Raw genomic sequence first — 57,671 nt, 5'->3', positions numbered from 1 at the left:
AGCGAATCGATTGTAACATGTCTATTATTATTTCGGAATACAGTGGAGATACCTTTACAGCTACCCTCCAGGTACAGTCGTCACGCCCTGTTTTCGGGTCGACCTACGACAGTCCGATATACAATTACAACGACAAAAACTTCAATTTTAAGTATACCGAGTTTCAACCCCTTACTTTTAATATTAATACGTTCGACTCTAATTTAATCTCTGTTTTGGCGTATCATGTCTATACTATTATCGGACTCGATGCAGCTACCTATTCACAAAACGGAGGTGCGGAGTATTTTGAAATTGCAAAGCAAATTGTAAATACTGCTGCATCCAGTGGTTTTATTGGTTGGCGTCCTACCGATGGGTGCAATCGCGTTACCGTTTTAATGATGCGGTGTTGTCTAATGTATATGCCGAATTCCATACAGTAATGTACGAATATCACCGTCTTGGGATGGATGTGATGGTTCAGAATCAACGGGACGCAAAGCTGAAATTAATAGATGCCTTGGCCAGAATGAAAAATGTAAACGACCGAAGACCTAATTCGTTTCTGGTGCGCACCTTTTTTGACGCCAAAAGTGATGAAATTCAGGCAGTTTTTAGCGGAGGACCTTCGGTTGATATCGTCACTTTAGTTGAAAATCTAAATAGAATGGCACCCACCAAACGTTCTAATTGGACCGAAATTAAGTTTTAAACAACCCTCCTTTTTCTTGCAGGAATAATAAAACTCTTCTATTTTAGAAGTTGTCAAGCTATTGTGCTTTTTCTAACTTAATTTGCGGTTGTGATTACCACACTTTCCATAAAAAACTATGCCTTAATCGATGATATCCGTGTTGATTTCAACAAGGGACTTACTATCATTACAGGGGAAACAGGAGCCGGTAAATCTATTTTATTGGGAGCCTTGGCATTGGTGTTGGGAAAGAGAGCAGATTTGAGCAGTGTAAAGAATTCTTCAAAAAAATGTATTATCGAAGCCGAATTTGCCTTGGATGGATACAATCTACAATCGGTTTTTGATGAAAACGATCTGGATTACGAGTCGCATACAATTATCCGTCGGGAAATTTTGCCCAATGGAAAATCGAGAGCCTTCGTAAATGACACGCCGGTGATGTTGCAACAGTTGCAGGCATTGGGGCCGCATTTGGTCGATATTCACAGTCAGCATGAGACCCTGACCCTTTCGTCTGAAACATTTCAGTTGGAAGTGATAGATGCGTTGGCAAATACTTCGGAAGAGCTTCAAAAGTATTCCCAGAAATTAGAGCAATACAAAGCACTTTCAGAAGAACTTTCGGCGTTAAAAAATACCCAGGAAAACGCTACGAAGGAATTAGATTACAATACCTTTTTGTACAATGAACTGAAAGAAATAGAGCTCGAAAAAATAAATCAGCAGGAGTTGGAAGAAACCTATGAAACGCTTTCCAATACCGAAGAAATTCAGGAATCTCTTTCAAAAATAGTTCAATTACTTTCCGAAGAACAAATAGGGAGTCTCACTACGCTGAAGGAAGCGCGGCCTTGGGGAAGTTGAGTTTTTCTTCGGAATTTGAATCGCTTGGAATCGCTTAAACAGTGTTGTTATAGAGTTGGAAGACATTTTGGAGACAGCCGAAGATAGTGCAGCTACCATTGAAGCCGATCCCGAAAAATTAACGCTCAATGAAAAGTTGCAAGCCCTATACAAACTGCAGCATAAACACACTGTGGGCTCGGTGGACGAACTCAAAGTCATTGAAACAGATTAGAAAACAAAAAAATTGAGATGACATTACATCTGAGGCGTATTAAAACCACGGCCGAAGCCCTTGCGGTTTGTAAGATGCGACCTCTCAACTGGGACAAGCGATACATGTAAAACGCAAGGAGGCTATTCCTGTATTAAAGGAAAAGTTGGAATCGTTTTTAAGCGAGTTGGGTCTTCCTAATGCGCGATTTAAATTTGAGCTAACATCTGCCGAAAACTTTCGAAAAAACGGAACCGATTCGTTAGAACTTTTGTTTACCGCGAACAAAGGACTGCCTTTTGGTTTATTAAAAAAAGTTGCTTCGGGAAGGGAATTAAGTCGGATAATGCTTGCCTGTTAAAGCCGTCTTGACGAAATACAAAAAAACTCCCTACTATCATCTTCGATGAAATTGACACGGGAGTTTCGGGGGAGATTGCGCACAAGATGGCAACAATTTTAAGCGGGATGAGCCAATCCATGCAATTATTCAGCATTACACATTACCGCAGATTGCGGCAAAGGGGGAACATCATATTAAGGTATATAAGGAAGACCAAGATGCGATAACGGTTACACGTTTAAAGACACTGGACGAGGAAGAGCGTATTCTGGAAATTGCGCAGATGATTGGAGGTATAAAAGTTACGGATTCGCTTTGGCACACGCCAAAGAATTATTGAATTAAATGTATCTTTGTTTTTTATCGTTTACATATATTAAACAAGAATTCAACATAGTATAGACATAAAATTGGAACAACATGGCATATAACTTACTAAAAGGGAAAAGAGGAATTATTTTTGGGGCTTTGGATGAAAATTCGATTGCCTGGAAGACCGCAGAGCGTGTTCATGAAGAGGGTGGAAGCTTTGTGTTAACCAATGCTCCAATAGCTATGCGAATGGGACAAATTAATGCCTTAGCTGAAAAAACCGGGTCACAAATAATCCCTGCGGATGCTACAAGTATGGAAGATTTGGAAAATTTAGTGGAAAAGGCCACAGAGATTTTAGGAGGAAAATTAGATTTTGTGTTGCACTCTATTGGAATGTCTGTAAACGTGCGTAAAGGAAAACTCTATACCGACCAGAATTACGACTGGACACATAAAGGATGGGATGTATCTGCAGTTTCCTTTCACAAGACCATGAGTGTCTTATACAATAAGGACGCCATGAATGAATGGGGGAGCATTGTTGCTTTAACCTATATGGCAGCACAACGTGTTTTTTCCTGACTATAATGATATGGCCGATAACAAGGCGTATTTAGAATCTATAGCGCGCAGTTTTGGGTATTTCTTTGGAAGAGACAAAAAGGTGCGTGTAAATACCATTTCACAATCACCAACACCAACTACTGCCGGGCAGGGTGTAAAAGGTTTTGATGGTTTTATAGCCTATGCCGAAAAAATGTCGCCATTAGGAAATGCAACGGCCTTGGATTGTGCAAATTATACGGTTTCATTATTTAGTGATTTAACCAAACGGGTTACGTTGCAAAATCTTTATAATGACGGCGGATTTTCCAATATGGGAGTAAGCAATGAGGTTATGAAGACGTTTATGGATGGCCAATAATAGCTAGCTGTAATTCCCTGAATGCTTTAGAAGGCGCTCGGATTAAGGTTTTTACTGTTTTTGCGGGTGAATTCCGACTTCGTCGAAAAAAAAACTGTAGCTTGTCGAAATTTGTATGAATGGTAATGTTTTTTTTCCTATTTTTAATAGAATATTAACTAATCTATTAATTATGAGAAAAATTACTTTCCTATGGTGCTTATTGATTTGTCTCACGACAACTTTAAGTGCGCAAGAATTACGTCCATCGTCCACGATGGATGATTTGTTAAAAAAGTATTCCCAAGTCGGGAATCAAACTGGAAGTATTTCCGATTTTTTTACAGCCTCTGAGCAGCAAAAGCTCAAGGAACACTTTTCAAAAAGAAAGGTTATTCCTAATAGTAGTCCGGTAATTTATGCTCCTACAGGAGGAGATTCTTTCTTAGGATCTCGAAGAACGGGCACACCAATTTTTAATTTACCAGCCGGATCGGCTACACTTGGTGACGGGCTGCAAGAAGCAGCTGCTGTTGTGATTACACATAGTGTTACGCAAACTATTAATCCGGGTGATGGAATTACTTGTAATACAGGAGGTATTGCAAATAATAATAGCTTTTTCAGAGATTTTGATCTATCGACCTTTGGAATTAGCGGAGATTTTGAAGTAACTAGTGCAGAATTTGGGATTGAAACAATTTCTTCAAATTTCCCTGTTACTGTAAATATCTATTCAATAGTTGGAGCTTGGCCAGGAGGTGCATTGACACTTGAGGGAACAACCGTTTATAATGCAGTTCCCGGTGATGCCGGTACTGTTGTTTCAGTTCCTATTAGTGCAACTATTCCTGCCGGTTTACATATGATTTACGAACTAGCAATTGTAGGTAATGGCTCTACTTCATTTTTCCTTGGATGTAATTTAGATGGACAAACAGGTCCTTCTTGGATTACGGCTCCGGATTGTGGTGCCAATACCCCAACCGATTTATTCGCTGCTTTTGGATTGAATAATTCATTTGTTATGAATATAGTAGGAGACGAAGCCGGTGGCGGCGGTGGTGGCACAGGATTGGCTTATGGAGCACTTACGTTCCCGGCCCCTGAGATGTTCATTAATTTTGATCCTACCACTCCTGATGTTTTAAACAATGTTGGTCCGGCTGGTACAGTAGGTCCAAACTTCGAAGGATCAGGTGCGATTGATCCTAATAATCCAAATACCGCTATCGTAGTAAATAATGTTGGAGGTATCTTTTCCGTAGATATTACTACCGGAGTTTATACTTCTCTTGGAAATGTTGGATTACCAGGAGGATTAAATGGTCTTGAATTCAATCCAGTTGATGGAGTGCTATATGGAGTTGATGGAACTACCTTATATACGGTAGACCCGGGCGTTCCTTCTGCTACGGCCGTAGGCCCATTAGGAAGTGCAGGACTTGCAATTGCATTGGCTATTAATGGTGCAGGAGAGGCTTATACTTACGATATTGTTGATGATAATTCATATTCAATAAACCTGGCAACAGGAGCTGCCACATTATTAGGACCTACCGGCTTTGACGGTAACTTCGGTCAAGGAATGACTTGGGACCCTAACACCGATACAATTTATCTGGCAGCATTTAATAATGGAGCATTTTTAGGAGAATGGAGATCATTTAATACAGGAACCGGTGCAACCACACTTCTAGGTGTTTTAGGAGGCACTACTCCGGGAGGAACCAATCAAGTTGCTTGGGCAAGTATTTCTGGTGCAGGTCCGGTAGCGGATAACGATGATTGTGCTAATGCTACTGAAGTTTCATGTGGTAACACCTATTTAGGTGATACTTCCGATAATACAGATCAAGGTGGATTTGATACCTCTCCCGATGAGTGGTTCGAGTTTACCGGTTCTGGTTCTTTTGAGTATGTTACCTTATCACTTTGTGATGGCGGTACCGGATTCGATTCACGATTAACTGTGTTTGATGCCTGTGGCGGAGCTCAGGTAGCTACTAACGATGATTTCTGTGGCTTACAGTCTGAATTGACATTTACCTCTAACGGTACTTCTACCTATTATATAGCTGTTGAAGGATTTGGAGGAGCAACCGGAGCCTTTAGTATGGCAGTATCGTGTGTTCCTGCACCACCACCACCATCAAACGATTTATGTGCTAATGCAATTGCCGTTAGTTGTGGTGATTTTATTTCAGGTACTACTATTGATGCGACCATCGATTCAGCTGTAGCACCATTGTGTGATACAGGAGTAACTTCTCCTGGTGTTTGGTATGTACTTACAGACAACACAGGTTTAGTAACCGATATTACCATTACAATGTGTACGGGTACAACGGACTATGATGCTAAACTATCTGTGTATACAGGAGACTGTGGTGCACCACCGTTAACTTGTGTTGTAGGAAATGATGATACTTGTGGATTACAGTCTGAAGTTTCTTTCCAAAGTGATGGAAATACGACCTTCCTTATATTAGTACATGGATTTGGTGGCGCAACCGGAAACTTTGAATTAGATATTCAGTGTACTCCAATACCACCACCGAATGATGAAATTGCTAATTCTATTGATGTTGATGAGATAGGATGTCCTTATACAGACCCAGCTGTGGCTATGCCTGCTGCTACTAGTGAAGCCGGTGGTACACCAGCTGGCTGTGATAATGCAGGTGCAAGAGGGGTATGGTATAACTTTACACCGACAACTGATGGAACTGCGTCAGCATCTATTCAGAACCAACCGACTCCTCAAGTGAATTTAATTGTAAATAACGGGCCTTTAGCAGGTTATTACGCAGCAGTCCCGGCGAGTTTTGGAGGAACATTAACAACATTCCCATTAACTCAGGATACAGCTGTGGTAATTGATGATAATTCCGGCGGAGGAACAGATGAGAATGACGCTTGTGATCCAGTTACTAATGGAGGAGCCTTAGCAGGAAAGATTGCTATTGTTCGACGAGGAAGTTGTGAATTTGGTGCTAAAGCTTTAGCAGCTGAAATGGCAGGTGCAATTGCCGTAATTGTGGTGAACAATAATCCAGATCCCCCAATTGTTATGGGAGGTGGTGCCGTTGGAGACCAAGTTACTATTCCTGCCGTAATGGTTGCTGATGTTTTTGGTGAAGCACTTATTGCTGAAGTATTAGGCGGCGGTACTGTGAATGCTACTTTGGTGATGTTGTTTCAACAATTTAGCTCTATTACATTCTATACCGCACCAGACGAAAATGCAGTTGAGACTGATCTTGTTTTGGTAGACTATTGGGATAATCAATGTGCTCCTGGAACTTCAGCTTCTATACCAACTGTAGCTGGTCAAACATATTATGTTTATGCTGTAAATCATGGAGGAATTGCGGATATTTTTATTGAATGTGATGTCCTTGACGTAGAAGATAATGTTATTGCTGGATTTAGTTTCTATCCAAACCCGGCAGATGATGTTCTTAATCTAACTGCGGTAAACATAATTGAAAGTGCAACTATATATAATATGTTAGGTCAAAAAGTAGTAGACCAAAATATAGAAGCCACCACTTCTCAGTTGAATATTTCAAATCTTGCCACCGGATCTTATGTAATGAAAGTTACAGTGAACGGCCACGTTGGAACTTACAAACTTCTGAAGAAGTAATATTTTTCAAATTGATTAAAAACCTCCCGATTTGCAAAAGCAAATCGGGAGGTTTTGTTTTTATGAAGATTGGAAAGACAGATACAATTATTATTTCTGCATGAGCCCGTTGAATAAAATATTAATGTCTATATTTATGAGATAAAACTAATTATTCAATAAATTAAATTCAAATTATGAAAAAATTTACTTTTCTATGGGGTTTATTGCTTTGCCTATCGGCAACTTTAAGTGCCCAAGATTTACGTCCATCGTCATCAACGATGGATGATTTGTTACATAGGTATTCTCAGGTTGGGAATCAAGCGGGAAGTGTCTCCGATTTTTTTACTGCCTCCGAGCAGCAATTACTTAGAAATCATCTCAACAATCGGGTTCTTCCAGTTCCCTCTCCGCAGATAGCGGCTTTGTTGGATAGATTGGATGAAGTGGGTATATCTGCGGGTATGGAAGCTGCGGGATTATTTACCGACTATGAAAGAGGCCTGTTAAACAGGTATTATGCACAGGCATATGATGCTAATAACCAACGCTCGGCTCCCGGAGATGTTTATGCGCTTAATTTAAGAGTGTCATGCGGGAATGATTTTGGTATTTTCCCATTAGCAGGGCCCTACAATATTGCGCCTATAACAACTATCACAACTTCGATATTCGCAGGTGATTTAGACGGAAGTGGGACACTTTATGCGCTCGATAACACTGCGCTTACCTTACTTACCATTGACAAAACTACCGGTGCTGAAACGACCGTTGGTCCGTTAACCAATATCGTACCAGGAGATGGAACCAGAGGTCTTGCTTGGAATGAGGCAGATGGTACTATGTATATGATGGGAGGACAAGGAGAAAATGCCAGTATATATTCAGTTAATTTGGCTACAGGAGAATTAACACTTGTTAGTACTGCAAACGTTACTGGATGGTTGCCAATTTGGCTTGCTATAGACAATAACGGTAATGCTTTTATGGCGGATATTGCGCTGGATAATTTGTATTCAGTCAATTTAGCCACCGGAGCTGCAACTCTTGTAGGTCCTTTAGGGGTTAACATCAATTTTGCACAAGATGCAGATTTTGACCCGGATACAAACACACTTTATATGGCTGCCTATTTAGGAGGTGGTGTAAATCAATTTTGTTCAGTGAACACAGCAACAGGCGCCGCCACTTCATTAGGGTCTGTAAATGCAGATTGTGCCGAAGTTGGTATTGTTGCGATAGAAGGAACCACTATAGTTCCACCTGGATCAGGCCTAGCTTATGGAGCACTTACGTTCCCGGCCCCTGAGATGTTCATTAATTTTGATCCTACCACTCCTGATGTTTTAAACAATGTTGGCCCGGCTGGTACAGTAGGTCCAAACTTCGAAGGTTCAGGTGCGATTGATCCTGCTAACCCAACAACAGCTACTGTAGTAAATAATGTTGGAGGTATCTTTTCCTTAGATATTACTACCGGAACATATACTTCTCTCGGAAATGTTGGATTGCCAGGAGGATTAAATGGTCTTGAATACAATCCAGTTGATGGAGTGCTATATGGAGTTGATGGAACTACCTTATATACGGTAGACCCATCTGTTCCTTCTGCTACGGCTGTAGGCCCATTAGGAAGTGCAGGTCTTGCAATTGCATTAGCTATTAATGGTGCAGGTGAGGCTTATACTTACGATATTGTTGATGATAATTCATATTCAATAAACCTGGCAACAGGAGCTGCTACATTATTAGGACCTACCGGCTTTGACGGTAACTTCGGTCAAGGAATGACTTGGGACCCTAATACCGATACAATTTATCTGGCAGCATTTAATAATGGAGCATTTTTAGGAGAATGGAGATCATTTAATACAGCAACCGGTGCAACCACACTTCTAGGTGTTTTAGGAGGTACTACTCCGGGAGGAACCAATCAAGTTGCTTGGGCAAGTATTCCTGGCAGTGGACCAGCAGCGGATAACGATGATTGTGCTAATGCTACTGAAGTTTCATGTGGTAACACCTATTTAGGTGATACTTCCGATAATACAGATCAAGGTGGATTTGATACCTCTCCCGATGAGTGGTTCGAGTTTACCGGTACAGGATCTTTTGAGTTTGTGACCATATCACTTTGTGATGGCGGTACCGGATTCGATTCACGATTAACTGTGTTTGATGCCTGTGGCGGAGCTCAGGTAGCTACTAACGATGATTTCTGTGGCTTACAGTCTGAATTGACATTTACCTCTAACGGTACTTCTACCTATTATATAGCTGTTGAAGGATTTGGAGGAGCAACCGGAGCCTTTAGTATGGCAGTATCGTGTGTTCCTGCACCACCACCACCATCAAACGATTTATGTGCTAATGCAATTGCCGTTAGTTGTGGTGATTTTATTTCAGGTACTACTATTGATGCGACCATCGATTCAGCTGTAGCACCATTGTGTGATACAGGAGTAACTTCTCCTGGTGTTTGGTATGTACTTACAGACAACACAGGTTTAGTAACCGATATTACCATTACAATGTGTACGGGTACAACGGACTATGATGCTAAACTATCTGTGTATACAGGAGACTGTGGTGCACCACCGTTAACTTGTGTTGTAGGAAATGATGATACTTGTGGATTACAGTCTGAAGTTTCTTTCCAAAGTGATGGAAATACGACCTTCCTTATATTAGTACATGGATTTGGTGGCGCAACCGGAAACTTTGAATTAGATATTCAGTGTACTCCAATACCACCACCGAATGATGAAATTGCTAATTCTATTGATGTTGATGAGATAGGATGTCCTTATACAGACCCAGCTGTGGCTATGCCTGCTGCTACTAGTGAAGCCGGTGGTACACCAGCTGGCTGTGATAATGCAGGTGCAAGAGGGGTATGGTATAACTTTACACCGACAACTGATGGAACTGCGTCAGCATCTATTCAGAATCAACCGACTCCTCAAGTGAATTTAATTGTAAATAACGGGCCTTTAGCAGGTTATTACGCAGCAGTCCCGGCGAGTTTTGGAGGAACATTAACAACATTCCCATTAACTCAGGATACAGCTGTGGTAATTGATGATAATTCCGGCGGAGGAACAGATGAGAATGACGCTTGTGATCCAGTTACTAACGGAGGAGCCTTAGCAGGAAAGATTGCTATTGTTCGACGAGGAAGTTGTGAATTTGGCGCTAAAGCTTTAGCAGCTGAAATGGCAGGTGCAATTGCCGTAATTGTGGTGAACAATAATCCAGATCCCCCAATTGTTATGGGAGGTGGTGCCGTTGGAGACCAGGTTACTATTCCAGCCGTAATGGTTGCTGATGTTTTTGGAGAAGCACTTATTGCTGAAGTATTAGGCGGCGGTACTGTGAATGCTACTTTGGTGATGTTATTTCAACAATTTAGCTCTATTACATTCTATACCGCACCAGACGAAAATGCAGTTGAGACTGATCTTGTTTTGGTAGACTATTGGGATAATCAATGTGCTCCTGGAACTTCAGCTTCTATACCAACTGTAGCTGGTCAAACATATTATGTTTTTGCTGTAAATCATGGAGGAATTGCGGATATTTTTATTGAATGTGATGTCCTTGACGTAGAAGATAATGTTATTGCTGGATTTAGTTTCTATCCAAACCCGGCAGATGATGTTCTTAATCTAACTGCGGTAAACATAATTGAAAGTGTGTCTATATATAATATGTTAGGTCAAAAAGTAGTAGACCAAAATATAGAAGCCACCACTTCTCAGTTGAATATTTCAAATCTTGCCACCGGATCTTATGTAATGAACGTTACAGTGAACGGCCAAGTTGGAACTTACAAACTTCTGAAGAAGTAATATTTTTCAAATTAATTTTAGAGCCATCCGTCTTAGGCGGATGGCTTTTTTTTTGAGTAACTTTGCCTGATGAATCTCCATTTTTCATTTATCATACCGGTCTATAACCGTCCCGAAGAAATAAAAGAACTTCTGGAAAGTTTTTCGCTGCTTGATTTTAAAGGGCAGTTTGAAATTGTTATAGTGGAAGATGGTTCAACAATTACTTCAGAAAAAATAGTAAACTCGTTTAAAGACTTACTCAGTATTTCATACTATACGAAAACAAATTCCGGGCCGGGTGCATCAAGAAATTTTGGAATGCAAAGAGCAAAAGGGAATTATTTTATTATACTGGATTCAGATTGTTTATTACCCTCTCATTATCTTACTACCGTTCAGAATTTTCTTTCTGAAAACTATTTTGATTGCTATGGTGGCGCCGATGCTGCTCATAACAGCTTTAGCAATCTTCAGAAGGCTATCAACTATGTAATGACCTCATTTCTTACCACAGGAGGAATACGAGGTAATAAAAATAGTATTAATAGATTCGAACCCAGAAGCTTTAATATGGGAATCTCTAAAGAGGCTTTTGTTACAACCGGAGGGTTTGCCAAAATTCATCCCGGGGAAGATCCAGACTTGTCTCAGCGAATTCTAAAAGCTGGTTTTACCGCTACTTTTTTGCCCAATGCCTATGTATATCATAAACGGCGAATCTCATGGAAAAAGTTTTATACGCAGGTGAGAAAATTTGGAATGGTACGTCCAATTCTCAATGTTTGGCACCCTAAAGCATCTAAGATTACTTTTTGGTTCCCAACGTTATTTGTAGTTTTTGTAATTGCTTCGGTTATAGTTTCCATGCTAACAAGTTGGATGATTTTGTTGCCATTGCTATGCTATTTGACCATTTTAATTACTGATGCTTCAATTAGAAACAGCAGCCTTCAAATTGGATTGCTATCAGTTATAGCACTATTTGTCCAATTTTTTGGATATGGTCTGGCATTCTTGGAATCAAGCTTTTACATTCAACTTTTAAAAAGAGATCCTGAAAAACAATTTCCCGATTTATTTTTTAAGTAATTTTGGTTGATAATTAACGCCCATGTTATTCAAGAGAAGATATAAAGCCACTAAGATTAAAACGTTTCTATTCTTCTTATTTCTTGCCATTTTATTTTGGAGTCTTTCCAAGCTTTCCAAAGAGTATACAGCAACGGTCAACGCTACCATTCTATATTCCAATGTCCCCGAAAATATGGTGTTGGATGAAAATAATCCAAAAGAAATTTCTTTTGATGTCACTGCCAACGGATTCGAATTTGTCACCTATAAATTAAGACAACCCAGTGTGAAATTGGATGTTGCTTCTCACCATACTAAAGAATCAAAATCAATTATTATTCCTAAAAGCAGTTTGATTAAAACGATTACAGTTCAGCTCCAAAAGAACATTTCTATAAAGAATATTTCCGTTGATGACTTAACCTTAAAATTAAGTGAGGTAATTTCAAAAAAGATTCCTGTAATAGCCGATACTAAAATCACCTTCAAAGAAGGGTTTAATAGTTTAGATAGTTTAAGAATACATCCCGATTCTATTGTCATCTCGGGACCGGAATCTATATTGAAAGATATTTCTTCAATAGCAACCAAGCGATTCGAAAAAGAAAAGACAGAGCAAGATATTAAGGCAAAGGTGTCGCTGCTTCTGCCTGCTAACAAAAAAATAACTATCATTCCTTCGCAAGTTGAGTTGTCTTTGAAAGTGAATGAGTTTTCTCAGATGCAAATAACAGTTCCAATGGAAGTAATCAACATACCTTCCAAAATAAGTATAAAATTAATACCGCAAGTTGTTCGTATTACGTTTATAGTTTCGGTGGAGGATTTCAATAATATCACATCTCAGGATTTTAAGATTGTATGTGATTATTCTGAAAGAAATACTGTTGAAAACTTTATGACTCCTATACTCGTTACTAAGCCGAAAAGCGTTCTGGATGTTGAATTAATTGACAAAAAAATTGATTACCTTATTTTTAAATAGATATTACTTTAAAAACATAATTTGAAAATCGTTGGTCTTACCGGAGGTATAGGAAGCGGCAAAACGACCGTTGCGAAACTATTCGCCGAACTGGGGGTGCCTATTTATATAGCCGATACTGAGGCAAAGAAGCTCACCAATACTTCCAAAACAATACGAAGAAAACTAATAGTTTTATTGGGCGATAAGGCCTATGAGAATGAGACACTTAATAGTAAATACGTAGCTGCTGCAATTTTTAATGATTCCGATCTGCTCAAAAAGGTCAATGCAATTATTCACCCAAAAGTGGCTGCACATTTTAAACGCTGGGTGTCTAAACAAACGGGTCCCTATTGTATTAAAGAAGCCGCAATTCTTTTTGAAAATGGAAGTTATAAAAAATGCGATCTAACCATACTGGTTACTGCACCTAAGGATGAAAGGATAAATAGGGTTTTGAAGAGAGGTTCAATAACAAGAGAAGAGGTTGAGGCTAGAATGGCCAATCAATGGACCGACTCAAAAAAAATAAAATTAGCAGATATTGTCATTCGAAATACGAATATGGAAGCTACGCGTGAGCAAGTGAAAACTATCCACTCTACTCTTTTAAAATAAAGCAAGTTATATCTCAAAATTCATTTTGTTAACATTTGGTTAAATGGAAAGCCGCCTAAATGTTAAAATCTTACTTTTGAGATATGAACAAAAAGCTGTTTGCATTACTCATTGCTTTAATGACACTCTCATTACTGGGTATCATCTTTGTTCAAGGATATTGGATTACAAATGCGTACCAGGCAAAAGAGGATCAATTCTCTTTTAATGTACGCCAGACCCTGCTTAGTGTCTCCGAAAAAATACAATTGCGAGAATTGGAAGATTACTATAATATCTACAGTGGCTATGTAGATAGTATCGATGTACCCGATAACGTAAATTTTAGTGAGCTTATTTACACCACTAAAAATGAAGGCAGTAACGAAACCTATATCTTTTCGGATGGGATATTGGAAGAAGATTATAAATTGTCTTCAAACTTTTTAGATACCGAAATCGACAGTATTCAGTTTAAAAAGATTACAAATAAAAAAACTACAACCAAAATAATAGCCGGACTAGACGGGAACAAGTCACTTCCCGATAGACGATTTGAATCCTTTACCCGCTTAAAAGATTATCAGTTAAAACAATTTGAAGATGCCTTCAAGAATATTTCGGCGAAAACACCCATACATAAACGTGTGAGCGGTACCGAAATTCAGGAAGAACTTACCCGCGAATTACATGAAAGAGGGGTGACTTCAAAATTTGAATATGCGATTTACAGTAACGAATTATCCACCAAAATAAAATCCAAAAATTTCGATTTAGACCCTGAGAACACTTATGAGGTTCCTTTATTTGAAAATGAAGAATTAAATACAAATTATGTATTATTTGTGAACTTCTCAGGAAAGAAAAAAGAGGTGCTTAGCTCAATTTTGGGTATGGCCATGTTGTCACTGGTCTTTACCGGAGTCATAATATTGGCATATTCCAGTGCGCTCTCCCAACTCTTCAAACAACGACAGATTTCAGAAATTAAATCGGATTTTATCAATAATATGACGCATGAGTTTAAAACACCCATAGCTACAATCAATCTGGCCTTGGATGCGTTAAAGAACCCTAAAGTAAAAGATGATAGCGAGTTTTTAAGTCGGTATTTAGGGATGATACGAGATGAAAACCGACGGATGCATGCCCAGGTGGAAAATGTATTACGTATCTCCAAACTTGAAAAAAACGAATTAGACCTGCCTAAAGAACGTTTAAAATTACATGAAATTCTGGAAACTTCTATTTCGCATGTTGCGCTTATTATTGAAGATAGAGGCGGCTATATTGAAACGCATTTTGGGGCTTTAAAGTCTTCGGTTTTGGGGAACGAGTCGCATCTAACCAATGTCATGGTTAATATTTTAGACAATGCTATTAAATATTCGGAAGACACACCAAAGATTGATATCTATACCGAAAATGTAAAAAACACCATTATCCTAAAAATAAGGGATCAAGGGATGGGTATGAGCAAAGGAGTGCAAAAAAGAATATTCGAAAAATTTTACAGAGAAGCTACCGGTGACATTCACAATGTGAAGGGTCATGGCCTGGGTCTGGCATACGTAAAACGTATTCTGGACGATCACGATGCCGAAATATATGTGGAAAGTGAAAAAGGCAAGGGGAGTACATTTATACTAAAATTACACTTAATATCTTAAATTATGGAAACAGAAAACAAAAAAATTCTTCTAGTTGAAGACGACCCAAACTTTGGTACAGTACTAAAGGATTATCTTGCCATGAACGATTATCAGGTAACCCATGCCAAAAATGGAATGGAAGGTTTTGAAAAATTCAAGAAGGATGATTACGACCTGTGTATCCTCGATGTTATGATGCCTTATAAGGACGGATTCACTCTTGCGAAAGAAATTCGCGAAAAGAATGAAGACGTGCCAATTATCTTCCTTACGGCCAAGGCTATGAAAGAAGACGTACTTAAAGGATACAAAGTAGGGGCAGACGATTATTTAAATAAACCCTTCGACAGTGAAGTGCTGTTGATGAAAATAAAAGCAATTATTCAGCGCAAAGCAACCGATTCGATTGCAGATAGCAAGCAATTTGAATTTGTGGTTGGGAATTTCCACCTAAATTCAAAATTGAGATTCCTTACCTATAAAAAGGAAAGTCCTATTAAGCTTTCTCCCAAAGAGAATGAGTTGTTGCGTTTACTTGCATTGCACAAAAACGATTTAATGCCTCGAGAGTTGGCACTTACCAAAATTTGGAGAGACGATAACTATTTTACCTCCCGAAGTATGGATGTGTACATTGCAAAATTGCGTAAATACCTAGGTAAAGATGATGGTGTTGAGATTATCAACATTCACGGTGAAGGATTCCGTTTGGTTGTAAAAGACGAGGTGGATCAATAATTTAAGAAAGTAATAAGTGTAGAAAAAGCCCTTATTTACAGGGCTTTTTTTGCTTTTATACAGGCGATGATATCTTTTATAGGGGTTTCAAAATTAAACCAGTTAATCGTGTCGTTTTTTCCAAACCAGGTGTGCTGTCTTTTTGCAAAACGACGTGTGTTCTTTTTAATTTCTTCGATGGCTTTTTCTTGGCTGAATTCACCTTCGAAAAATTGAAATAGTTCACGATACCCCACTGTTTGTAATGCATTACTCTTTTTGTTGGCCAATAGATTTTTGGCTTCCTCAATCAAGCCGGAAGCAACCATATTGTCTACACGCCTATTAATGCGGTCATAAATAATCTTTCGGTCGGCAGTTAAGCCTACATACAGCGTATCAAAATTTCGGGAAGTCTTTTTTTTCTTCAGAAAAGAGGAATACGGTTTGCCTGTGCCTCGGTATATTTCAAGAGCCCTGATTAATCTGTGAGAATTTTGAGCGTCTACTTTTTTGAAATATTCAGGATCTACCCGGGATAATTCTTGTCGAAGAAATGCTATTCCCTTTGCTGAAAACTCGCTGTTGAGCTGTGCTCGTATTTCCGAAGGTATTTCAGGAAAGCTATCCAGTCCGCTAACAACTGCATCCACATACAATCCCGAACCGCCCACTAATACTACAATTTGGTGTTTTTCGAAAAGAACGTCCAGCTTCAATAAGGCCTCTCTTTCAAAATCTCCAACGCTGTACGAATCGAATATGCTTTTATGCTGAATAAAATGATGAGGTGCCGCAGCCAACTCTTCCGAAGAAGGAACCGCAGTACCAATGGTCATTTCTTTAAAAAACTGACGGGAATCTGCCGAAATAATTTCGGTAGCAAAAGCTTTCGCAATTTCTATTGCAAGGGCAGTTTTCCCGATTCCGGTAGCGCCAACAACACAAATAAGCAATGGTTTTTCCAAATTAGTTAAAATACTTCTTCTTCCGGATGCAGGACTGTTCCGCACTTATGACAATATTCGGCATCGTCCCTATGCTTGGAAGCACCACAATTACGGCAAGAAGAGGTGTTTACATGTACATAATTTTCATCATTCACAGTAACCGACCGTTGAGTTTTTGTATACTCTGCACTTACAATCCCGGTGGGAACCGCAATAATTCCGTATCCCATAATCATGATAATTGCCGCAATAAATTGTCCGAGCGGTGTGACAGGAGCAATATCTCCAAATCCAACCGTCGTGAGCGTTACAATACACCAATATACACTCGCAGGGATGCTTTTAAATCCGCTCTCTTCTCCTTCAATAAGATACATTAGAGTACCGGCAATTATGGCGATAATTAGCACTGCAAAGAGGAATACAAATATTTTTGCTTTACTGTCCTTGAGAGCTTTTACCAGCTTGTTGGATTCTCCTATATAACGCGTAATTTTTAAGATTCTGAAAATTCGAAGCAATCGAAAGGCTCGTACTGTAAGAAGAAAATGACTTCCGGTAAATATCAGCGATATATACAAAGGAATGGTTGAAAGAAAATCGATAATCCCGTAAAAGCTGAAGATATATCGAAAAGGTTTTTTGATAGTAACAATACGAGCGATATATTCGAAGGTAAAGAAAATGGTAATAACCCATTCCCCATAGTATAAGACCTGATGTAATTTTTCGTCGATGGTTTTTACACTTTCAAGCATCACAAATACGACACTTAAAAGAATTAAAGCCAAAAGCACTACATCAAAGAGTTTTCCTAAAGGAGTGTCGGCTTCATAAATGATGCGATATAGCCTTTCTCTCCAATTCCAGATAGTACGACCCGATGCCTTTTCTTCGTCTAAATTCGAATGATTCCTTTTAAATTTCAATTACCAAGAATTTCGTTTGTTTAAATTTACACAAGTTTACTTACAAAGTAGCCTCCTGCGGAAGATTTACTATTTTCATCACCTTGTTTCTTCGTAAATAACTTTGAATAATGTGCTGTGCATCCCTGTTATTTTCCATGGGACTTATAATTGTCCGAAGAATTTCGGGATTGTTTATTTGATAATTTAAGTTGAAAAATCCGAAGCCTTTGTACACTCCGTTCTCAATTAAAATAACCGAGCGCTCATCTATATCACGTCCCTTGTCGATAATTAACATGTGATTGTTAAGGTAGCTGTTCTTTTCTAAATAACGCTCCACACGTTCGTTATAAGCTTCAATGGGTTCTTCTTCAATACAAGCGCCAAAGCATTCTTTAATCCCATGAGCGAAACAACCGTGTTCTGTTTGGTGTAAACCATTCAGTTTTTGGCATAATTGGAATTCTTCAGTGATGGTAAACAAGCTCACCTTTGCTTGCTGATAGTTGGTAAATGTGGTAATTGCCTTTTGACTGCTATTGGCTTTTTCAATTTTTAAAGTAATATACCCATGTGGGTCGACCTGCGAGGTTAGCATATAACTAAACAAGGTTCTACGAAGTGCTCTGTTGTAAATAGGTTTGTTCTGCTTAATTTCTTCACTTTCCTTTAGCTGAGCAATAAGGTCGTTGCCGGTTTCTTCGAAAGTAACTGCAGCCACTTCCAACTGAATTTTTTTCGATTTACGATTGTCGTTTGTAAAATGCTGAACCAATCGTTTTTTAATATTCTTACTCTTTCCAATATAGATGATGCTTCCGTCTTCCCGATGCATATAATAGACTCCGGTGCTCGTTGGCGCAGATGCGATAATATCCAATAATTTTGGCTCCAACTGTCGTTTGGGATCTTTGCGAACCAAGGAGGTAATTATTTCTTTGGAAGTATCTTTGGTAAGTAACATTTTAAAAAGTGATACTGTTGCTTTGGCATCTCCTTGGGCACGATGGCGATCACTTAACGGAATACCCAATGCCCTCACTAATTTCCCGAGACTATAGGAAGGTTGCTCCGGAAATAATTTTTTTGAAAGCTCCACAGTACAAAGAGTATCCATTTCGAAGGGATACCCCAGACGGTCAAATTCGGTTGTGAGGATGCGATTGTCGAATTGGGCATTATGGGCTACTAAGATGCAATCGGTTGTAATTTCTATAATGCGTTTTGCAACTTCGTAAAATTTAGGTGCATTCCGGAGCATTTCGGAAGTGATACCCGTAAGATTGACCACAAAAGGCTGTATGGGCCTTTCGGGATTGATTAAACTGCAAAACTGATCTGTTATTTTATGGCCGTCGAAGCGATAAATTGCAACTTCGGTAATTCCCTCTTCATTGTATTGACCGCCTGTGGTCTCTATGTCTAAAATTGCATACATTCAATAAAAATACGTCTTTAATTATAATTTCTCTCGCCAAAAATTGCACTCCCTACTCTTATCATATTGCTTCCATTTGCGATGGCCAGATTATAATCGCTACTCATTCCCATAGACAGGGTTGTAAACTGAAAGGCATTTTGGTGCTGTTCGTAGAACTTTTTTAATTTCTGAAATTCATTGGTTATTTGAACCTCGTTATCTGTAAAGGTAGCCATTCCCATAAGGCCAATGACAGAAATATTCTTAAATTTTTTAAATTCTTCCGAAGCCAATAATTGCAAGGCATCGGCTTCACCCATGCCAAATTTGCTGTCTTCTTCGGCAATTTTTACTTGAAGCAGACACTTAATTACCCTGCTGTTTTTTTCGGCTTCCTTGTTTATTTCCTTCAGTAATTTTAAACTGTCCACAGCATGAATTAGATGTACAAAAGGAGCCATATATTTTACCTTATTGCGCTGTACATGCCCAATCATATGCCATTGCACATCTTTTGGCATTTCCCGCCATTTGCTTTCCATCTCCTGTATTTTATTTTCGCCAAATACGCGGTGTCCAACATCGTAGGCTTCCATAATGTCACTCACAGGCTTTGTTTTGGTAACGGCAACCAGGCTTACATAAGAAGGTAACGTATTTTTAAGCTCAGTAAGATTTTCGGCAATATTCATAAGAGTAAAAGTACTAAGCAAGGTTTAGAATTCAAACCGCTATTTTTTATTTTAAAATTCATAAATCGTAACCCCACTACGCAGTTTTGGTTCGATGTAAGTGCTTTTTGGTGGCATTTTAAGCCCCTCGTTGGCAATTTGTTTCATCTCCTCGGTAGTAATGGGAACCAATCCGAAACCTACCTTAAAATCGCCTTTGTCTACTAAGGACTTTACATAGGCCAGATCATTTTTTCCGTGGGAATATTCTATACGGTGATCGTTTCGCAAGTCTTCAATGCCCAGAATTGGCTTCAAAATGGTTTCATATAAAATTTGAGTATCCAGTCCTTCCAGTGCATTCGTAATGTCATAATTATTTTTCCGAAGGTATAACGAATAAAACTGCCCGTCCAGATACATACTGAAATGATGCTTTTTGGAGGGTTTGTAATATTCTTCTCCACGATTTTCTATTCGGAACATGGCGTCTAAGCGAATTAGAAACTCCTCCTTACTTAGACCGTTTAAGTCTTTTATCAACCTATTAAACTCGTAAATTTTTAAATCACTTTCAGGAATAAGATAGCTCATAAAGTAATTATAAGCTTCTGTACCGTTGTGATTTTTGTTCTCAGATTGTAATTCCTTCGCCAGTAAATATGAAGAAGAGGAGCGATGATGACCATCGGCTATATACAAGGTATCCATCGAATCGAAGAGTGAGACAATTTTACTTACAACTTTCTCGTCATCTATATTCCAAAGATAGTGTGTATCGCGATAGGTGGTTGTGAATTCATATTCGGCCCGATCCTGCATAATGGTTTCAATAATTGTTGCAAGTTCTTCCCGGTCGGGATAAGTAAGCAATACAGGCTCGGCATTAAAGCCAACCGTTTTTAAGTATTTTACAAAGACTTCCTCTTTATATTCCAGGGTATCTTCGTGTTTTTTAATAATATCATCTTCGTAATCCTGCGTACTGGCCGCTGCCACTAGTCCGTTGAATTCCAATCCGTCTCTGTTAACAATCTTATAGATATAAAAAGAAGGCTTGGCGTCCTGTACAAAATAGGAATCCTCTTTAAATTCCTGATAACGGTTTTTCACTAGGGAATAGCGCTCTTCTCCAGCAATTTCCTTTTGGTATTTGTAACCGGGATTGATAATATGCAAAAATGAAAAGGGATTGTCCCGTAATCTGGCTTCCACTTGAGCTGTTGTATAGCTGTCGTATGACCGTGAAGCGATTAAACTCACTTTGTCACGTGAAGGGCGAACTGCTCGAAATGGAAATATTTTTGCCATTTTATTGAAACATCTTGGCTACTTTCTCGGCTCTGCGACTTTCGGAGTAGTCGTAAAAACCTTCCCCGCTTTTAATTCCGAGTTTGCCTGCCATTACCATGTTAACCAATAGTGGACAAGGAGCGTATTTTGGGTTTTTAAAGCCGTTGTACATTACATTTAAAATCGACAAACACACGTCCAGACCAATAAAGTCGGCTAATTGTAATGGACCCATTGGATGTGCCATTCCCAGCCTCATCACTGTGTCAATTTCTTCTACGCCGGCTACGCCGTTGTAAAGGGTTTCAACAGCTTCGTTAATCATGGGCATTAAAATTCGGTTGGCCACAAATCCCGGGTAATCGTTTACTTCAACGGGTACTTTGTTCAGTTTTTCTGAAATGGCCTTAACGGTTGCATAGGTTGCGTCGCTGGTGCTGTATCCCTTAATAATTTCAACCAATTTCATAATAGGCACCGGATTCATAAAGTGCATTCCTATTACCATTTCGGGGCGTGAAGTGACCGCCGCGATTTGTGTAATTGAAATAGAAGAGGTATTACTGGCGAGAATGGTGTCGTCTGGGCAAAATTTCTCTAAATCTCTGAAAATTTTAAGTTTCAGGTCGATATTTTCGGTAGCTGCTTCAACAACAAGGCTGGCGTATTCTACACCCTCTTCGATGCTGGTATAGGTAGTGATATTTTTAAGCGTGCGTTTTTTGTCTTCTTCTGAAATAGCTTCCTTTGCTACCATCCGGTCCAAATTCTTGGTAATGGTCGCCATGCCTTTGTCTAAGGCCGATTGAGAAACATCTATTAATTGAACCTTATAATCAAATTGAGCAAAGGTGTGGGCGATTCCGTTCCCCATGGTTCCTGCTCCAATTACTGCTACGTTTTTCATTTACTGGTTATAATTTTGAGTATATAATTTGTTCAGCTGAAATTCAATTACAGCCTTTTAAAATTTTCAATAATCTGCATGGCTACACGTAGGGCTTCTGTGCCTTGAGTCAATGTAACAATAGGTTGGGTATTGTTGTTAATTGCATCGGCAAAGGAATCCAGTTCGTCCAGAATGGCATTGTTGGAAGGAATTTCGGGATTGTCGAAATAGATTTGTTTTTTGATCCCTTCAGCGTTGGTTAGAATCATTGCAAAATCGTCCGGCTGCTCGGGAGCGTCCTTCATTTTTACGACTTCACATTTTTTCTCCAAAAAATCGACCGAGATATATGCATCTCGCTGAAAGAAGCGTGCCTTCCGCATCTTTTTTAATGAAATTCGGCTTGCGGTGAGATTCGCCACACAGCCGTTTTCAAATTCGATTCGGGCGTTTGCAATATCGGGGGTTTCACTAATGACTGAAACACCACTGGCATTTACATTTTTCACCTTACTGTCTACAACACTTAAAATAGCATCGATATCGTGAATCATTAAGTCTAAAACTACCGAAACATCGGTTCCGCGAGGATTGAATTCCGCCAGACGATGCGACTCGATAAACATGGGGTTGCTGATCTTGCGATTTACCGCCATAAAGGCCGGATTGAATCGCTCTACATGACCTACCTGTCCCTTTACCTGATGCTTTTCGGCTAACTGAAGCAACTCTTCTGCCTCTGCAACGGTATGTGTAATTGGTTTTTCAATAAATAAATGCTTGCCGGCTTCAATTACCATTTTGGCACAATCGAAATGATAAATCGTTGGAGTTACCACATCTACAACATCGCAAGCCGCAATGAGTGCTTCCATGGTTGGAAAGCTTTTATAGCCAAATTCGGTTTCAATTTTTGAAGAAGCTTCAGTATCTGCGTCAAAAAAGCCAATCAGTTCATACTTAGAAGATTGATTGAGCAATTTAAGATGTATTTTTCCGAGGTGACCCGCCCCCAGAACGCCTGCTTTTAGCATGGGTGTTTGTTTTCCACAAATGTAGTTGTTTCTTTAGAAGTTTAAAAACATAGGGAGGGAATAGTGAAGGGTGAAGGGTTGATTAGCTAATTTGAAAAGATGTTAAAAAAGAGAAATGAGAAAATAGAATTAAGAGAATAGAAAAAAGGCAAAAGCAAACAGAAATTTGTTTCATATATAAACTTAAAACCAACTCAACGACTCAACGACTCAACAACTAATACAGTGAGCAGTGAATAGTTGATCGGGAATTAATTTTTACTTCGGAAACATAAAATAGAAACTTTAAAATTCACGTACTTTGTAATTCCAAATTATACTTCGTGAAGGACACATTTACTCATAAAGGCATGCGCAAAAAGTTGGTGGAAACCCTAAAAAAAAAGGGGATTGTCGATGTTGCCGTGCTTGACGCCATCAATACCATTCCGCGGCATTTATTTATGGATTCGGGTTTTGTGGATCATGCATATATAGACAAGGCGTTTCCTATTGGAGCCGATCAAACCATCTCACAACCGTATACCGTTGCGCGTCAGACCGAATTACTAGAAGTAAAAAGAGGTGATAAAATCTTAGAAATTGGAACAGGAAGCGGGTACCAGACAGCTGTTTTGTTGGAACTGGGAGCTGTGGTCTTTTCAATTGAACGTCAGAATGAATTGTTTAAAAAGACCAAGTTGTTTTTGCCGAAACTGGGCTACAGGCCTAAAAAATTGATTTTCGGTGATGGTTATATTGGTTATAAAACTGAAGCTCCTTTCGATGGAATTATAGTTACTGCCGGTGCACCCTTTGTTCCGAAGCCATTGATGTCGCAACTTAAAATAGGAGGGAAGTTGATCATTCCGGTAGGAGATGTGTTGCAAATTATGACCGTTTTTACACGTACTTCCGAAACCGAATTCGATAAAGAAGAATTTGGGGAATATCGTTTTGTGCCACTATTAGGTAACAAGGAATAAGTATTACCAAGCCCCTGCATAGTCCAAAGGCTCATCGGTATGCGCCTCTAAAAATTCGTATTTAAGTCGGATAATCTGCCTTAGATGTAAATAATCGTGTGCCACCCAATTTGCCAGGAGTCGAATTGCAGGAACCGCCCCCACTTTAGGATGTATGTAAGCATTATCCCATTTTGGATTTTGTAATCCTTCCAGCCATAATATCGATTTGTCCCGTTCTTCCAGGAATTTTGCCAGTATGCTTGTATAGTTCTGCTTCATATAATTGCGATCTGTTACCCAGGCAGGCGGATCTATTTTTATCCATTCTTTGTCCGGGTTTTCCAGCGTACTTTCTATTCGGGCTCTAAAATCTTCACGCTCCTCATCGTATAAATGGCAAACAACTTCCAGTAAACACCATTTTTCGGGAGTGGGTTTCCATAGGTATTCTTCTTCTGAAATATTTTTTAAAAGGGTTTCAAAAACAGACTTGTTATAGTCAAGAATTTCTATGCAGCTTTGAGAATTCATAATGTAGGAGATTGAATTTTAAAGGTAAGAATCTGTTTTTTTTGATACAATGAAATATTCTTCTTTTTGTAAACAGCAAATGAGGGCAATCCATTGATTATTCAACGAGGGCTACTCCAATGTTACAATAGTGGTATTACTAGTTACATACCGAGTATTATATTCAATTTTCGATGACGAAATTTACATCAGAATTTTTATTAATTTTTAATGTTATTATTATGAAGTTGTCTATTCTACTATTTATTGGAATTATAAGTTTCGCATACTCTTCTGAAGCTCAGATTCTGAAGAAAATAAAAGAAATAAAAGATGATGTTGCTGCGGTGACTATTGATAAGCTTAGTAAAGATCCAATTACAACCTCTTTTAGTGATGTTGATAAAACCAGATATTTGGATGATAGCTTCGGAAACGACGTCAGTTATTCAAGCTTTTTCGAACAACCATTTAAGGAAGAAACAGGCTTTCTATTGCAGCCCGGCTTTTATGAAGGTAATTTTCAGAGTTTTTGCATAAAAGTTGGAACCGTAATGCCCGGGAGGGGAAATGGAAGATTTTATGCTCCATTAAGGGGGCCAAAAGCCGATATTTTGGAAACCATTATTAACGCCTACGAAAAGGATTCTCAAATAACACAGCGGGAGGTGCAAATCTTATTATGGGCGATAATTGCGAAAACAGATTTTTATAAAATGAAAGGCGAGGCAAAAATTCTTGCTTTAAAATTGCTATCCGAAGAACAGATCGCTCGTTTAAGTAAGGGGGCCTTAAGTGAACTCACTAGAAATCAATTAAAAAGGCTCGCTTATAAATCGAAAACCACAAGAGATATATTGTTGGCCGAAAACACGCTTCGAGGTAAATATTATAAAGGTTATTCAAGTTACAAAGATTTTGAGGACATAGCAATGGTCGCAGGCGTAGAGCCAGTTATTCAAGGATTCGATAAAGGACGTTGGACCAAACATCCTGACGGTTTTTTTATTAGGTACTATACAGCCAGTTACCATGGCACGAAAACGCAGATTTATATTCCGGATGAATTAGGGGTGCAGAATTTTAATCCCAGAAATGCAGTTGCCGTTCCGGCCGGATATGGACAACGATTGCTTCAAACAAGTTTACCCACTATTAGTGGAGGCCCCAACACAGGTGGAAATTCTGGGGGAAATTCGGGCATTGATGATGAGCCTAATGATGACGCCGAAGATACTTCTGAAACATCGGCTGATACTTCAAATGAAACAGTGGTACTTAATAGCAACACTGATCCCGATCCGTTTTGCACGCCTATTATAGACAGTCGTGCAGATGAGACGATAAAAACACAAATGATAATGCAAAACATTCCCGGGGTGGCTGTAGCCGTTTTTCAGAATGGACAGATGGTTCATTTGCAATCCTATGGCTATATAGATATTTTTGAAAAAGCCCCTTTTACTACAGCTACAATAGTAAATTGGGCTTCAATATCAAAGTCGGTTACGGGGGTTGCTGCGGCTCAGCTTCAACAAAACAATGCTAATTTCAAGTTGGAAGATCGTGTAACTAAATATGTAGACAATTGGAAAAATGTGCGATATATGGACACCTCAGATTCGAAGGGTGGCGTAGATGGGCGCCCTGAGCTCATTACAATTAAACAAATATTGAACAATAGCAGCGGAATACAACATTACAGAAAAGGCAGGGCAGAGACAAATTATACCACCCTCAATGGTAAGGTGATAGAATTTATTGAGAACAAGGGGAATTATAGCAGTGAAATAGGAGTGTTCGACGCTACCAAAGCGGTTTCTGTTTTCAATGAATCTGTCCTAGATTTTAAGCCGGGGGATAACTATTTGTACTCTACCTATGGCTTTGTGCTAGCCGGAGCTGTTGTTGAAAAAGTTTCTCCAAATGGCTATGTTGGCTGGGTTATGGATAAGATTGCAGATAAAGCAGGGCTTAGATCCTTGCGAGTGCGTGATCCGGCGAGACCGGGCCATGTAATGCGCAAGGATGGTATAATGAGTGTTACCGGTTCCGGACCGGCTGAATATACCCTACCAGCCGGTGGGTGGGAATCGAATATATGCGATTTGGCAAAATATGCTAGCGGATTAAGCAACGGAAAGTTTTTTGAAAGTAATAAAGATATTTTGTGGTCAAATTCAGTTGCTATGAATACGCGATCCGGTATGTATAGCTATGGATTAAATTTTACCGGAACGGGTGAAAATCTTACAGTTTGGCATGGAGGTCATGGAGGAAACGCCAGGTCATATATGCAATTTTTCCCAAGTGACGATACAGGAATTGCTATCCTTGCTCCGGCGGTATATTCTAACTTACCGCGTATGGCCCAATTTATTTTTCAAGCCATGGACATAAGGCCTACAATGTATAATAGCTTAGTACATACACCACTAGACAATTGTGGCAGGGACCGCGCTAGTGATAAGGATCGATTTTATGGTATTTGGAGAAAAACAAACGACGATGTAATAATTCGAACCGGACTAAAGGGAGAAACTTTTTTTGAGGAAGTTACTCGCTTAGAAGAAAGCGATTATCATTGTGTTAAACTAGTGTCATTTTTAAATAACGGAATTCAATATTGGGATGGGGTTTTCAAAAAAGGTGTTCCTAAGACAAAGATTGTGAAGAATCTTGATACCGCCGAATTTTTAAATACATATACTCTTTTAATAAACAACGGTTATTCTTTAACAGATGTAGAAGGCTATAGCAATGAAAACAATCTTAAAAATTGGGCCGGAATATTTCAAAGGAATCAACGAAACCAAAAAGTTCGCATGGGGATAAACCGTCAAAGTTTTACTATCGCGAATACGCAAAATGTAAATAACGGACTGAATTTAATTGATATTGAGGTCTCAACAGAAACAAATGGAACTACCAATCTTATAACCGGCGTTTGGGCAGAAGGAGAAGAAACATTGTTCGAAATGGATATGAATCAACCATCTTTTAGACAACTAGTGCGTGATCGTAGAAATCTTGGTTACAGAGTGTTAGATGTAGAATACTATTGGACCAATAATAATCAGGATTTAAAAATAGCTGCGATTTGGGGGAAATCTAATCAAGATGATTTGGTAACAGGAGATGGAATAGGATTACTCATGTTTTGCGATTTTATGAGCCAACACGAAACGAACAGCAGCAGAGGATACGAGTTAATTAATTGGAATAGGATGACAGATTAAATTAATTGAAAGTTTTAGGGATCGATTTGGTTTTAGGTCTCCATTTTTAACATGATCGCCCTTAATCAAACAACCCCAAAAATTTAAGGCCGAAGACAAACGCCCCATCACTGCCTCCGTTGTAATAAGACCGAACATAATCCAAACGGAGCAGGCGGTATTTTCCTATCCCCAGATTGTCAATTCCGATTGAAAATTCGGTGTAAGGCTTATTGTTTTCAATGCTCAAAAGGTGCGCTCCTGCAACGAGATTAAAATTCAGCTGATTGATCCCTGGAATTTTTCCCAAGATCCAACCTCTGAAATCGTGCTCCAGATGTCCTTCAAAATAGGTTTTGTTAGTGCTCAAGCTGTAATAAGGCAGGAGATTAAACACATTGGTGTAGTTGGGTGTTGTGCCAACCCGCGTCTGATTCCCGTTAAAATGTTCGTAATCGACAAATGAAATGTCCTCGCCATTAAAAAAAGTCCCGCCTTTGAGTCTGTAGGTGAATTCACCTTTGTTTCCGGTATTTACTGTTTGGTCCAGGCTCCCGCTTAATTCACTGAAATTATAGTTTTCGTTCGAAGCGCCCAATCCGTTTTCAAATTGAAGCGTCAACGCAGGATATTTGTTATTCCCCAAATTGAATTTCCCATCGGGATAGGTCATGTATTTTTGTCCGAAAGTGATATTGGCTCTTATCTGCGTTTTTATAATCTCATGCTCATCAATGACTGCGTTGCTATAGTCGGAAGGAATTAAAGGATTGTTTGAAGTATAATCCACATCGTCATTTGGAAGGGTTACATAATCTGTAGTATTGAAAAGGGGTTTTCGTTGTTCGTAGCCAATGTTTGTGAAAATTCGAAGGCCGTTAAATAACTCCTGACTGTAACCCAGCCGCCCGTAATTGAGCTCGTATACCTTCATATAGTTTCGTTCAAAAAACAGCGACGCGACAGTATTAATAATTGGTAATATGGGCTCCGAAGCATTAAACTGTGCGCCTTCGCTTCCGCCGGAAAGCGATAAGCGTATTCTATTGGTTCGGTTAAAGTTTTTGGTAATTCCTCCCGTAAAGCGTACTCTATCTTCAGAAAAACCATACTGCATTCGTACAAAAGCATTCAGCCAACGAGTTCGGTGTTCGTCGTAACTTTTGGAATAGGAAAGTCCAACACCACCTGTCCACCCTTGTACCGTATTGAAGTTTATCTTTGGGAAAGGACCTTCGTATGAGAGATCCCAATTTTTAAAACTGTTTTCGTAGGTATACCCGGTAATTGGATCAAGGATTCTAAATTTATTATTTTTTTGATCGATGGAATCCAGATATACCTTCGATTTCCGAAGGGTTTGAATGCTGTCTTTTTTGATGTAGTCATTCAGTTCTTCATCGGTCAGGGGCACAGGACGCGTGCCCTTCCAAAATATACTATCCTTTTTATTAGCTTCGGCTTCAAAGGCTAAGACTTCGTTGGTAAAGGATTTTTTATCGAACTGCGGATTGAATTCGTAATTGCTATACACAGCAATAAATCTACCGTCTCCATTAAACCCAAAAAACCCGAACCCGAAATCGATGGTTTGTGAAATTTTCACCCAGAAGTTGGTGGCGGTATCAAATTTAAAATTCTGTTTAAAAATTAGTTTGGTAATGAAGGGTAATTGAATGGCTTGTCCGGTCGTAGAAAGTTCTACGCCATACATTTGCCAATCATCCTCTACAATATAGATAGTGCCCTGCCAGACTCGGTCGTTAGGACGTTTTGGAGTGACACTAATTTTGTTGATAAGCTTGGGACCTTCATAAAAAACACCGTCCAGTTTATAATTGTAATAACTAAAAGCACTGTTTGAGATAGGGGAAACAATCGCTGCGTTGAGATCTATGGTGTTTTCATAAAACGAGAAGTTTGCATCCTGAGCGCTGTTAAAACTGAAGCCGTTGTCGTTTCCACTTACTTTGCTCGCAATAATATTTTCTTTAAAATCGTCGGGTTTTTGGAATGCAATTTCGCTGATGGTTTCGCTTAAGTAAATAATTCCGGTGCGGGTCGAGTCTAGTTGTCCGTCGAAATCCCCAACCTCTTGCCCCATAAACTTTTCAGGAATACTGTCTACGCGCCAGATTCCCCGAGAATAGAAATCGGCTTTATAGGATGAGATTCTGTCTAAATTCAGTTTACGTCTGGCAATGGTTTCCCGAATGATACGGTAGGCAGGATCTTCTTTTGAGGAGATTACAACTTCAGCCAAACTTGTGGATTCCTCTTGCATTGTTACATTAAGCACCAAAGGTTTTCCTGAGATAGTTTCTATTTCTTTCGTAACGGTCGTATATCCCAAAAACTGAAAAATCACTTTAAGTGTACCAGTAGTTACCTCTAGTTTGTAATTTCCGTCATCGTTTGTAGTGGTTCCTGAATAGCTATTCTCCAGATAAATATTTACAAATGGTAAGGGTTCTCCATGAGTATTCGTGACTTTACCAACCAGTTGGGCACTAGCAATCACCGGAAGTAGAAGAAAGAGTACCGTAAAAATTTTAGTCATAGTGTAGTGTCTATTCAAAAAGACGAAGATATTCTTAAAAAGGTTCCCGCTTTAATAAAAGCTTAGGAAAATGGTTGTTGAATTTGAAGGAATATTAATTATTAAAAGCCTTCTTAATTCGGCTGAGGTCTCGCTTGGTATCCCTATCCTTCATGGTTTCTCGTTTGTCGTACTGTTTTTTACCTCGTGCTAAGGCGATTTGAAGTTTTGCCAGACCCTTCTCATTGGTAAAGAGGAGCAAAGGGATTATAGTAAGCCCCGAATTTTTCACTTCTTTTTCCAGCTTTTTGAGCTCACTTCTATTGAGTAATAACTTTCGCTCACTCTTGGGATCATGATTAAAATGTGTGGCATGTGAATATTCCTGAACCGTCATATTAATCACAAACAATTCTCCGTGATTATTGAACTCACAAAAACTTTCGGCAATGGAGGCTTTCCCTTCTCGTATGGCTTTAATTTCAGTTCCGGCCAAAACAATACCCGCCGTATACGTATCGAGGAATTCGTATTCGAATTTAGCCTTTCGGTTTTTTATTTTTACATCTTTCTGAAGTGCCATAAGTTGGCAAAAATAGTAATAATTATTGGGGAGTACGTTCGATTTTGTCCAAACGTATCGGAGAATAATCGGTTTGAGGTTCGCCGTTTACAAGTAAGGACTCAAAATAGCATTTTACACCCACTGAAGTCATGACATTGGGGCCATCCTGAATATGCAAATGTAGATGTGGCTCGGTAGAATTACCCGAATTTCCGCAGTTTCCAAGATATTGCCCTCGTTTTACCTTTTGCCCTTTCACCACCTTAATTGTCTCATTTTCAAAATGGGCATAGACAAAATATTCGTCGTTTTCAGTTTTTAGCGTTACACTATTTCCCAGTGCCTGTGCAGGGTTCATAGCTCCCGGCTTGTTGTCTTCAACTCCTGTTATTACATCGTACACTTCGGCATCACATACTGCATACAAAGGTTGTCCAAAGGCGTTATAATCTTCGTTACGAGTTCCGCTTCTTTCATAGGATCGACCGTTTTTACCAATTATCAGAAAATCAAAGGCGTTCTTCTGAGTTTTAGAGATAACATGATAATTTTGCGCCTTGGTGTCTCCACCCCAGACCGTAAACCACTCTCCTTTAAAAGGAAGCGCCAAAGGGGTGATGTTTCGGTCGATTTTACCGGCAACATTTTCCTCCTTAGCCGGTAGAAACCGAAGTCCGTTTAATTTAAACGATCCGTCCACGGACAACGAAATGTTTTGTTTTCCATTTTCAAATTGTGCCTCGTAAGTTTCGGTAGTACCTTCGGTATGTATATAGGTATAGGATTGTAATTCACCCAGATTCGTTCGGAAAGATGTAACAATAGCCGAAACATTATCCATGCCCAGTTTGGTCTGCATATTGGCATCCATCATATCGAAAACCGCCTGCGAATCTTTTTGGTTGAAATGTATTTTAAAATCCTCTAGAACAGTAAGATAGGTTTCAGACTGCCCGAAACTAAAGGTAGAAGAAAGAATTGTGAATAGGATAACCAGTCGTTTCATGAAGTAGAATTTAATACGGTTCAACTATTAGTGACACACAAAGCAAATGTGTTACAAATTGTTTTCCACCTAATCCGGTAACGGAAATGGGGAGAAGCTATTTCAGTTATAGGTTAGAATTTGTACTTTTTTTGAGTCCCCGGCCACTGAAACTACATACACGCTTCCATTGTCATTATCGTTCATGTCGGTATATTTTGTTTCCCCGAGAATGGCATTCACAAACTGTGGAGTGGTATTACTATGCCCCACCACCAAAACGGTCTTCCCTATTGTTTGCTTCTGAAAAGCCTCGTCGTACAAGTTACTTGGGTTGTACGATTGTACCTCGATGTTCTTTTTAGTTGCGACAAAACTTGCTGTTTGTTGAGTTCGGTTAAAATTGGTTGCATATATTTTATCTAAATCGATATGCTGAAAAAAGGATGCCCAGTTTCTGGCACGTTGTACGCCTGCTTCCGTAAGATTAGGATTGCTGTTTTCAGGATCGGTACGATCCTTTTCGGCGTGTCTTATAAGATAATAGGTCGTAATTGCAGCCGCTTCGGAGGGAGTATCAATCTGCTTTTCTTTTTCAATAACATTACATGATAGAAAAAGTGAAAAGACAGAAAATAACAATAAATAACGCATAGTTTTCCGTTTAAAAATTAAATATACAAAATTCGAAAACCAAACCTTTTTATTTTGCGTATATGGTGTATAATATGTTTTTTGAATTTTGAGGTTTAGAAAACTTTGTAGCTATAAGCTATGAGAAAGAAGAATCCCTCTTCCCCGATCGCAACCGGACATGGAGGGATTCTGAATTTATAACACATTTTAAGAGCTTTTAGTAAAAGAATAACAATTTCGCCCCCGACTTTAGTATTTCGTTATTATAACTACTCGCGTTTGTAGGGTACTTTTATATTATTAATTATAAAAAACAAATGCTATGAACACAGATCAGTTAAAAGGAAATTGGAACCAGATTAAAGGTAAGATTAAACAAGAGTACGGTATAGCAACCGAAGACGATGCGGCTTTTACAGAAGGAAAGTACGACGAACTAGTAGGTAGAATTCAGGAAAAAACCGGAAAAACAAAAGAACGAATTAACGAAGAAATTTCGAAGTGGTAGGATTAGTCAATTAAAAATTGCTTTGAAAAAGAAGTCCCTCTCTATTAAGTTAGAGAGGGATTTTTTTATAGATGTTGTATCGCAGTAATTGCAGAAAATACAATTGAAATTGTCGATACACAAAGTATATAAATCCCTAAAACACGGTTGTAGTGTGTTTTGGTGTTTTCATTTAACATTGAAATTGTTTGAGTGCTCATGATGATTATTTTTTTGGTTGCTATATCTAATAGACGAATATCCAGCACATCCTGTTACATTTCTGCTGAATTAAATTCCATACTTAAACCAAATTAATCTTCTAAAGTGTAGTTGAAAAAACCAATCAGCATTTCGTCTGTACTTTGAATCCCGAAGCCAAGCTCTTTGGAAGGATCCGGATTAAACGGATTTTGATAGGTATTGTTATAAATTCCTTCCACTAGAATTGTAGATCCTTTTGGAACAAACTTTGGATCTTTTAAGCGATACATCCGTTGCCAGTTGAAGTTGAAATCGGGTACAGAAACAAGCATTTCTTTTGAGCCATCAGGATATAGAACCGAGAAAGTAATGCTCTTGCCGCGATAATGCATGTGCGGCACAATGTAATGAATTTTAATATCCCTGCTTATGGGTTCTTCCACACTAAGATGTACATTTTTACCATAGGCCGGAATCACAAATTCGGTGTTGGAGGGTGCTAGCGAATAGAACTCTTTTTCGGGAGGCGATTCATGATAATACAAACCAATTTTTGTTAGATCGGTTTCCACTTTGCCGGTAGTGGTATAATGAATTTGAAGTGTAAGTTCTGTGTTTTTGGGAACGAATACTCCGGTCCCTTCAGGGTAAAAGGTAGCCTGAACACCACCGCCGCCCAAGGCAATAAAATTATCGGTCCATTTGCGCTGTTCGCGTTGTGTAATGGGGCTTTTTTGATTGCGTTCGGTATTTGTCACAACAATGTGATGCACAACCTTGTTGTTACCGGGCTGAATTTCTATACCTCGCAACCAACGATCTTCATTAGGATTGATAGTGACTTTCTGATAGCGATAACTGATAACACCCGTTGCGGGCAAAGTTTCAGGTTTAAGCACCTTAATTTCATCGGGCTCACCATTTTTCCAACTTTTTGTGATAGGTGGAATCGCAGTTAGAATGTCTTCCCCTGCACCGTGCGCTAATCCGTTGTCTATCCATCTTACAATTTTTCGGGCATTGGAATCTTCGATGGCAAATGAGTTAGAAAATTCACCGATATACGGATCGGCTTTCCAGGGTGGCATTCGTTTGCTCAGCAACACTTGTTTCATCATTGAAGACCACCCCTTTACAGTTTCATAATCGGTCATGGCCCAGGGAGCAATTCCTCCGTCTACATGGCATTTTGTGCATTTTTGCTCAAGAATTGGCGCAATATCACGAGTATAAGTTAGGTCTTCTTCCCTTGTTATTTTCGACTGTCGTGTAACCGTGCAGCCCCGTGTCATTTTTTGTTTCTGAAGGGGTTGTTTTCCTTTTAAAATAGCACCCAGAGCATCGGCCAGGTAACTATCGGTCGCTTTGTTCTTTTGAGTTTCATAATCCAATCGATTATTAATAGGACCTCGGTATAAAATTTCTCGTGTTGTAGGGTGGAGTACAATTGCTTCGGCAGTAATTTTAATGTCTAGGGCATCGGCGAGTAGTTGAGCCGAATCGTCCAAAACCGGAACTTTAAATTGAAATGTTTCTGCTTCTCTCTTAATGCCTTCCCGATGATCCTGTAGATTGCTGTTCAGCATAAAAAAAGTAAAACCTTTTTCAGAATATTCAGCAACAACTTTGTGGAAATCGGACAAAGAGTTACGCACAATAGGACAATCGTTTCCCTGTACCCAAAGCACGATAGCTTTGCTGTCGTTGTAATACGAAAGCCTGTGAAACCCTCCTGAAGCATCGAACAATGCATAGTCGTTTACGCGACTGTCTGATACAGGCGTGGGCTTAGAGCTGCAGCCTAGACATACAAGGATGGAGGTGATATATAGAGCAAAATTTTGCACAACTATTTTAGTACAAAAAAACGAAAAAGAGGGTAGTATTGAATAGGATAAATGGGAAAATTATAAAGTATTTAATAACTTTGAGAAAATCATTTTAAAAAAAAGCTATGAAAACAAACTACTTAAAAGCATGTAAAGTTACTTTTATTACACTTTTTTTGATGGGGTTCTGCTCTTTAGCACAGTCTCAACAGGAGAATTTTGGATGTATAGATCCTGTTATTTCAGATACTTCAGGACCGGGAGCTATTTGTGAAGGCGAAACTGCCACGCTCACCGCAACACATAACGGTGACGGAGTTAATTGGTTCGATGCGCCTAGTGGCGGAAATCTAGTAGGGTCGGGATCTCCCTTTGTTACAAACCCTTTAACCACAACCACATCATTTTGGGCTGAAGCCTTTAATGGGGGATCGGGAACTGTTCAAACGGGCGGAGCTCGAGTAGCTCCCACCAATACAACTGCGTCGGCGGTGGTTGCTGTAACTAGTCCATGGGGCTTGGCATTTGATGCTAGCGAAGATTTTACAATTAACTCGGTCGATGTATATTTAGCTTCTTCAGATCCGGGGGATGTTGTTGTACAATTAAAGGACAGTGGTCTCAATATTTTAGAACAAGTCACAATTGCTGCCCCGGCAGGGAATTCTACCACACCGGTCCAGTTTACCTTAAATTTAGATTTTTTCGTACCAGCCGGAACCGATTATAATTTGGTGGCCGAAAGCAGTCCGGTGATGGTTCGTGAATTTTCCAGTGGTCATCCCGGATTTCCATACCCTATAGGAACTTCCGGTTCTGTTTTTGGAGGAACCATTAACGACAACGATACCAATCCGAATGTTTATTACTTTTTTTATAACTGGTCGTTTACGCCGGGTGTAGTATGTACGTCTGCCAGAGTAGAGGAGGCTGTTACAGTTTCACCCATGCCGGCAATACCCGTCGGGGATAGCGTACAGCAGTTTTCTTCGGGAGAAACACTTGCCGATTTAGACGTTACCGGTGAGAATCTTATGTGGTATTCGGATGCCGGGGGAACTATTAGTATCCCGGACACAACGCCTTTGGTGGATGGCACAACCTATTATGTGAGTCAGACAGTGGGTGGGTGTGAAAGTGACTTATTGGCGATTACAGTTGAATTAATTTTAGGGGTTGATGATGCCTCTCTTGAAAATCTCGCCTATTATCCTAATCCGGTTACTTCGTTGTTAACTATTTCAAACTCTGAAGCGATTAAAAGCATAAAAGTTATGAATATGCTTGGACAGGTAATTATCTACGATGCATTCGATTCTAATACGGTATCTTTGGACCTTTCGATTTTGAATTCAGGGTTTTACCTAATGGATGTTTTTACTGAAAGAGGTAAAAAGACAGTGGAAATTCTCAAAAACTAGTTTAATAATACCGGGTATTAATTTAATACCTATCTTATTTCAAAACCCTAATAGATTTTAGAATGTCTATTAGGGTTTGTTTTTTATCACTGTGATTATTTTAACTGCGTTACTACGAAGTAGTTATTTTCTGTGACTTCAGGCTCGAAATTCGCGCTTCGAAGGTGGCTTCCTCGGTTGGAGTAACAACGTTTTCAAAAAGCTGCATAAAATCTTCGGAATGGATTTCCTTGCGTTGCTTTAACAGATTGAAATGTACATAAGTACTCCACATCACAGATTTTAATTCGGTTTTAGTAGCATTATACATTCGCAACTCCACCTGAATACTTGTTTCGCTATAACTTAACATTTGCGATTCAATAACAACCGTTTCCATCAACCAGGCAGGGCGTAAATAGGCTATCTGATTGGAACCTACCACCCAACTCTTTCCTTCTTCGCGTCCCATCTTATAAATGTCGATTTCGTAATTAGCGATTAACTGATCTTCACGGGCATTAACCATATAATTCAAATATTCCGAATTGTTTAAATGGTTAAATGGGTCGCAATGTTGAAATCTTATAACAGACTTGCTTTCTAAAATTTTTGGTAATGTGTTCATGCTTATTTATTTATTAAACCAATCGGTTTATTATTATTCAAAAAAATTATTATGCTTTTAGGTTTGTGGTAATATAAGTATCCAGTTCATTAGCCGTTTCCACGAGATAGGAATTGTCGTTCATGGTATAACTCATAAATACCGCTCCCTGAATACGAGTGTAGAGATGCTTGGCAAATTTTTCAGACTCGGTTGTTGCCTTTATTTCTCCATTTTCTTTCCCCCATTCTACTAGTTTTGCAACGTTGTTTTGTGTTTTGCTAATCACCAATTGTACCTGTTGTAAAAGTTTGGTATTCTGCTGATTTGCATCTACGCCTATGTTCAGGATAGGACAGCCTCCAAGCTCTGTACTGTAATCTTTGTAGGTTCGGTAAAAATCGGTAATTAAAAATAACTTCTGAAGCGGTGAATTACTCTGCTCTTGATGTTTTGCAATTTTCTTTAAAAGATCGTTTACGTTTTTATGAAATGCCGCGATGGCTATTGCTTCTTTATTTTCAAAATTACCGTAGATAGCACCTTTGGAGAGACCGGTTACTTCCGAAATATCTGCCATAGAAGTGGCAGCATATCCCTTCTTATTGAAAACGGGTGCTACCTTTTCGATGATATACAGACTGGTAAGTTCGGCTTTGGAACGCATCTAAAAATAAATTTATGAGGCAAATGTATAAAAAATAAACCAATCGGTTTTTTATTTAACAAAAAAATCACCTTTGCAACCTAGCAGAGGTGATTTTTTTAAAATTTGAAATGAGTATTACTTTTTACTCTTTACAAGATCACTTTGATTTCTGAAAACAAGCGCTTCATTAAAACTGTCCAGCAAAATGATACTATCGGTGCTTATCTTTCCTGAAAGGATTTCTTTAGAAAGGGCATTCAATACTTCTTTCTGAATCACCCGTTTTACAGGTCGCGCTCCGTATTGAGGGTCGAAGCCTCTTTCCGAAAGATATGCTATAGCTTCCTGTGTTGCATCCAAAGTGATGTTTTGTTTTAACAGCATTTTGGTTACACCCTTCAATTGTAAACCGACAATTTTCTGAATATCGCTCTTGGTCAAAGGCGTAAACATAATTATGTCGTCGATTCGATTTAAGAATTCGGGTCGTACGGTTTGCTTTAATAGTCCTAATACTTCTACTTTGGCACTTTCCATGGCCGATTCGGGGTCTTTCAGCGTTTCAAATCGCTGCTGAATGATATCACTTCCCATATTACTGGTCATAATGATAATGGTATTCTTGAAATCGGCTACACGCCCTTTATTATCTGTCAACCTTCCTTCGTCTAAAACCTGTAATAAGATATTAAACGTATCGGGATGTGCCTTTTCAATTTCGTCCAGCAACACTACCGAATACGGTTTTCTTCTCACAGCTTCAGTTAATTGTCCGCCTTCATCGTATCCCACATATCCCGGAGGTGCTCCTACCAATCTGCTCACACTGTGACGCTCCTGATATTCACTCATATCGATTCGGGTCATGGCATTTTCATCGTCGAATAGATATTCGGCTAACGCCTTTGCCAACTCGGTCTTACCAACTCCCGTGGTTCCCAGAAATAGAAACGATCCAATAGGACGTTTGGCATCCTGTAAACCGGCTCTGCTTCGACGAATGGCGTCACTTACCGCCACAATAGCTTCTTCTTGGCCCACTACACGTTTATGTAATTCCGCTTCGAGACTTAACAACTTATCACGATCACTCTGCAGCATTTTTGTTACGGGAATTCCGGTCCATTTGGCCACAACTTCAGCGATGTCTTCATTAGTAACTTCTTCTTTTATTAAAGAAGTCCCGTTTTCATTCTCTGCCAATTGCGTTTCCAAAGCCGAAAGCTTTTCCTGAGCTTCTTTAATCTTTCCGTAGCGTAATTCGGCTACTTTTCCAAAATCGCCTTCCCGTTCGGCACGTTCGGCTTCCAGTTTGTATTCTTCAATTTCAGTTTTTAACTGTTGAACGGTATCAACAACTTCTTTTTCACTCTTCCACTTTGCATTAATTTCGTTGCGTTCTTCCTTTAAATTGGCAAGATCGGCCCGCAGTGCTTTTAATTTGGATTCATCTTTTTCACGTTTTATCGCTTCAATTTCAATCTCCAGTTGCATGATCTTTCTGTCCAGTACATCCAGCTCTTCCGGCTTGCTATTTATCTCCATACGCAACTTCGAAGCCGCTTCATCCATGAGGTCAATAGCCTTATCGGGTAAAAATCGGTTGGTGATATAGCGCTGTGACAATTCTACCGCGGCAATAATCGCCTCATCTTTAATACGAACCTTATGGTGTGTTTCATATTTTTCCTTGATTCCGCGTAAAATAGAAATGGCACTTTCGGTATCGGGTTCGTTCACCATTACTTTTTGGAAACGTCGTTCCAGTGCCTTATCCTTTTCGAAATACTTCTGGTATTCGTCCAAAGTAGTTGCTCCAATGGCGCGTAAATCTCCACGAGCCAGGGCAGGCTTTAAAATATTTGCCGCATCCATGGCGCCTTGACCGCCACCGGCACCCACGAGCGTATGTATTTCATCAATAAACAGGACAATATCGCCATCACTGGAAGTAACTTCTTTGATGACGGCTTTGAGCCGTTCCTCAAATTCTCCCTTGTATTTGGCTCCGGCAATAAGCGCACCCATGTCTAACGAATAGACCTCTTTGCTTTTCAAGTTTTCAGGAACATCGCCGTCGACAATTCGGTGGGCGAGGCCTTCAGCAATAGCGGTCTTTCCTGTTCCGGGTTCTCCTACCAACATCGGATTGTTTTTTGTTCTTCGGGTAAGGATTTGCAAAATTCTTCGTATTTCCTCATCCCGACCAATAACAGGATCTAATTTTCCGTCACGTGCCAACTGATTCAAATTTCGTGCGTATTTATTCAAGGCGTTGTAGGTTTCCTCGGCACTCTGTGAGGTAACCGAATCTCCTTTGCGCAACTCACTAATCGCACTTTTAAGTCCCTTTTCAGTGACACCCTGATCTTTTAGCGTCTGTGAAATACTACTTTTTGAAGCGAAAATGGCCAATAACAAATGTTCTATGGAAACATATTCGTCTCCCATCTTTTTTGCAATAATGGACCCTTCATTCACCGTTTTTCCGGCTTCGCGTGAAAGCATTATGTCGCCTCCCGAAACTTTCGGAAAGCTCTCCAATTGCTTGTCGAGTATTTGTTCCAGCATCCCAATATTCACATTGAGTTTCTTTAACAGGAACGGAGTAACATTCTCATCAACTTCAAGCATGGCTTTAAAGAGATGCTCATTCTCTATTTGTTGATTTCCGAAGCTTTGTGCAAGCAACTGTGCTTGCTGAATGGCTTCTTGTGATTTTATGGTATAATTATTAAAATTCATAGCTGTATTATTTCTAAAGAAGTTATTTCAATAAATACGCCAAGCTTGTTTTAAGACAAAATGACCGATTTTGTAAGGAATTGCCCGACATTCTGACTGTAATCACTTCAGAAATTAACATACATTAATAATTAGAAAAAGTTCAATACTGTAACTTTGTAAAAAAAATAGCAAATGGGATTATTCGAAAGATTTAAATCAAAAAATGAAGGAGTAAAAACACAGGAAGTTGAAGTACCATGGCACGCACTCACTTCTTTGAGTCAGTTGGAAGAAATTGAAAAGGAATCACTTTGCACACCTGTGGCTATCTTTAAACATTCAACACGCTGCGGTATTAGCCGAATGGTATTACGACAATTTGAAAGCAACTATTCCCCTGAAGCCGAAAAAGTAAAATTGTACTTTCTGGATCTACTGGATCATCGCGATGTTTCCGATGAGGTAGGCTATAAATTTCAGGTGATGCATCAAAGTCCGCAGTTACTCATTATAAAAAACGGTAATACCGTACATCACGCTTCACATCATAATATTGATGTTTCGGACCTGGAAAAGTATACTTAATTATTTTTGTCAAACTGAACTTGATTCAGTTTCCAATTCCAAAAAAAGTAATAGATTCTGAATTAAACCCGCCTGCCGGCAGGCAGGTTCAGAATGACAAAGAATTAATTCAGAATGACAAGTAATGGGCGTTGTACTCTTCCGCTACCGTATCGAATTATTCTTTAATATTTCTTTCAACCTAATTTTAATGTCGTCTCCGGCATCCAAAACCATCTGTTCGTAACTTGGAAAATGTACATATCGATTGTTCACCCAATTCCAATCTTCAGGATCCAGCGCTCGTTTATCGCCATGATAGGTCGCAAATACATTTTCAAAAATAAACTCGCTGGATAATGGATAGTTATTTAAATCACGTCTGGCAATTAAATCTCGATAAACAACATTACCTGCTACCAAAACCGATTTGGTTTGTTCGGTGATATGCAATCTTGCGGTAACGGTTTCAAATTTGTCTATTTTAATAGGATTTCCCAGACTGTCGTTTACAATCGCTCCGTTTCGGTCCCGTTTATAGTCCCATCCGGTTTTAATGGTTTTTTTACGCAGTACTTCTTTTTCTGAAATACGTTCGGGAGACATTCCAATATCCCTGAAATTCAGTGAAATTCCATAATTATATTGAATATTTTGTTGTCGTTCTGCATGATATTCGGTCCAAAAATCGTCCAGGCCATAGGTGTTGAAATCCAACAACTCCCGCTCCAAACGAAACGGAATCATTTGACCGCTTCGGTTATTGAGCGTCACAAAAATGAAATCGGTTCCAAAAAAGTGCGCGTCGTCCTTTTTCTTTTTTACATCCTTATAATTGGGTTGCAATTCGTCAATTTCACAATAAATATTGTAGGCAGTACGGTAATCGGCTGTGGTTTGCCGGGTCATATAGCGATTGGCTTCGGTATACAAATACTCTGTAAATGCCTTTTTTGAAGCGATCAAATCGCCGGTGTAATCTACCAGTTTAAAGCTGGCAGTTCTACCCAGTGAACTGCTGTACAAGGGTAACAACGGACGAATTAAATCCTGCCGATACTCCAAATCTCTGTACAAATGGTAAATTTCCCGGGTTCCGGAAGGATTGTTTTCTTTTTTCAGAAAAGTGATACGGCGGGTATCATCTTCAGCCGCCTTTTTAAAGGCTTCTTCCAACAAAACGATATGTGCATCGTTCTTGTCAGAATTTTTATCCTTCTGAATTTTTTTTACGGCAAGATCAATGGCTTTGTCGTAATCCCCTTTGGCCAGTAACTTCTGGTTTCTCTTAACACTATTACAGGCTACGAGTAATAGTACCAAACTGAATAAAGTAATAGTGTGTCTCATAACAAATTTATCTTGGTTATGATATGTGGATTACAATTGTGATGCCAAACTTATAAAGGGTGGGCTGGAAGCACTTTGCCGCTGCATTCTCCAAACCCAATACGTACTTTTTCATTCTGGCAATAGGCTCTTAGAATTACGGTATCGTTATCGTTGATGAATTTACGCTCGCTACCGTCATTTAACTTAATAGGATTCTTACCCTTCCAGGTAAGTTCGAGCATAGAGCCGTACGAATCTTTTGTAGGTCCCGAAATGGTTCCGCTACCCATCATATCACCACTTCGCAGATTACAACCATTCACCGTATGGTGCGTAAGCTGTTGTGCCATGGACCAATACATATATTTAAAATTGGATCGCGTTACTACAGTTTCTTCTCCGCCTTCGGGCTGGATAGAAGCTTCCAATTTAATATCGTAATTTTTCTTTTTGCCTTGCTTTAAATAGGGAAGTGGTTCCGGAATTTGCACCGGACCTTCGGCTCTAAAACCATCTAAGGCATCTAAAGTAACAATCCATGGTGAAATGGTAGAGGCAAAACTTTTACCTAAAAACGGACCTAATGGAACATACTCCCAGGCCTGAATATCGCGGGCGCTCCAGTCGTTAAACAAGACCAATCCGAAGATATAACTTTCGGCCTCGGCAATAGGAACTCGTTTTCCCAAATCGTTTGCATCAGTGGTGATAAAGGCCATTTCCAGTTCGAAATCCAACAATTTGGAGGGTCCAAATCCGGGAATGGCATAGTCACCCGGTTTGGTTTGTCCAACAGGTCTTCTAATGGGTGTTCCCGACGGAATAATAGACGAACTTCTTCCGTGATAACCAATGGGTATATGCAGCCAGTTGGGTAATAATGCATTTTCGGGGTCACGAAATAACGAGCCTACATTAAAGGCATGCTCCTTACTCGCGTAGAAATCGGTGTAATCACCAACATCCACCGGAAGTTGCATTTCAATTTCATCTAAGGTGAACAATATTTTCTTTCGATGTTCTTCATTATCTCTTAACGCACTGTTTCCGGCTAAAAATACATCCGAAATTCGATTGCGGACCAAGCGCCAGGTTTTTCTTCCGTCGGCTATAAAATCGTTCAAACTATCTTGTAGAAAAATATCATCGGTAAGGTCGATTCCTTTAAAATATCCCAGTTGATGCAATGCTCCCAGATCGATAGCGTAATCGCCAATTCGGGTTCCAATGGTAATAATATCATCCCTGGTTAGGAATACGCCAAAAGGTATATTCTGAATGGGAAAATCGGTATTCTCGGGCACATCAAGCCAAGTTTTTCGTGTGGGGTCGTTGGCAGTTAAAGGCATAGTTGTTTTTTTGTTGTTCGTAAATTGTTAATCAAATATATAATTTCTGGGGAACTAACCACAAGCTTTTACTATTTTTGATTTTTATTAACTTTTTCTGAAAAAATATGCAACGCGACGAACAGATTTTTGAACTAATTGAAGCCGAAAAACAACGTCAAATCAACGGACTGGAATTAATTGCTTCCGAAAATTTTGTGAGTGACCAGGTTATGGAAGCCGCAGGGTCTGTTTTAACAAATAAATACGCCGAAGGATATCCCGGAAAACGCTATTATGGGGGTTGCGAGGTGGTAGATGAGGTAGAACAAATTGCGATAGACAGAGCCAAAACCTTATTTGGTGCCGAATATGCCAACGTACAGCCGCATAGTGGCTCACAGGCAAATACCGCAGTGTTTGCAGCCTGTTTAGAGCCGGGAGATAAATTTTTAGGTTTCGATTTGTCGCATGGAGGACATTTAACTCACGGTTCTCCTGTGAACTTTTCAGGAAAATTGTACAATCCGGTATTTTACGGAGTTGAAGAAGCGACAGGAATGTTGGATTACGACAAAATTGAAGCCATTGCCGTACGAGAAAAACCCAAAATGATCTTGGCGGGAGCTTCGGCATATTCCAGAGAGATAGATTACAAACGCTTTCGTGAAATAGCCGATAAAGTGGGTGCTATTTTATTTGCAGATATCGCGCATCCGGCAGGATTGATTGCAAAAGGAATTATAAGTGATCCCATTCCGCATTGTCATGTAGTAACAACAACTACTCATAAAACCTTGCGTGGCCCGCGAGGAGGAATGATATTAATGGGAAAGGATTTTGACAATCCGTTTGGAATTACCCTTAAAAACGGGAGTCTTAGAAAAATGTCTTCCTTATTGGACAGTGGTATTTTTCCCGGGAATCAAGGCGGACCTTTAGAACACATCATTGCAGCCAAGGCGATTGCATTTGGCGAGGCACTAACCGACGACTTTTTACATTATATGATTCAGGTGAAGAAAAATGCTTCAGTAATGGCAAAGGCATTTATGGATAAGGGTTATAAGGTAATCTCGGGGGGGACGGACAATCATATGATGCTTATTGACCTTCGGAATAAAAATTTAAGCGGAAAGGAAGCCGAAGAGGCGCTTGGAAAAGCCGATATCACCGTGAATAAAAATATGGTGCCATTTGATGATAAATCGCCGTTTGTAACCAGCGGAATTAGAGTAGGGACGGCTGCAGTTACTACAAGAGGATTGCTTGAAAAGGACATGCTTCAGATTGTTGATATGATGGATGAAGCCATCGTCAATTTCCAGGATGATACCAAACTGGAAGCTATTTCGGAAAAAGTACATCACATGATGGCCGGAAAGCCTCTTTTCAAAAAGTAACTAATGAGAATTACCACAGAACGGTTATTGTTAAGAAGATTTACGCTTCTGGACGCAGCATTCATATATAAATTAATGAACAGTCCGGGTTGGCTGCAATATATTGGTGACCGAAACATCTCTTCGGTTAAAGACGCCGAAAATTACATCGAAAAACACTATCTGAGCAGTTATGAAACCAGTGGTTTTGGAGCGTTTATAGTTGAATTAAAGGAAACAGGAACTGCAATTGGTTCTTCCGGATTATACAAACGTGACTACTTGGAACATCCGGACATCGGATTTGCCTTTCTTCCCGAATATTCCGGGAAAGGCTATGCGTTTGAAGCAGCTTCCGCAACGCTGGAATTTGCGAGGAATACTTTGAAAATGCATACTTTTTTAGCAATTACGCTGCCCGAAAATAAGGACTCCATCAAATTGCTCAACAAATTAGGGCTACGTGCCATTGATAAAGTGACGATGAAAGATGAAGATGAAGAGTTGTTGCTTTTTTCCACAGCCTTTTAAACATTATTTCTTCAGCTTCAGTTCACGCTGTTTCGTTTTTTTATACATTTATACGATGATGATCTTACCTTAAATTAGGATTGACGTATGGGAAATTTGTACAAGACCATTTTTTTTATTTTCACTTATTTTTCAGTGTCGCACGCTCAAATTCAGTTTAGCGAGCAATCTGCAGCCTTAGGTTGTGGCAATTCGACTTACGGAGTTGGTACGCTGGGAGGAGGAATCTCATTTTTCGATTTCGACAACGATGGTTGGGATGATATTTCCGTAACATCAGAAGAAGGATTACCACTTCGTTTTTTTAAGAATACCGGGGGTGCTTTTACGCAAGTCACATTCAATTTCCCGGATCAGCTTGCTGAAAGCAAAACCGTTCAATGGGTGGATTTCGATAACGATGGAGATTACGACCTATTTACGGTAAGCAATACTCATGCCTACCGATTGTATGAGAATGACGGCACCATGAACTTTACCGATATATCTCCAACGGCAGGACTTGCAATTCCCGATTACAGTGCCTGGGGCGGATCCTGGGGTGATTATAACAACGACGGATGGCTGGATTTGTTTATCAGTTCCCGGGATATTAATAACACCGATATTCACAATAGATTGTATCGCAATAACGGCGATGCAACCTTTACCGATATTACCGAAGCCGCGGGGATATCTACAGACGATTTTCTAACTTTCTGCTCGGTTTTTTTCGATTATAACAACGATGGCTGGCAGGATATTTATTTGGCCAACGACCGTTCGTTTAATTTGAATATTTTATATGAAAACAATGGTGACGGAACTTTTAGTGATGTAAGTGCGGCATCGGGGGCAGATATTGGGATTTCAGCAATGTCCAATACCATAGGGGATTTTAATAAAGACGGCTGGTTGGATATTTATATTACTAATTTACCCGACGGAAATGTTTTTCTGAAAAATAACGGCGACGGAACTTTTACAGATATCGCCGAAACTAACGGAACGTTAATGGAATCGTATGCCTGGGGTGCTGTCTTTTTGGATGCCGAAAATGATAGCGATCTCGATTTGTATGTGAGTAGTTTATTTACCGATGCACAAACGCAATATTTAACTGCTGCTTTTTACGAAAATAACGGTTCCGGAATGTACAGTATCCCGGAAAATGCCGGATTTGAAAACGATGCGGCGCGCAGCTATTCTAACGCTATAGGGGATGTTAACAGAGACGGCTATCCCGATATAACAGTGCTTAATTTTCAACCGGACGATATTTATTTGTGGAAAAATGAAACTCCTCACACCAATAACTGGATTAAGGTAAAACTCCGCGGCACCGAAAGTAATCGACAGGGCATAGGTTCCTGGATTGAAATTTCGGTCAACGGGGAAAAACAGTACAATTATACCTTATGCGGAGAAGGATATATAGGGCAGAATTCGGTCTACGAATTCTTCGGAATAGGAACAGCAACCACCATAGATTATATTAAAGTGACCTGGTTGAGCGGAATTGTCGATATTATAAACAATCCCGACATAAATATTCACGCCACTATTATTGAAGGAACTAATGAATTGGCAACGGAAGATTTTCAGAAGCAAGAAAATAGTATAATTATCTATCCAAATCCGGTAAATGGAATTGTTTCCATTCAACTAAAAGAGGAACTTTCAAATAGCACATTGAGTGTTACCGACATGCTGGGAAGATTGCTATTTACCAAGAAAGTGAGCTCAATTTCAGAAACAATCAATATGGAACAATATGGTTCTGGCATGTATTTCTTTGTTTTTGATAACGGGTTGGCAAAAATCACCAAAAAAATTATCGTAAAGTAGTTTATTCTTCAATGCCTTTACGGTGTAATGTATAGGCTTCGCTCAGTCTAAAAAAATGAAGAACTCTATAAATGAACTATTGTAAAGTGAATTGGGGTGTATGAGCTGACTTATTTGCTAGGGGTTGAGTGAATTACGAATTAAGGTAAATTGACGATTTTTGATCTACTATAAAAAAGAAAACAAACACTCGGGAGAAGTCTAGAGATAAAAAATCCTAAAAAAAATTGCGATAATCTTATTTATAGTACTACCTTCGCAGCTTAATTATTTAATTTTATTATAATGCAAACAGGCACAGTAAAGTTCTTCAACGATTCCAAAGGATTTGGTTTTATCACTGAAGACGACACAAACAAAGAACATTTTGTACACATTTCAGGTTTGATCGATGAGATCCGTGAAGATGACAAAGTAGAATTTGAACTTAAAGAAGGTAAAAAAGGATTAAACGCAGTAAACGTAAGAGTACTATAATATAATTTTCTTTCACTTTTTGAAACAAAAAGCCCATCGAACGATGGGCTTTTTTAATTTTGGTTAGTTAGCGAATTTTAATTTTTCACCTGAATATTTCCACCTTCTATATCCAGGAGTTCCAATCCATAGTCAAAACCACAATCTTCCAGCTCAGGATTGCTTAAGAACAAGGTCATTTGATCTGCGTCTGCATTGTTCCCCTCTCCATTATCGGTTACTTTAAACCAGCAATTCCAACCCACTCGTTCGGGTGCGTCAGCATATTTAGTAATAACCCCTGTTAAGGTTGCTGTGTTTCCATCAACTGCCAAACAGTTGATATCGAAATGAATTTTTAATTGTCCTGCGGTATAGGTGAGTACTCCATTCCCCGAAACGGCTCCATTATTTTTTTCTTTGGCATGAAAGGAAAAATGTCTCGTAGTTTCTTCTCCTAGGGTAATTGTACCTTGACCATTCGCCGAGGGACCACTAGCTCGGGTTTGTATTGCCTCAGTGGGAGTGGTTAGATTTTCAGTTTGTGAATCTACAAGATTCTCTTTTTGGCAACTAGTTAGCACAAATACACTTAATACAGTGACTGCCAAAAGGCTTACTTTAAATTTTTTAATTGTTTTCATAATAGTTATTGTTAGTTTATGATTTTACCTGAATATTTCCTCCTTCTATTTGATAGATTTCTATACCATAATCTACCGTACAATCCAATGGACTAGGACTGTTACCTAGTCGGGTCATTTCATCCGGATCAGCATTTGCACCTTCTCCATTATCAATCACTTTAAACCAAAAGCCCCAGCCAACTCCATCGGGATTGTCGCTCCATGAGGTTATGATACCTGATAGATGAGCTGTATTTCCGGAAACTTCAAGGCAGTCTACGTCAAATTTTATTTTCAATAAACCCCCGCCATACGTTAATACACCACTCCCTTGTATACTTCCGTTATTTTTCTCTTTTGCGTGAAAAGAAAAATGTCTGGTGGAGCCATCTGGATTTGTGAGTGTTCCTTGGCCGTTGGCCGAAGGACCACTAGCGCGTGTTTGTGTGTTTTCAACAGGTGCTGTAAAATTCTCGGTCTCAGAAACGACCAGATTTTCTTGTTGGCAACCGGTAATTAAAAATACCAACGTGATTGCCATAGCCCAAAGGCTTTGTCGCATAATTTTCATTTTTGTTTTCATACTATTAATGGTTTAGTTACTATTCCAATACGATACATCACATGGTAAAACCGAACAAAACGATTTACAATGCAACACGGGGATATGGGGGAAACAAAATGAGGAGGGGATAAATAATGAGGAATGAAAATTCTATTTTAAAGATACATCAAATTTTTTAATTAAATGATAATCAGTAAGATAAAAATAGATAAAAAAGATAGAATAGAAAATTTAGAAAAAAAATAGCACATCGAATGATGCGCTATTTTCTGTTGTAGTGTGTTTTAATGTTTTAGTCTTCTTCGGGGAAAACAGTAGTTTCATAAGCTCCTGCATCGGAAGGATTTCCACGGGTAGTACCATTTAAATCGATAGATACCGGTGGGTTCGTTTGAGTTATCCCCAGATCTTCTGCCCCTGAAGTCCCTGTTTCAATATTAAAATTATTTAAGGCTGTATTTTGAAAAACAGGATCTATATTTCTGGTAACGTTGGTGTACAAGGCGGGATTTTCAAAATCATAGTTAGGATCATCGGCAAAATCACCATTGGGATCTTCAAAACGAATTAAACTGTTGGTAAAGTTGAAGTTAAAAGCTGCTGCATTGATTGAAAATAAGCCTAACTCGCGTTGTTCGTTTCCGTAGATAATACAGTTGTTGAAAGTTGCATTCAGGTCAATCCCTGAAGTTTCAGTAAGCACATTATCCAATTGAACGGTTGGGAGAGTTCTAAAGCTACCGGTCCAGTAATTGGCGAACGTACAATGGTTAAAGGTATAGGTGCCACCAATAGAACAGGCCAATGCCGACTGCCCAGCATTGTTTATCACCATATTTTCTCCATATACATTTCCGGTACGGGCCAACAAACCTACATTGGACGAATTATAAATTTGTACATTTTTAAGGGTAAGCGTTTCATCTCCATCATTGCTATCCATCAAAATGCCTACGACATTGTTTTTTATGGTAGTGTAAGAAAACTCGTGATTGGTACTTCCGGCTGTGAGCCAAATAGTGCCCCATTGTCCGGGAATATCAGAAAAATCGGGTTCTAACCGATCTCCTTCAAAAATAATTTCATTCTCCATCAATTCGGGATCGTTACTTGGTGCGCCATTGGACTTTATAGAACCGGTATTTGCTACTAAAATTCCACTGTTTGCATGAAAATGTACACGAGCGCCGGGTTGTACGTTGAGCGTTTTGCCAACACCAACCGCTGCATAGCCATAAATTACATAGGGTCTTTCATCGGTAAAGGTCAATTCGGAATCATCCAAAAAGAAGCCTTCTATTAAAACATCGTTCCCGTCTTCGTCCGTTCCCAAATTTAAAGTTTCGAACATTCCATTTCCTAAATCGGCAGGAAACAGAAACACCGCATCCTTCACAAGAGTTACGAGTTCCACTTTTTGTTCGTTTCCTCCGCTGTCAAACAAAATCTGATCGGTATATAAAAAGGCGTTCTGCGGATTGGGATAATTATTGATATCGATGGTGGTTTCAACAAAAATAAAAATACTGTCCTTGGCAAGAATCTGTATATTTTCAAATGTTTTCCCGGGAATCCCGTCCACATTGAGTCGGTAGTTCGATGCCTCTCCATCTCCCAAACTAATGGTTGGGATATTGATATCTTCATCACTTCGGTTATAGACTTTTAAATTATAGGTACTGGAGCCGATGTTTGTAAAAACAGTATCCAGATACACTGTATCTTTTGAAAATTCGAGATTTCCGGTACTGGCGACACTTTCAAAATCGTTGCGGCAAGAACTCCATAAAACAAGGCAAAAGACTAGTGCCAATCCGTATACATACTTCATTCAGAAAAATTTTCAGTAAAAATATAACTTTTTATGAAGCTTATTATTGTAATTGCCCGAACTTTTCATGAAGTATCTTTGGCATTCCAACTGTAAATTGTAATGCAGCAGTGTGGTGCGCTAAAATCAGACCAATTATTTATAGCGTAGCGTTAACTTTCCGGCTGCTTTAAATGAGTGAAAACTCCTTTTTAAAATTATTTTTCAATAATCTGAATCTTAAAAAGTCTGTCCCAATTTTTTCCGGTAACATACAAAATGTTCTTTTCACCTTTGTAGGCAATACCATTTAATACATCCAATGCGTCATGTTGGGTTACCTTGTCTTTAAGGCTGGTAAGGTCAATGACGCCTTCCACCGCTCCGTTTTCAGGGTTTACAATAGCAATAGCGCCTTGTTGGTAAATATTGGCGTAAATTTTTCCGTCAACCCATTCCAGCTCGTTTACTTTCGGGATTTTGCTGGTGTTGGTATACATCTCAATATATCCTTCCTCGGCAAGCGTTTCAGCATTCAGAGTCCAAATTTTTTCGGTGCCATCGCTTTTAAAGATTACCGAACCGTTGTTACACAAGCCCCAGCCTTCTTTGCTTTCGCCATACACAAAGCTGCCTTTTTTATCCATGGTCCTTAGATCGTAGATAAAGCCGGTGTTCTCACGCCATGTAAGCTGAAAAATTTTATCGTTTACAATAGTGAGTCCTTCCGCAAAATACTGATCCTGCAATGCGACTTTTTTAAGGATGCTTCCGGTAGTGTAATTGGTTTTCCGAAGGGTCGATTCTTTGTATTGCCCCGTGCTTTCGTAAAGCGTGTCATTATGAAATTCGAGTCCTTGCGTATAGGCTTCGATGTCGTGCGGATAGATTTCGAGAATAGTATAAGTGTATAGTTTAGGAGTAGTGGAGGCGAGCAGCGTAATGTTTTTTGAAATGCTATAGGTGTTTCCTTCCGAAGTGATAGTAGCTTCGATCGTTCTAATTCCCAGTTTTTTTTCTGAAAGATTTACTGAGGTTTCTTTATTTCCGTTTACTGAAGCAATTTCCAAACCATCCAGTGTATATTTTACAGCTTCGATCGCCTTGTTTTTCTTGCTTTTTATGGAAACCATGGGTACATCCGAAACCGTAAATGCCTTCTTTCCTTCTTTTATTTCGATTGCAAACAAATCGGAATCCTTTTCGGGTTTATTTCCACAACCAACACTTAGTATCACTAATGCGGTCACAATTACCTGTTTATATATTTTCATGGAGTGCTCAATTTTTTGGCAAGATATTTATTATAATCTAGAACTAAAAATCCTTGCAACAACTTACAAATTGCCGTATATTTGCACCGGCAAGTCCTACACAACCAGCTCCTGTTGAATCCCCCAGGGCGGGAACGCAGCAAGGGTAGATGGTCGTAGCGGTGTGATGTAGGTAGCTTGCCATTTTTTGTACAACAATGTTTCGTAAAGCACATCGCATTATAAACATTGAGTTGTACAAAATCCCGATAGTAATCGGGATGTCATACTTCTAATACAGTTTTCAAATAAAATAGCAAATAGTACTCTTTTCTACTTCACAATTTGGAAATCAATCTTTGTAACCGCATCTTTGTCTGTCGCAAGCAAAATCTATGTCTAAAGTTGTATTAATTACGGGAGGATCTTCAGGAATTGGCAAAGCAATTGGCGAATATCTTACTAAAAAAGGCTGTATTGTCTACGGAACCAGCCGTTCACCCCAAAAATATAGTGATAGCTGCAGCTTTTCTTTATTACGACTGGATGTTCTGCAGCCGGAATCTATTTCCGAAGCTGTTTCAGAAATTATAAAAAAAGAGGGAAAATTAGATGTTGTTATAAATAATGCGGGAGTAGGAATCACAGGCCCCATCGAAGAAACTCCTTCAGAAGAAATTAAAAAAGCCTTCGAGACCAATTTGTACGGTCCCATTGAAGTGATTAAAGCTGTTTTGCCTCAGATGCGGCAACAAAAAAGCGGACATATAATTAATATCACATCTATTGCCGGATATATGGGATTACCCTATCGCGGAATATACAGTGCCTCGAAAGCGGCACTCGAAATCACTACCGAAGCGTTTAGAATGGAAGTACAGCAATTTGGTATTAAAATGACCAATGTGGCACCCGGAGATTTTGCTACCAATATCGCCGCAGGGCGGTATCACGCTCCTGTGCTTGACGATTCTCCTTATAAAACAGCCTATTCAAATACGCTGAATATGATGAACGAGCATGTAGATCAGGGGGAAGATCCAAAAAAGATGGCAGCGGTTGTTTATAAAATCATTGAAACCGGGAATCCGAGAATCCATTATAAAGTAGGTGCCTCGCTTCAAAAATTTTCAATTGTTCTTAAAAGAATTCTGCCCGACAAGGTCTACGAGCGTATGTTGTTAAAGCATTATAAAATAAAGTAAGGAAGTTTGAATTACTTCAGAAAAAATTATACAACAAAGGTTTCAAACACCTGTAATGTTATGTACTTTTGCACCAATTAAAAACGAAAACCTCTTACTATGAAATTCTTCATTGATACTGCAAATTTGGATCAAATTCGCGAAGCCCAGAACTTAGGTGTACTGGATGGTGTTACCACTAACCCTTCACTAATGGCGAAAGAGGGTATCACCGGACGTAACAATATATTAAAGCACTATGTGGACATTTGTAAGATTGTCGATGGTGATGTTTCTGCCGAAGTGATTGCAACCGATTTTAAAGGTATTGTAAAAGAAGGAGAGGAGCTGGCCGAATTACACGAGCAGATCGTAGTAAAAGTGCCTATGATTAAAGAAGGTATAAAAGCAATTAAATACTTTACAGATCACGGAATTCGTACCAATTGTACCCTGGTATTTTCTTCGGGGCAGGCGTTATTGGCAGCAAAAGCCGGAGCTACCTATGTTTCACCTTTTATAGGACGCCTGGATGATATTTCTACAGACGGATTGAATCTTATTGCCGAAATACGACAGATTTACGATAACTACGGCTACGAAACTCAAATATTGGCAGCATCTATTCGTCATAGCATGCACATTATAGAATGTGCAAAGATTGGTGCCGATGTAATGACAGGGCCTTTATCTTCGATTGAAGGATTGTTAAAGCACCCACTTACCGATATAGGTCTGGCGCAGTTTCTTGCAGATTACAAAAAAGGAAACTAATTTAATAGATACAATTAATGGAAGAGCCTTTCAAATTTTGGAAGGCTTTTTAGTTTAAATACCCAAGCAATAAGCCTTCAATAGAGGTGCTGAAGAGATTTGCATTACTTTCAAGTATAACAGCATTTTTGGTGAGGATCATCGCTTTATTTATCGAATTTATAACGAGTTTTGCCTCAGCTTCTTCAATGTTTTCAAGTTGATATTCCATATCAGCATTATACCCAGATTTTTTTACGATGTCACGCCATTTTTTAAAGTGAGTATCGGTATTAATTCCAATAAAATCGTATTCGGGATATTTCGCCTTTAACTCGGCTGCCTTAGAGTGAATGTCTCTATAATGTTTTACAGATTGTCCCGACCAGAAATACAGTACGGTAGGCTTACTTATTGTGCTCCGCAAATCTTTGGCAGTGTTATCTGTAGACACTATTAACACATTGGGAATTTTATTGCCAGGAGTGAGATTTATCGTCGCCTCAGCTAGTTTTTGTATTTCCGTATGATGCATTTTGTTGTTATTCATCTTAAGGAAAAGTGCAACCATTAATTGTTCATTCTGAGCGTCTTTTCCATTAATAAGGTAATTTTTGATGCAAGAACGCAATAAGTTATTTTTTAAAGAATCACTTGTAACCAAACTGTCAATAATCTTAAATTTTCGTTCACAGTGTATATAAGAATATTTGTTTGTTGCATTTTGGTCACTGTATTTTGTAGCAGCAATGTTGTCGAAATATCTGTTTAGAAAACGATAGTAAGGATAATAAGATCTAAGATTATCGTTACCAAAGTCTATTTTGTCCCTATAGGCATAAAAGTCTTTTGGAAAATTTTGCGGATTACTGTTTTCAGGATTGGAAGCGTTGACCGAAGTGTACATTTCCTTTTTAGAGTAATAATCGTATTCAATATTCGCTTTTGCAATTTGCTTTAATCCTTTACTCGGATCGTATTTTGAAACAAATTCGCTGTATAATTGTTCTCTTATCTGTTTTAAAGAATCTAGCTTTTGTTCGTAAGTTGCCGGAGGTAGCGAATACCATTTTGGCACCAGCTTATTTTCTTCTTCATTTATTAAAAACAACTCCATCAAAAAATTGTTCTTTTCAGCTCCCTTACCTGTATAGGTCAACGATTCGTCAAAATCGACCGTATTTACCCGTAACATCAAGCTGTCTCCCGGTTCCACATAGAATATTTGAAATTCATTATGCTGAAAAGAATACAATCCTTCCTGAAGTTCGTGGTTTTCGTATAAAAAGAAATTTCTGCTGTTGAGTTTTACGGTATCCAGTATGCAATTGTCCTTATACAGGACAATATAATCTGTTTTCGGGTTAATTACTTCGCCACCAATCCAAACGGTTTCAGAAGATTCAGAATCTTTATTATTACAGGAAATAACAAAGGAAATACAGATTATAAAAAGTAGCCGTCTATACAAAGTATTTATCAAATTGGATGATAACAAAAATAGGGACAGTTTCAACTCATTTTGTTAATTCCTCGTTAAAAGGAATTTTAAAACGTTAATGTTTCTTCAATACCAGTTTATTAGCTACTTTTGCCGCAAATTTTAAAACGAAAAAAGGCAGATGTTATCAGTTTCTAATTTATCGGTTCAATTTGGCAAGCGTATATTGTTTGATGAGGTAAGTACGCAGTTTGTTCAGGGCAATTGCTACGGGATTATAGGTGCAAACGGCGCCGGAAAATCTACTTTTTTAAAGTTGCTTTCAGGAAAGAAAGATCCAACAGCAGGGCATGTTCATCTGGAGAAGGGCAAACGCATGTCTGTGCTGGAGCAAGACCATAGTGCCTACGACGAGTTTATGGTATTGGAAACTGTAGTAAGAGGGAACCAAGAACTTTTTGCCATCAAATCGCAAATCGACAAGCTCTACGAAGATTATACCGATGCCAACGCCGAAAAAATAGGCGAATTGCAGGTTGCTTTCGAAGAGATGAATGGTTGGAATGCCGAAAGTGATGCCGCCGCCATGCTTTCCAATCTGGGAATAGGCGAAAGCCTCCATTATACCTTGATGAGTGATCTGGACGGAAAACAAAAGGTACGTGTGCTTTTGGCGCAGGCCTTGTTTGGCAACCCTGATGTGTTGATCATGGATGAGCCGACCAACGATCTGGATTATGAAACCATTTCATGGTTGGAAAACTTTTTGGCGAACTATGACAACTGTGTTATTGTGGTGTCTCACGACCGTCACTTTTTAGATTCGGTGTGTACACATATTAGTGATATCGACTTCGGAAAAATAAATCATTACAGCGGAAACTATACGTTCTGGTATGAAAGTAGTCAGTTGGCAGCACGTCAACGAGCTCAGCAAAACAAGAAAGCCGAAGAAAAGAAAAAGGAACTGGAGGAATTTATTCGACGTTTTTCTGCCAACGTGGCCAAATCGAAGCAGGCTACCAGTAGAAAGAAGATGATCGACAAGTTAAATGTTTCCGATATAAAACCATCGAGCAGACGCTATCCTGCCATTATTTTTGAACGAGAGCGCGAAGCAGGAGATCAGATTTTAAACATCGACGGACTTTCAGCATCCTTAGATGGAGAAGTGTTGTTCCGAAATATCGATATCAACCTTACCAAAGGTGACAAAGTGGTTGTGTATTCGAAAGATTCGCGTGCTACTTCAGCCTTTTATGAAATAATCAACGGGAAGGCAAAAGCCGATTCAGGGGAATATCAATGGGGAGTTACTACCAATCAGAGTTATTTACCCTTGGACAATCAGAAGTTTTTCGATAACGATATGTCACTGGTAGACTGGTTACGTCAGTGGGCCAAGACCGAAGAAGAGCGTGAAGAAGTACATATTCGCGGCTTTTTGGGTAAAATGTTATTTAGTGGAGAAGAGGCCTTAAAAAAATGTAATGTGCTTTCGGGAGGTGAAAAAGTACGCTGTATGTTAAGCCGCATGATGATGATGCGTGCCAATGTAGTTATGCTGGATGAACCTACAAATCACTTGGACTTGGAATCGATTACAGCTTTTAATAATTCATTGAAGAATTTTAAAGGAACTGTGCTTCTTACCACACACGATCACGAATTTGCACAAACCGTAGCGAACCGAGTAATCGAGTTAACTCCGGGAGGAGTAATCGATCGATATATGACCTTCGATGAGTATATGGGCGATAAGAAAATAAAGGAGCTACGCGAAAAAATGTATTCGGTAGAGGCGTAATTATTCACCTATTTCCTTTAAATATTCGTCGATGGCAGATTGGGCCTTCGGCAATTCATCTTTTCTGATATACAGCATTATCTGTCCCGGAACACCAATGGTGAAGCCTGCTTGTATGCTGCTTTCATTATCGTTGCGCTCTATAGGACTTATTCCCAAATCGTTTAATCGTGCCACCAATCCTTTGACAATCATTGCCGGGCCGGTATAAATTCTAACTGTATCTTGTGTGTGATCGCTCATAGTTTATGCATTATAGTATTGGCTATCCCAGATAGCTGTGTTGAAATTTTTTCCTTTGGCAAAACCATAAAACAATACAATTCCTGCCACTGCTTTGAACATAAAAAGGAATAATAATAAATATTCCTGCATGGCTGCTGTATGTGAAAACAGTTTGATGGGGGTCATGGCTGTCAAAACCATACTGAGAATTAGAACGGTAAAAACCAGATTCTCAAAATTGCGATAGGGCCACATTAGTAGTTTTCGCAACGGATGTAAGTCGTTTCCCCATTTATAGATAAAATAGAAATAATCGTTTCCCATAGGCACAAAAAGTACCGGATCGT

The 57,671-nt window shown here is 39.2% G+C and carries 46 protein-coding genes, 1 other RNA gene and 2 pseudogenes (1 of these 49 cut by a window edge); 24 read left to right on the top strand and 25 right to left on the bottom strand.

Annotation, left to right across the window (positions count from 1 at the left end):
* Positions 1–17 precede the first annotated feature (17 nt).
* From ATE92_RS13925 to ATE92_RS13875, 11 genes and pseudogenes are all read left to right on the top strand, one after another.
* Positions 18–425 carry a DUF4835 family protein gene (locus tag ATE92_RS13925; RefSeq protein WP_157809655.1) on the top strand — a complete coding sequence of 136 codons (408 nt, stop codon included), beginning with the start codon at positions 18–20 and terminating at the stop codon, positions 423–425.
* Entirely contained in the window at positions 425–694 is a 270-nt protein-coding gene (locus ATE92_RS13920; RefSeq protein WP_369819728.1) for a DUF4835 family protein, read from the top strand. Before ATE92_RS13925 ends, ATE92_RS13920 begins: the two co-directional genes overlap by 1 nt.
* 90 nt (positions 695–784) lie before the next feature.
* Positions 785–2,424: pseudogene (locus ATE92_RS14280) on the top strand (DNA repair protein RecN).
* Positions 2,425–2,499: 75 nt separating this feature from the next.
* Positions 2,500–3,319: pseudogene (locus ATE92_RS13910) on the top strand (enoyl-ACP reductase).
* A 172-nt stretch (positions 3,320–3,491) separates the two neighbouring features.
* Positions 3,492–6,950: a PA domain-containing protein gene (locus ATE92_RS13905; RefSeq protein WP_157809507.1), complete on the top strand. Its 3,459-nt coding sequence runs from the start codon at positions 3,492–3,494 to the stop codon at positions 6,948–6,950.
* 176 nt (positions 6,951–7,126) lie between these two features.
* Positions 7,127–10,783: a PA domain-containing protein gene (locus tag ATE92_RS13900; protein ID WP_157809653.1), complete on the top strand. Its 3,657-nt coding sequence runs from the start codon at positions 7,127–7,129 to the stop codon at positions 10,781–10,783.
* A 69-nt stretch (positions 10,784–10,852) separates the two neighbouring features.
* Entirely contained in the window at positions 10,853–11,854 is a 1,002-nt protein-coding gene (locus ATE92_RS13895; RefSeq protein ID WP_100804286.1) for a glycosyltransferase family 2 protein, read from the top strand.
* Between the two features lie 22 nt (positions 11,855–11,876).
* Positions 11,877–12,821 (top strand): CdaR family protein, encoded by a 945-nt coding sequence (locus ATE92_RS13890; protein ID WP_100804285.1) that lies wholly within the window; start codon positions 11,877–11,879, stop codon positions 12,819–12,821.
* 21 nt (positions 12,822–12,842) lie between these two features.
* A complete protein-coding gene (coaE, locus tag ATE92_RS13885; protein ID WP_100804284.1) occupies positions 12,843–13,421 on the top strand; it encodes a dephospho-CoA kinase in 579 nt (192 codons plus the stop codon).
* An 83-nt stretch (positions 13,422–13,504) separates the two neighbouring features.
* Positions 13,505–15,070 (top strand): sensor histidine kinase KdpD, encoded by a 1,566-nt coding sequence (locus ATE92_RS13880; protein ID WP_100804283.1) that lies wholly within the window; start codon positions 13,505–13,507, stop codon positions 15,068–15,070.
* A 3-nt stretch (positions 15,071–15,073) separates the two neighbouring features.
* Positions 15,074–15,790 (top strand): response regulator transcription factor, encoded by a 717-nt coding sequence (locus tag ATE92_RS13875; RefSeq protein ID WP_100804282.1) that lies wholly within the window; start codon positions 15,074–15,076, stop codon positions 15,788–15,790.
* A 35-nt stretch (positions 15,791–15,825) separates the two neighbouring features.
* On the opposite strand, the gene miaA is transcribed toward ATE92_RS13875, so the two are convergent.
* The 7 genes from miaA to ATE92_RS13840 all read right to left on the bottom strand — a co-directional run bounded on the left by miaA (position 15,826) and on the right by ATE92_RS13840 (position 22,937).
* Positions 15,826–16,782: a tRNA (adenosine(37)-N6)-dimethylallyltransferase MiaA gene (gene miaA, locus ATE92_RS13870; protein WP_232729166.1), complete on the bottom strand. Its 957-nt coding sequence runs from the start codon at positions 16,780–16,782 to the stop codon at positions 15,826–15,828.
* Positions 16,743–17,591 carry an ion transporter gene (locus tag ATE92_RS13865; protein WP_100804450.1) on the bottom strand — a complete coding sequence of 283 codons (849 nt, stop codon included), beginning with the start codon at positions 17,589–17,591 and terminating at the stop codon, positions 16,743–16,745. The genes miaA and ATE92_RS13865 overlap by 40 nt, the downstream gene beginning before the upstream one ends.
* A gap of 97 nt (positions 17,592–17,688) precedes the next feature.
* Positions 17,689–19,068: an exonuclease domain-containing protein gene (locus tag ATE92_RS13860; protein WP_100804280.1), complete on the bottom strand. Its 1,380-nt coding sequence runs from the start codon at positions 19,066–19,068 to the stop codon at positions 17,689–17,691.
* A gap of 17 nt (positions 19,069–19,085) precedes the next feature.
* Positions 19,086–19,742 (bottom strand): YggS family pyridoxal phosphate-dependent enzyme, encoded by a 657-nt coding sequence (locus ATE92_RS13855; protein WP_100804279.1) that lies wholly within the window; start codon positions 19,740–19,742, stop codon positions 19,086–19,088.
* A 51-nt stretch (positions 19,743–19,793) separates the two neighbouring features.
* Positions 19,794–21,032 carry a DUF1015 domain-containing protein gene (locus ATE92_RS13850; RefSeq protein ID WP_100804278.1) on the bottom strand — a complete coding sequence of 413 codons (1,239 nt, stop codon included), beginning with the start codon at positions 21,030–21,032 and terminating at the stop codon, positions 19,794–19,796.
* Position 21,033: 1 nt separating this feature from the next.
* On the bottom strand, positions 21,034–21,921 hold the full coding sequence (locus ATE92_RS13845) for a 3-hydroxybutyryl-CoA dehydrogenase (RefSeq protein ID WP_100804277.1): 888 nt from the start codon (positions 21,919–21,921) through the stop codon (positions 21,034–21,036).
* 47 nt (positions 21,922–21,968) lie between these two features.
* Positions 21,969–22,937: a Gfo/Idh/MocA family protein gene (locus tag ATE92_RS13840; RefSeq protein WP_100804276.1), complete on the bottom strand. Its 969-nt coding sequence runs from the start codon at positions 22,935–22,937 to the stop codon at positions 21,969–21,971.
* Positions 22,938–23,260: 323 nt separating this feature from the next.
* Here ATE92_RS13840 and ATE92_RS13835 point away from each other — a divergent pair, with 323 nt between their 5' ends.
* Positions 23,261–23,902, top strand: coding sequence for a protein-L-isoaspartate(D-aspartate) O-methyltransferase (locus ATE92_RS13835; protein WP_100804275.1), 642 nt, complete (start codon positions 23,261–23,263; stop codon positions 23,900–23,902).
* A gap of 3 nt (positions 23,903–23,905) precedes the next feature.
* Here ATE92_RS13835 and ATE92_RS13830 read toward each other — a convergent pair whose 3' ends face one another.
* Positions 23,906–24,415 (bottom strand): DinB family protein, encoded by a 510-nt coding sequence (locus tag ATE92_RS13830; RefSeq protein ID WP_100804274.1) that lies wholly within the window; start codon positions 24,413–24,415, stop codon positions 23,906–23,908.
* A 173-nt stretch (positions 24,416–24,588) separates the two neighbouring features.
* Here ATE92_RS13830 and ATE92_RS13825 point away from each other — a divergent pair, with 173 nt between their 5' ends.
* The gene (locus tag ATE92_RS13825) at positions 24,589–27,633 is read left to right on the top strand and encodes a serine hydrolase (protein WP_100804273.1); all 3,045 of its coding nucleotides are present in this window, start codon (positions 24,589–24,591) and stop codon (positions 27,631–27,633) included.
* 61 nt (positions 27,634–27,694) lie between these two features.
* On the opposite strand, the gene ATE92_RS13820 is transcribed toward ATE92_RS13825, so the two are convergent.
* The 4 genes from ATE92_RS13820 to ATE92_RS13805 all read right to left on the bottom strand — a co-directional run bounded on the left by ATE92_RS13820 (position 27,695) and on the right by ATE92_RS13805 (position 32,355).
* Complete coding sequence (locus tag ATE92_RS13820) at positions 27,695–30,172, bottom strand: DUF5686 and carboxypeptidase regulatory-like domain-containing protein (protein WP_100804272.1); 2,478 nt, start codon at positions 30,170–30,172, stop codon at positions 27,695–27,697.
* A gap of 94 nt (positions 30,173–30,266) precedes the next feature.
* Positions 30,267–30,734: an SsrA-binding protein SmpB gene (smpB, locus tag ATE92_RS13815; protein ID WP_100804271.1), complete on the bottom strand. Its 468-nt coding sequence runs from the start codon at positions 30,732–30,734 to the stop codon at positions 30,267–30,269.
* Positions 30,735–30,756: 22 nt separating this feature from the next.
* Positions 30,757–31,722 (bottom strand): peptidoglycan DD-metalloendopeptidase family protein, encoded by a 966-nt coding sequence (locus ATE92_RS13810; RefSeq protein WP_157809651.1) that lies wholly within the window; start codon positions 31,720–31,722, stop codon positions 30,757–30,759.
* Positions 31,723–31,824: 102 nt separating this feature from the next.
* Positions 31,825–32,355 (bottom strand): histidine phosphatase family protein, encoded by a 531-nt coding sequence (locus ATE92_RS13805; RefSeq protein ID WP_100804269.1) that lies wholly within the window; start codon positions 32,353–32,355, stop codon positions 31,825–31,827.
* 304 nt (positions 32,356–32,659) lie between these two features.
* On the opposite strand from ATE92_RS13805, the gene ATE92_RS13800 reads away from it, so the two are divergent.
* Positions 32,660–32,845, top strand: coding sequence for a CsbD family protein (locus tag ATE92_RS13800; protein WP_100804268.1), 186 nt, complete (start codon positions 32,660–32,662; stop codon positions 32,843–32,845).
* 293 nt (positions 32,846–33,138) lie between these two features.
* Here the strand turns inward: ATE92_RS13800 and ATE92_RS13795 are convergent, their stop codons facing one another.
* Positions 33,139–34,875, bottom strand: coding sequence for a redoxin domain-containing protein (locus ATE92_RS13795; RefSeq protein WP_157809650.1), 1,737 nt, complete (start codon positions 34,873–34,875; stop codon positions 33,139–33,141).
* Between the two features lie 107 nt (positions 34,876–34,982).
* On the opposite strand from ATE92_RS13795, the gene ATE92_RS13790 reads away from it, so the two are divergent.
* Positions 34,983–36,278, top strand: coding sequence for a T9SS type A sorting domain-containing protein (locus tag ATE92_RS13790; protein WP_100804266.1), 1,296 nt, complete (start codon positions 34,983–34,985; stop codon positions 36,276–36,278).
* Positions 36,279–36,390: 112 nt separating this feature from the next.
* Here the strand turns inward: ATE92_RS13790 and ATE92_RS13785 are convergent, their stop codons facing one another.
* From ATE92_RS13785 to clpB, 3 genes are all read right to left on the bottom strand, one after another.
* Positions 36,391–36,885, bottom strand: a complete 495-nt coding sequence (locus tag ATE92_RS13785) for a thioesterase family protein (RefSeq protein ID WP_100804265.1) — start codon at positions 36,883–36,885, stop codon at positions 36,391–36,393.
* Positions 36,886–36,934: 49 nt separating this feature from the next.
* Complete coding sequence (locus tag ATE92_RS13780) at positions 36,935–37,531, bottom strand: TetR/AcrR family transcriptional regulator (protein WP_100804264.1); 597 nt, start codon at positions 37,529–37,531, stop codon at positions 36,935–36,937.
* A gap of 117 nt (positions 37,532–37,648) precedes the next feature.
* Positions 37,649–40,258 carry an ATP-dependent chaperone ClpB gene (gene clpB, locus ATE92_RS13775; RefSeq protein ID WP_100804263.1) on the bottom strand — a complete coding sequence of 870 codons (2,610 nt, stop codon included), beginning with the start codon at positions 40,256–40,258 and terminating at the stop codon, positions 37,649–37,651.
* Between the two features lie 174 nt (positions 40,259–40,432).
* Between clpB and ytxJ the strand changes: the two genes are divergently transcribed.
* On the top strand, positions 40,433–40,825 hold the full coding sequence (ytxJ, locus tag ATE92_RS13770) for a bacillithiol system redox-active protein YtxJ (protein ID WP_100804262.1): 393 nt from the start codon (positions 40,433–40,435) through the stop codon (positions 40,823–40,825).
* 144 nt (positions 40,826–40,969) lie between these two features.
* Here ytxJ and ATE92_RS13765 read toward each other — a convergent pair whose 3' ends face one another.
* Together ATE92_RS13765 and fahA are read right to left on the bottom strand one after the other, a co-directional pair.
* Positions 40,970–42,154: a hypothetical protein gene (locus ATE92_RS13765; RefSeq protein ID WP_100804261.1), complete on the bottom strand. Its 1,185-nt coding sequence runs from the start codon at positions 42,152–42,154 to the stop codon at positions 40,970–40,972.
* Between the two features lie 50 nt (positions 42,155–42,204).
* A complete protein-coding gene (fahA, locus tag ATE92_RS13760; RefSeq protein WP_100804260.1) occupies positions 42,205–43,485 on the bottom strand; it encodes a fumarylacetoacetase in 1,281 nt (426 codons plus the stop codon).
* 107 nt (positions 43,486–43,592) lie between these two features.
* Between fahA and glyA the strand changes: the two genes are divergently transcribed.
* The 4 genes from glyA to ATE92_RS13740 all read left to right on the top strand — a co-directional run bounded on the left by glyA (position 43,593) and on the right by ATE92_RS13740 (position 47,681).
* Entirely contained in the window at positions 43,593–44,867 is a 1,275-nt protein-coding gene (gene glyA, locus ATE92_RS13755; protein ID WP_100804259.1) for a serine hydroxymethyltransferase, read from the top strand.
* Between the two features lie 3 nt (positions 44,868–44,870).
* The gene (locus ATE92_RS13750; protein WP_100804258.1) at positions 44,871–45,377 is read left to right on the top strand and encodes a GNAT family N-acetyltransferase; all 507 of its coding nucleotides are present in this window, start codon (positions 44,871–44,873) and stop codon (positions 45,375–45,377) included.
* An 87-nt stretch (positions 45,378–45,464) separates the two neighbouring features.
* Positions 45,465–47,204 carry an FG-GAP-like repeat-containing protein gene (locus tag ATE92_RS13745; protein ID WP_100804257.1) on the top strand — a complete coding sequence of 580 codons (1,740 nt, stop codon included), beginning with the start codon at positions 45,465–45,467 and terminating at the stop codon, positions 47,202–47,204.
* Between the two features lie 285 nt (positions 47,205–47,489).
* Positions 47,490–47,681 carry a cold-shock protein gene (locus tag ATE92_RS13740; RefSeq protein WP_100804256.1) on the top strand — a complete coding sequence of 64 codons (192 nt, stop codon included), beginning with the start codon at positions 47,490–47,492 and terminating at the stop codon, positions 47,679–47,681.
* Between the two features lie 77 nt (positions 47,682–47,758).
* On the opposite strand, the gene ATE92_RS13735 is transcribed toward ATE92_RS13740, so the two are convergent.
* The 4 genes from ATE92_RS13735 to ATE92_RS13720 form a co-directional block, all read right to left on the bottom strand.
* Positions 47,759–48,304, bottom strand: coding sequence for a hypothetical protein (locus ATE92_RS13735; protein WP_100804255.1), 546 nt, complete (start codon positions 48,302–48,304; stop codon positions 47,759–47,761).
* Between the two features lie 16 nt (positions 48,305–48,320).
* Positions 48,321–48,848, bottom strand: coding sequence for a hypothetical protein (locus ATE92_RS13730; RefSeq protein WP_232729165.1), 528 nt, complete (start codon positions 48,846–48,848; stop codon positions 48,321–48,323).
* A gap of 295 nt (positions 48,849–49,143) precedes the next feature.
* Positions 49,144–50,682: a hypothetical protein gene (locus ATE92_RS13725; RefSeq protein WP_100804253.1), complete on the bottom strand. Its 1,539-nt coding sequence runs from the start codon at positions 50,680–50,682 to the stop codon at positions 49,144–49,146.
* A 197-nt stretch (positions 50,683–50,879) separates the two neighbouring features.
* Positions 50,880–51,935 carry a glutaminyl-peptide cyclotransferase gene (locus ATE92_RS13720; RefSeq protein ID WP_100804252.1) on the bottom strand — a complete coding sequence of 352 codons (1,056 nt, stop codon included), beginning with the start codon at positions 51,933–51,935 and terminating at the stop codon, positions 50,880–50,882.
* A gap of 87 nt (positions 51,936–52,022) precedes the next feature.
* Here ATE92_RS13720 and ffs point away from each other — a divergent pair.
* The 3 genes from ffs (at position 52,023) to fsa (ending at position 53,872) form a co-directional block, all read left to right on the top strand.
* An RNA gene (ffs, locus tag ATE92_RS13715) (signal recognition particle sRNA small type) lies at positions 52,023–52,121 on the top strand.
* A 188-nt stretch (positions 52,122–52,309) separates the two neighbouring features.
* Positions 52,310–53,119 carry an SDR family oxidoreductase gene (locus ATE92_RS13710; protein WP_100804251.1) on the top strand — a complete coding sequence of 270 codons (810 nt, stop codon included), beginning with the start codon at positions 52,310–52,312 and terminating at the stop codon, positions 53,117–53,119.
* Positions 53,120–53,218: 99 nt separating this feature from the next.
* Complete coding sequence (gene fsa, locus ATE92_RS13705) at positions 53,219–53,872, top strand: fructose-6-phosphate aldolase (RefSeq protein ID WP_100804250.1); 654 nt, start codon at positions 53,219–53,221, stop codon at positions 53,870–53,872.
* 49 nt (positions 53,873–53,921) lie between these two features.
* On the opposite strand, the gene ATE92_RS13700 is transcribed toward fsa, so the two are convergent.
* Complete coding sequence (locus ATE92_RS13700; protein WP_100804249.1) at positions 53,922–55,322, bottom strand: thioredoxin-like domain-containing protein; 1,401 nt, start codon at positions 55,320–55,322, stop codon at positions 53,922–53,924.
* A gap of 151 nt (positions 55,323–55,473) precedes the next feature.
* Here ATE92_RS13700 and ATE92_RS13695 point away from each other — a divergent pair, with 151 nt between their 5' ends.
* Entirely contained in the window at positions 55,474–57,099 is a 1,626-nt protein-coding gene (locus ATE92_RS13695; RefSeq protein ID WP_100804248.1) for an ABC-F family ATP-binding cassette domain-containing protein, read from the top strand.
* Here ATE92_RS13695 and ATE92_RS13690 read toward each other — a convergent pair whose 3' ends face one another.
* Both ATE92_RS13690 and ATE92_RS13685 read right to left on the bottom strand, forming a co-directional pair.
* Complete coding sequence (locus tag ATE92_RS13690) at positions 57,100–57,342, bottom strand: hypothetical protein (protein WP_100804247.1); 243 nt, start codon at positions 57,340–57,342, stop codon at positions 57,100–57,102.
* 3 nt (positions 57,343–57,345) lie between these two features.
* On the bottom strand, positions 57,346–57,671 hold the 3' portion of the coding sequence (locus tag ATE92_RS13685) for a hypothetical protein (protein ID WP_100804246.1). Its footprint extends 400 nt past the window's final position; 326 of the gene's 726 nt are visible here — the last part of the coding sequence; the start codon falls outside the window, past its right edge; it ends in the stop codon at positions 57,346–57,348.

It is taken from the genome of Ulvibacter sp. MAR_2010_11 (assembly GCF_002813135.1).
Taxonomy (GTDB): Bacteria; Bacteroidota; Bacteroidia; order Flavobacteriales; family Flavobacteriaceae; genus Altibacter.
This window is presented reverse-complemented; position numbering and strand designations above follow the sequence as displayed.

Excerpts from the sequence above, each read along its gene's own strand:
- ATE92_RS13905 (WP_157809507.1), top strand. The coding sequence starts at position 3,492 with ATGAGAAAAATTACTTTCCTATGGTGCTTATTGATTTGTCTCACGACA.
- ATE92_RS13825 (WP_100804273.1), top strand. The coding sequence starts at position 24,589 with ATGACGAAATTTACATCAGAATTTTTATTAATTTTTAATGTTATTATT.
- ytxJ (WP_100804262.1), top strand. The coding sequence starts at position 40,433 with ATGGGATTATTCGAAAGATTTAAATCAAAAAATGAAGGAGTAAAAACA.
- ATE92_RS13730 (WP_232729165.1), bottom strand. The coding sequence starts at position 48,848 with ATGCGACAAAGCCTTTGGGCTATGGCAATCACGTTGGTATTTTTAATT.
- ATE92_RS13780 (WP_100804264.1), bottom strand. The coding sequence starts at position 37,531 with ATGCGTTCCAAAGCCGAACTTACCAGTCTGTATATCATCGAAAAGGTA.
- ATE92_RS13890 (WP_100804285.1), top strand. The coding sequence starts at position 11,877 with ATGTTATTCAAGAGAAGATATAAAGCCACTAAGATTAAAACGTTTCTA.
- ATE92_RS13875 (WP_100804282.1), top strand. The coding sequence starts at position 15,074 with ATGGAAACAGAAAACAAAAAAATTCTTCTAGTTGAAGACGACCCAAAC.
- ATE92_RS13850 (WP_100804278.1), bottom strand. The coding sequence starts at position 21,032 with ATGGCAAAAATATTTCCATTTCGAGCAGTTCGCCCTTCACGTGACAAA.
- ATE92_RS13855 (WP_100804279.1), bottom strand. The coding sequence starts at position 19,742 with ATGAATATTGCCGAAAATCTTACTGAGCTTAAAAATACGTTACCTTCT.
- fahA (WP_100804260.1), bottom strand. The coding sequence starts at position 43,485 with ATGCCTTTAACTGCCAACGACCCCACACGAAAAACTTGGCTTGATGTG.
- ATE92_RS13830 (WP_100804274.1), bottom strand. The coding sequence starts at position 24,415 with ATGAATTCTCAAAGCTGCATAGAAATTCTTGACTATAACAAGTCTGTT.
- ATE92_RS13785 (WP_100804265.1), bottom strand. The coding sequence starts at position 36,885 with ATGAACACATTACCAAAAATTTTAGAAAGCAAGTCTGTTATAAGATTT.
- ATE92_RS13735 (WP_100804255.1), bottom strand. The coding sequence starts at position 48,304 with ATGAAAACAATTAAAAAATTTAAAGTAAGCCTTTTGGCAGTCACTGTA.
- ATE92_RS13710 (WP_100804251.1), top strand. The coding sequence starts at position 52,310 with ATGTCTAAAGTTGTATTAATTACGGGAGGATCTTCAGGAATTGGCAAA.
- ATE92_RS13720 (WP_100804252.1), bottom strand. The coding sequence starts at position 51,935 with ATGAAAATATATAAACAGGTAATTGTGACCGCATTAGTGATACTAAGT.
- ATE92_RS13925 (WP_157809655.1), top strand. The coding sequence starts at position 18 with ATGTCTATTATTATTTCGGAATACAGTGGAGATACCTTTACAGCTACC.
- ATE92_RS13860 (WP_100804280.1), bottom strand. The coding sequence starts at position 19,068 with ATGTATGCAATTTTAGACATAGAGACCACAGGCGGTCAATACAATGAA.
- ATE92_RS13845 (WP_100804277.1), bottom strand. The coding sequence starts at position 21,921 with ATGAAAAACGTAGCAGTAATTGGAGCAGGAACCATGGGGAACGGAATC.
- ATE92_RS13750 (WP_100804258.1), top strand. The coding sequence starts at position 44,871 with ATGAGAATTACCACAGAACGGTTATTGTTAAGAAGATTTACGCTTCTG.
- glyA (WP_100804259.1), top strand. The coding sequence starts at position 43,593 with ATGCAACGCGACGAACAGATTTTTGAACTAATTGAAGCCGAAAAACAA.
- clpB (WP_100804263.1), bottom strand. The coding sequence starts at position 40,258 with ATGAATTTTAATAATTATACCATAAAATCACAAGAAGCCATTCAGCAA.
- ATE92_RS13790 (WP_100804266.1), top strand. The coding sequence starts at position 34,983 with ATGAAAACAAACTACTTAAAAGCATGTAAAGTTACTTTTATTACACTT.
- ATE92_RS13840 (WP_100804276.1), bottom strand. The coding sequence starts at position 22,937 with ATGCTAAAAGCAGGCGTTCTGGGGGCGGGTCACCTCGGAAAAATACAT.
- ATE92_RS13725 (WP_100804253.1), bottom strand. The coding sequence starts at position 50,682 with ATGAAGTATGTATACGGATTGGCACTAGTCTTTTGCCTTGTTTTATGG.
- ATE92_RS13900 (WP_157809653.1), top strand. The coding sequence starts at position 7,127 with ATGAAAAAATTTACTTTTCTATGGGGTTTATTGCTTTGCCTATCGGCA.
- ATE92_RS13800 (WP_100804268.1), top strand. The coding sequence starts at position 32,660 with ATGAACACAGATCAGTTAAAAGGAAATTGGAACCAGATTAAAGGTAAG.
- ATE92_RS13880 (WP_100804283.1), top strand. The coding sequence starts at position 13,505 with ATGAACAAAAAGCTGTTTGCATTACTCATTGCTTTAATGACACTCTCA.
- ATE92_RS13745 (WP_100804257.1), top strand. The coding sequence starts at position 45,465 with ATGGGAAATTTGTACAAGACCATTTTTTTTATTTTCACTTATTTTTCA.
- fsa (WP_100804250.1), top strand. The coding sequence starts at position 53,219 with ATGAAATTCTTCATTGATACTGCAAATTTGGATCAAATTCGCGAAGCC.
- smpB (WP_100804271.1), bottom strand. The coding sequence starts at position 30,734 with ATGGCACTTCAGAAAGATGTAAAAATAAAAAACCGAAAGGCTAAATTC.
- ATE92_RS13810 (WP_157809651.1), bottom strand. The coding sequence starts at position 31,722 with ATGAAACGACTGGTTATCCTATTCACAATTCTTTCTTCTACCTTTAGT.
- ATE92_RS13690 (WP_100804247.1), bottom strand. The coding sequence starts at position 57,342 with ATGAGCGATCACACACAAGATACAGTTAGAATTTATACCGGCCCGGCA.
- ATE92_RS13820 (WP_100804272.1), bottom strand. The coding sequence starts at position 30,172 with ATGACTAAAATTTTTACGGTACTCTTTCTTCTACTTCCGGTGATTGCT.
- ATE92_RS13695 (WP_100804248.1), top strand. The coding sequence starts at position 55,474 with ATGTTATCAGTTTCTAATTTATCGGTTCAATTTGGCAAGCGTATATTG.
- ATE92_RS13740 (WP_100804256.1), top strand. The coding sequence starts at position 47,490 with ATGCAAACAGGCACAGTAAAGTTCTTCAACGATTCCAAAGGATTTGGT.
- ATE92_RS13805 (WP_100804269.1), bottom strand. The coding sequence starts at position 32,355 with ATGCGTTATTTATTGTTATTTTCTGTCTTTTCACTTTTTCTATCATGT.
- ATE92_RS13920 (WP_369819728.1), top strand. The coding sequence starts at position 425 with ATGTACGAATATCACCGTCTTGGGATGGATGTGATGGTTCAGAATCAA.
- ATE92_RS13895 (WP_100804286.1), top strand. The coding sequence starts at position 10,853 with ATGAATCTCCATTTTTCATTTATCATACCGGTCTATAACCGTCCCGAA.
- ATE92_RS13765 (WP_100804261.1), bottom strand. The coding sequence starts at position 42,154 with ATGAGACACACTATTACTTTATTCAGTTTGGTACTATTACTCGTAGCC.